The following is a 55457-nucleotide window of genomic DNA, read 5'->3' on the forward strand; positions in this document are numbered from 1 at the left end:
AGAATCAACATCCCTCAAGGTAACTTTTTAGAACAATCAGACGTTGATAAGCTTCGCGTTAATATGACTCGCGAGCAAGTAATTTATGTACTAGGCAGACCGATTGCCGAAGACGCCTTCGATAAAAATACTTGGCGTTACGTTTACAGCTTTAATAAAGGGCGCGCTAATGAACAATATAAATCATTAGTATTAAACTTTGAAAATGAAAAGTTGGTAACGGTATCTGGTGACTATGAGCAACCAGAAAACTTTACAACCCCTTTAGAGCAATAAGTCATTTGGGTTTAATTTAAAAAGGTGAGCATGGCTCACCTTTTTTGTATCTAGCGTTCTAACGGTCGGCCACCAGTTACTTTATTTGCGCGGCCCTCTTCTTTGGCTTTTTCGGCGCGCTTTCTGCGGGCATCTTTAGGGTCGGCAATTAATGGGCGGTAAATTTCAACTCTATCGCCGTCTTTAAGCTCATGATTAAGCTTTACCGTTCTGTTCCATACACCTAAAGTTAAAGCGGTTGCATCAATCTCAGGGCACTTCTTAATAATACCTGATTGGATCACTGCTTGCTCTGCGGTGGTACCTTGGAATACTTCTATATTTAACGTGGTTGCTTTCGTTGGCAACGCAAACACAATTTCAATATTGATCATGCACGCTCTCCATATACCGCTTTTGCACGTTGAGTAAAGGCACTCACCATATTTTTAGCCACATCATTAAAAATTTTACCAAACGCAAGCTCTATTAACTTACTAGAAAATTCAAAGTCTAGCTGTAAATGTACTTTGCACGCATGCGCATCTAATTGCTGAAAATGCCAACGACCTTGTAAGGTTTTAAAAGGCCCATCAACTAAGCGAAGCATCACCGTTTGCTCATCAATTAGCGTATTTTCAGTGGTAAACCATTTTTTTATGCCGGCTTTAGATATTTCTAAACTGGCGGTCATGTTATTATCATGCTGCTTAATAATTTTTGAGTCTGAACAATTAGGTAAAAACTGCGAATAAGCTTCTACATCATTGACTAGATCAAACATCTCTTTAGTGCTGTACATAACCAGCGCACTTTTTTCTATTTGTGGCATACTCACTCCCAACTGTGTGCAGGAATTTTAGCAAGCTTTGTGCGTTTCCCCAAACTTTCATCGCGCTTAAATGAATCCTTCGCTTTTGCATGTATAATTTAAAAAAATCGATGTAAAACATCTCGTATAACGTATATTATAGGGCACTATGGCTAAGAAAAATTCATCAAAATCGACAAGTAATACCATCGCGCTAAATAAAAAAGCGCGACACGAGTATTTTTTACACGACAAGTTTGAAGCAGGTATTGAACTCCAAGGCTGGGAAGTAAAAAGTATCCGAGCAGGTAAAGTAAATATCTCTGAAACTTATATTCATCTTAAAAACGGTGAAGCGTTTTTATTAGGCAGCACAATCCAGCCTTTAAATAGTGCATCAACCCATGTTATTTGCGACCCGCTGCGTTATCGTAAATTATTACTAAGCAGACGTGAACTTGACCGTTTGGTTGGTGCAACCGAGCGTGATGGTTATTCATTAATTGCCACAGCTATGTATTGGAAAAAATGCTGGGTAAAGCTTGAATTCCATTTAGCGAAAGGTAAGAAAATGCATGACAAACGTGAAGACGGTAAAAATAAAGATTGGTCCCGTGAAAAAGAACGCTTAATGAAACATAAAGTTTAAATAAAAACGCCTAACATCATGTTAGGCTTTTTTTTGTTAAATTTTTAGGAAAACACAAATTATTACAAATTAAAGTCGCTCGGCGTTTTGTTTATCAATAATAACTAAATCACGTTACAGCGCCAAATAGCGAGCATCCTATCGTTTACCTTTATTGAGAATAATCAGTACATATTAGTGCAGATAACAAAATCATCTTTGCGGCCAATTGCTAACATTTAAGTTACATGGTATTAATAATTAGACTTGTAAAACAAGTAAATTATAACATATCAACAAGGACTTAAGGATACATACCAACCCTTTATAGAAAATGGACGCTCAGCGAGAATTTAAAAGTACTTAGGCAAGGCATTTGAATGAATTAAGAGTGGCTCTCTTTAAAATTCAAAAAACGCAGTTTAAGCACTTTTAAAACTCGCCCTATGGGAGAGCATCTGCAGAACTTTCTCTGCGTTACCACTCTTCGTAATAGAAACCACTATTACATCATCATGGCGCCTTGATAAAATCCAGCAGAACGCTCTCTGAGCAAACATTTTCTATGATGGGTTGGTATCGCTCAATTGCATTTACACCAAGCTTAATCATCGGTGCTACTATCGCATTGTCAGCAGGTTTTAGCACAACGACTTATGCTGCACAGCAAACTGCAGAAAAAGTAGAACGTATTCAAGTAACAGGCTCTCGTATCAAGCGTTCGGACATCGAAGGCCCGTCTCCAGTACAATCTATTAATAAAGAAGACATCGAAAACATGGGTTATGACAACCTACAACAGCTTCTTGAAAGAATGCCTGTTGCAGGTAATGGTACCTTTTCAACTCGTGGTAATAACCAAGACTCAACCGCAAATGGCTCAGCTGCCGTCAGCCTTCGTGGCTTAGGCGCCGATGCTACCTTGGTACTTATTAATGGTCGTCGTGTTGCAATCAGCGCATTTGCTGAAGGGATCACCAACTCATTCGTTGATATCAACAGTATTCCTGTTTCAGCAATCGAACGTATTGATATTTTAAAAGATGGCGCCTCAGCAATCTATGGCTCTGATGCTGTAGCGGGTGTTGTAAACGTTATCTTGAAAAAAGATATTGACGGTATTGAAGTAAACTTAGGTTACGGCGGCACAGATGGCCCTAACTATGAAGAAACTACAGCCAGTATTGTTTGGGGTACTACTAGTGCAAAAAGTAGCGCATCCGTTATTATTGATTACTTTAAAAACACCTCTTTATCATCAGATGAAATGGGGCGCTTAGGTACTGCTAACCAGTCTCCATATGGTGGCATGGATTTTCGTTCATCACGTGGTTTCCCTGGCTCATTCGATGTAAATGGTGTTCAAAAGCCAGATCCTAGCTGTCCTACTGACCAAATAAGTAGCAGTAACAGCTGTGTTTTTGATTATGGTCCATTCGGCTATATTGCCCCGGCATCAGAACGTGTGGGCGCAATTTCACAATTTGAATACCGCTTTGACAATGGCATAACGGGCTTCTTAGAAATGGCTGTACAGCATAACAGCTCAGTTGCAGCGGGTGCGCCAACGCCACTTGATAAAGATGCGGGTTTAACAGTACCAGGGAGTCACCCTAATAATCCATTTGGACAAGATGTAGGGATTAATTATTTTAGAACTGTCGATGCAGGTGCGCGTCAGTGGGATATCGAATCTGACACGATACGTTTTGTAGCAGGCTTACGAGGCGAATTTAACGATTGGAGCTGGGAAACAGCGGTACAAAAAGGTCGTAGTAAGTCGTTACAAACAGGCGATCGCTCACAAGGTTGGGTACGCACCGACTTCTTACAACAAGAAATTGACGCTGGTAACTACAACCCATTTGGTGGCACTTACAATGATCCTGCAGTAATCGATAGAATCACTACGAGCTTAGTTCGTCAAGGCGAGTCTCATATGACGTCGTTCGATGCTAACATCTCAGGTGAAGCATTTAACTTTGGTGATGATGTTGTCATGATGGCGGCCGGTATTGAGTACCGCGAAGAGGACGTAACGGATACGCCAGATGATCAATTTCAACGTGGATTAATCTTTGGGACCGAAGCCGTTTCAGCTGCCGCAGAGCGCGACCAATACGCTGCCTATATTGAGTTTTCAATTCCACTTACGGAAAACTTAGAGCTACAACTTGCGGGTCGTCACGATGATTACAGTGACTTTGGTACCACCACAAACCCTAAAGTCGCTTTACGCTGGGCACCTACCGATGAAATCACAGTTCGTGGCTCTTGGGCGCAAGGCTTTAGAGCACCTTCACTTGCACAAGTAGGTTTAGGGCCATCAGAAAAGAGTCAGTTCTTTATCGATAATTACCGTTGTGACGCAACGGGTAAAGATTGTGATGCACTAGATTACAACATTGAATTTGCCGGTAACCCTGACTTAGAGGCTGAAGAGTCTGAATCTTGGAATGTCGGCTTTATTTGGGCACCTACAACTGACTTTGGTTTGAGTGTAGATGTATGGAGTATCACCCAAGACAATAAAATTGATGAGCAAGAGTTTGGTCCAATTTACAACTCAGAGTGTAATAACCAAAACAGTACCGTATGTGTTCGCTTACCTCCATCAGGTACAGACAGCCTAGGAACTATTCAAAAGATTTTCAGTACTTTTGAAAATGTATCATCACAAGAAGTTTCTGGCGTTGATATTTCAGCAAATTACAACCACTCACTGGATGATTTAGGCTTACTAAAATTCAATTTAGAATGGGCTTACCAAGATAAATTTGAAAAAGATGGCCGCGATTACACTGGTGAATATGGTTACCCAGAGCATCGCTGGATTTTCTCAACTAACTGGGAAATTGGTCAGTTCAACACAAACATGAACATTAGTTATGTAGGTGAGTTTGAAGATACGCCAGATATCGATTTCGATGGCAACTTAGACTTCGATAGTAATACATCACGTACTGTTGATTCTCAAGTATTGGTTGATTTACAAACATCATACCGTATTACTGAGTCAGCAAAGGTATCGCTAGGTGTGAACAACTTATTTGATGAAGAGCCACCGTTTGCAATTGGTGACGGTGATTCAGATCTGTATGGTTACGCATCGGGTGTACATAACCCTCGAGGTCGTTATATTTACACTAAAGTGAGCTTTTCGTTTTAATTAAAAAGCAATGAAAAAAACCGCCAATATGGCGGTTTTTTTATCTTAAACTAAAGAGCTAAATTATAGCTCGCCTTCGTTTTCAGATAAGAATTTAGCTACGCCTTCAGGGCTTGCGTCCATTCCTTTTTTACCTTCAGTCCAACCAGCAGGACATACTTCGCCGTGCTCGCTGTGGAATGCTAGTGCATCAACCATACGGATCATTTCGTCGATGTTACGACCCAGTGGTAAATCGTTCACTACTTGGTGACGTACGTTACCTTCTTCGTCGATTAAGAAAGAACCACGAAATGCAACGCCGGCTTCTGGGTGCTCAACGTCGTATGCTTTACAGATTTCGTGTTTAACGTCTGCAACTAGTGCGTATTGAACTTTACCAATACCGCCGTCTGCTACAGCCGTGTTACGCCATGCGTTGTGTGAGAACTGTGAATCGATTGAAACACCAATTACTTCTACACCACGTTTTTGGAATTCTGCATAACGCTTATCAAAAGCAATAAGCTCAGAAGGACATACAAAAGTGAAATCTAGTGGGTAGAAAAAGATTACTGCTTTTTTACCTTTGATTTTTTCGTGAAGGTTATAGCTATCTACAATCTCACCGTTACCTAGAACAGCTGCAGCGGTAAAGTCTGGTGCCTGGCGGCCTACTAATACACCCATTTTATTCTCCAAATATTTTGAGTTTATTGTCAATTGCTTACGCAATACTGATTACTAATATGGGCACTAATTTTAAAATTACAATAGCAACCATATTTAATTAAACGCTATTCTATGGGTATCAAAAATAAATTAACAATCGTATTTATAGATAGCATCGTTCTAAAATAGCGAACGCTTGATAAATGGACTGATTTTTAATCATAAAAAAACCTGCTTAAAGCAGGTTTTTTACTAATCCATAATATCGCTAGGCATATCACCGCGAATATGTTGCCATATTTCACCGGTTTGATGACCATATTTACGCATCATGAATATTGCACCATCGTGCTCTTTATTCTCAGCAAGCTTTGTTAAGTCTTTATAAAACTGGCGTGCAAGCTCGCGAGTGCGAGGATCTGAAAAGTAATGACAACCAATCTTAGAATAAAAACCTTTAAAGCCATTAAGGATGAGCACATAAATGCGATTGTTACCGGCAACAGCTAATTCATGATGAACTTTATAATCATAATCTGCAAACGCTTGCGCGCTGTCTTCTAATTCTTCGCTTTGTGATAAAATTTCGATAACACGCTCTGGTGCAAGTTTTATAGCTGCACGGGTATAAATTGCGCTGATATTAGTACGTGCTGAAAGTAACTGATCGGTTAGCTCTGGCATTTTATCTTCATCTAAACGTGCCAGTGTTTCAAGGATATTTAATCCTGAGGTTTCCCAAAAGTTATTAACGCGAGTAGGTTTACCATGTTGTATTGTTAACCAACCGTCTCTGGCTAATCGTTGTAATACTTCACGTAATGTGGTTCTAGTAACACCAATTAACTCTGAGAGTTCACGCTCAGCAGGCAGAATTGAACCTGGAGGAAAATCACCATTCCAGATTGACTCTACTATGTATTCCTCAGCAAATCCTGCTGGGCTTTTCGCTTTAAAAATTCTCATTCAATTCCTACTCGAATTAATTCACATCACATCGCTACATACGATTAACTGACTGATTGTACCAGACAAGCCACAACTAACAAGTAAAGTAAGTTAAATTACCTAGGTATGTGATTAAAAAGGCAACTTTACTTGTATGATTCGCTAGTTTTACCGATAGGTTTTAAACACAATATGAATGCCAACCTATTATTCATACCAGACACTTTGACTATTATTATTTAACCTCAGATCTGCATAAGAATTAAAGCCGAGTCACTTTAATACTCGGCTTTTTAGTCTGAAAGGTATAGGCAATTAATCCAGCCATTAAATTAACCATAAATGAGATGCAGCTGCGGTGCCTTGTATGGTCTATTTGAGCCATATTTTTCAGTTGGTCGAAAACTGTTTCAATGATAAAACGCTTTGATAACATCGCTCTATCCCAAGATGATATTGGCTGACGTTTCATATTACTTCGTTGACCTGTAATAAAATCAATGCCTTGCTCAGCAAGTTCCGCTTTTAGGTTTGCAGATACATAACCTTTATCAGCGTATAAACTACCTGTAACATTATCGACCATATCTAACACCGGCTTTCTATCATCAACATTCCCAGCTGTCACTTTTACTGCTAATAAACCACCTTCATCATTCATGATGAGGTGAAGTTTAAACCCATAAAACCAGCCCATTGTTCCTTTACCCCGCTTGGCTTTTCCCGCGAAAACTTGGTGGCGAGGAATACGCATGTTGTGACACACCTTGAGAGAAGTAGAATCGATAAATGCAATGCCTGTTGGTTTATCAAAGCGCTGCTTCAGATAGCTACACAGAGCAGGTAACGTGGCCTGAAGTAACTTCAACATACGTGTATAACTGACTAAATCAGGAAAATAATGTCGCCAATACTGACAAACAAATTTGGTGTAGTAAGTTTTAAAGTCGCGATAACCTGATTGATGAAAGGCAATTAATATAGTCATCACTTCGCTAGAGGATAGTCGAGACGGCTTAATGCGTTGCTTCTCACCTGATTCTATTAGGTGTTTAAGCCACTGAGGTTCAAACAATAAACAAAAATCATCGACATCTACGTAAATTGCATCTAAGTTATTCATGCCCTTGCCTCGGTAATCTTATGTTTCTTGGTCGAAAGATCTGATCACCGCAAGGGCATTTAGTTCCATTTCTTATGTGCAGCTCAGGTTATTTAGTTGTTTACACCCTCTATAGACTGGACTAAGTTAATGACATTAACCAGACTATTAAACGCCTTCCTAGGGAAAAATCATGCAACAGAGTGTCCCATCTGCAATATTTATAAATTTTTTAGGTAAAGCACCTCAATGGTATAAATACACCATTATTGCATTTTTAATAATTAACCCGCTGCTGTTTCAATTAAACCCTTATTTGTCTGGCTGGGTACTGGTTATTGAGTTTATTTTTACACTGGCCATGGCGCTCAAGTGTTACCCACTGCAACCTGGTGGTCTACTTGCCATTGAGGCACTATTAATTGGTATGACATCAACCATGCAAGTTGAACATGAAATAGCACAAAACCTAGATGTGCTTTTATTACTTATTTTTATGGTTGCCGGTATTTATTTCATGAAAGATCTGCTGCTGTATATTTTTACCAAGTTAGTGGTTTCAGTAAGAAGTAAGACCGTTTTATCGCTTGCCTTTGCAATAGCTGCTGCGTTTTTATCAGCTTTTTTGGATGCCCTGACTGTAATGGCGGTTGTTATTGCGGTGGCCATGGGCTTTTATAGTATTTATCACAAGGTGGCTTCAGGAAAAGATTTTATCAGTGAGCACGATATTAACGATGATAACCAAGTAAAAGAGGTAAACCGTCAAGAGCTTGAAGAGTTTCGTGCTTTTTTACGTAATTTACTCATGCATGCCTCGATTGGGACCGCACTTGGCGGCGTGTGTACTATGGTTGGTGAACCACAAAACTTAATTATTGCAGAGCGAGCAAGTTGGCTATTTGGTGAGTTCTTTTTAAGAATGCTGCCCGTTTCTTTACCCGTGCTTTTTGCGGGCTTATTAACGACCTTTTTATTAGAAAAAACAAAAACCTTTGGCTATGGGGCAAAACTGCCAGAAACAATTCATGCTATTTTAAAAAACCATGCACAAACACTTGATAAAAAACGCACCAAACGCGATAGAGTTAACCTCACAATTCAAGCACTTATCGCTATCTGGTTAATTACTGGCTTAGCGTTACATTTAGCAACCGTGGGCTTAATTGGTTTATCGGTCATTATTTTAGCCACGTCGTCGGCCGGCATAATAGAAGAGCACCAACTCGGTAAAGCCTTTGAAGAAGCCCTCCCCTTCACGGCACTACTTTGTGTATTTTTTAGTGTGGTTGCAGTAATCATCGATCAACAACTCTTTACTCCTGTGATTACTTGGGTACTAACATTTGAAGGGCACTTACAATTGGTGATGTTTTTTATCGCTAACGGATTGCTTTCAATGGTCAGTGATAATGTATTTGTCGGCACTGTATATATAAATGAAGTTGCTGCAGCTCTAAAAGCAGGTCAAATAACTCGAGACCAATTTGATTTACTTGCAGTGGCGATAAACACCGGCACAAACTTACCCAGCGTGGCCACCCCTAATGGTCAAGCTGCTTTCTTATTCTTACTGACATCAACACTAGCTCCCGTGTTACGCCTATCTTACGGTCGAATGGTGTATATGGCTTTACCTTACACTTTTGTGCTTACCTTTGTTGGGTTAAGCGCGACTTATTTTGGCTTGAGTGAAATAACCAGTTTGTTTTATGATTGGGGGATAATACAACACCACATCCCTGTAGCGAATTCTGGGCATTAAGAACTTCCCCGACTTTGAGGAGCTAGGAAATTTCATAGCTCCTCCCTTTTACTTGCTCCGCTGTTTATCCTACGTCATAATCTAAGCCCTTATTTAAATACGGATTTGTTATGAACTGGCTTGCTAATCTAAGTACTCAACGTACACCTTGGTTATTATTCAGTGGGATTGTTTTTCTGCTTGAAGTCATCGCGCTCTTTTTTCAATACAACATGGGGTTAGCACCGTGCATTATGTGTATTTACCAACGCACCGCGGTATTAGGTTTACTTTTTGCAGGTATTATTGGCGCCAGTAAACCAAACAACCTCGTAGTCCGTATTGTTGCCTATACAACATGGGGGATTTCAAGTGTATGGGGGCTACTAATAGCTCGTGAACACATTGAAATGCAAACAACCACAGACCCATTTGCATTTAGCTGTGAATTTGAGCCAAATTTTCCAGAATTTATGCCGTTACATCACTGGATACCGCAATTTTTTGAAGCGACAGGTGATTGCGGAAATATAGATTGGCAATTTGCCAGCCTAAGTATGCCAGCATGGATGGAAATTATTTTTGTACTCTTTACCGCCACACTGTTTATATTAGTGGCCAGTCGATTAATTACTAAAAAGTCACTTTAATATGTTTACTTTTTTTTCAAGCCAAGTTGATGAGCTTAAACATTTAAAAGTTCGTCAACGACAAACTGTTATTGCGATCTCGTTAAGCATGCTATCACCCAGTGACAGGGTCTTTATACGCATACTAAAGCTGATGCTATTAAGCCCATTCTTTTTAATATTTACTCTTTTCGAAGGTTGGTTACTGGTGCCCTTTTTAATTGTAGCTGGGTTGAGCTACCCGCTACTAACCGCACCAGTAGATATTAACTTTGCTAAAAAGCACCTTGGTGCTGCCTTAAAACAGTTTGATCAGGGCGCATAGCGCCCTTTTAAGTTAAAACGCCACCTTTCCATTAAGTTTGGCTAGCATTTTTTTACCCACCCCTTTTACTTTAGCTAGATCTTCAAGTGATGCGAAATCACCATTAGCTTCTCTATAATCGATAATTGCCTGTGCCTTTTTCTTACCGACACCTGGTAACTTGATTAACTGTTTTAAATCAGCAGTATTAATATTAACCATGGCTGATTGCATCTGCTCTGATTGCATCTGCTCTGATAGCATATCGCTTTGCGCAAAGGTGGTACCCATAGGTAATAAACATAAAGCAGCTGCTAACGAGATTATTTTAATTAATTTCATACTATTTCCTTTTGCGTTCCTACATGAACATTCATTGATTACTTACACCCAGCACTTTTAGATAACGTTGTGGTTACTAAGTACTAACGGTAACAATCACTCCTTGCGACTCCTTTACTGCAACGCGTTATAAAGTGACTTAATAAATAAAGTAGAGTTACTCTTTATTGTCAACCAAGCTGCAGATAAACTAAGGCTAAAGCTTGCAAAACCACGCGCAAGCTTGTACTGTATATAAAAACAGTAATCTAATGATTTAAAATAATCATATTGCCACGTAAGTAAGCAGGAGAAATCATGGCTGTTGTTGTTAAATATGTTGTAGAACGAAACGGAGTCGAGCGCATGACGTTTACTACTAAAAAAGAAGCTGATGCCTATGACAAAATGCTCGATATTGCCGAGTCACTAGAACTCATGCTTGAAAAAGTAGATGTGCCACTAAGTGAACAACAAGTTGAGTCGCTTGCACTTGAGATTGCGAAAAGTAAAGACGACTTTATGGCGGTACTTAAGGGGGCTAAAGAAGTACCTGCAAAAGCTAAAAAAGCAAAGTCAGATAACGTTGCTGATATAAAAGATAAAGCAGCGAGCTAATCTAAAAAATAGTATGCAGCTTATAAGCCGCACTACTAATTTATGAAACTGAATTCGTGATTCGTATTCAGTTTTTTTATGTCTTTAAGTAATAATAACGAGAAGCGAGTAAGACATCACAATTTGCTATTGTTACAAGTCAGTCAATAAAAAAATGCCAACCAGTTAAACTGGTTGGCATTTTTTTTAAACCAAAACTTTACGTTAGCTAATCACTTACAATGACGATTCAACTTCATCAAACAGATCAGTAATTTCTTTTTTCGGTTCAGCTGTTACGAGGCTTCCTACCACAATAGCAATACTCGCTAAAATGAAGCCTGGGACGATTTCATAAATTACACTGCTTAAGCTCTCACCATTAATGGTAATAGGCGCATAAATCCATACAAGCACTGTTAAAGCACCAATAACCATACCGCTAATAGCCCCTTTTAAGTTCATACGTTTCCAGTAAAGACTAAACAAGACAAGAGGACCAAATGCAGCACCAAAACCAGCCCACGCGTTGCTAACTAGATCAAGTATTGAACTATTACGGTCATACGCTAGGTAAATAGCAAATAACGCAACCAGTATTACGCTAATACGCCCTACTAATACCAGCTCAGTTTGAGAGGCATCACGGTTTAAGTAAATCTTGTAGAAGTCTTCAGTTAACGAACTTGAACACACCAATAATTGCGATGAAATCGTACTCATAATCGCAGCTAAAATAGCAGCCAGTAGGAAACCTGCAATTAACGGGTGGAAAATTAATTCAGCCAATACTAAGAAAATTGTTTCTTTATCGGCAATTGGCATTTGATTTTCAATCATGTATGCAGCACCGAATAAACCGGTAAATACTGCACCAATGGCAGATAAGGTCATCCAAGACATACCAATACGACGCATGGTTGGCATTTCTTTTACTGAACGAACAGACATGAAACGAACAATAATATGAGGCTGACCAAAGTAACCTAAACCCCATGCCATTGCAGAAATAATAGCAATGGTAGAACCACCAGCAAACCAGTCAAGCATACTTAAAGAATGAATTTCGCTTGCTTTAGGCGAGCTTAGTAACTGCTGATAATTTGCATTTGCTAAGGTATCCATAAATGGTTGGTCAAGCATCATATAAGTGGCAATTGGCACTGCTAACAACGAAATAAACATGATACAGCCTTGCACAAAGTCTGTAAGGCTAACCGCTAAAAAACCACCAAATAAGGTATAAACCACTACCACACCTGTGGTGATGTATAAGCCCATTTCGTAGCTCATTTGAAATGAGTTTTCAAATAACTTACCACCGGCAACAACACCCGATGAAGTGTATAAGGTAAAGAAAACAATAATTACTATTGCAGAGATAACACGTAGTATATTTTTGTTGTCATCAAAACGGTTTGCAAAGTAATCAGGAATAGTAATGGAGTCATTGGCTTTTTCAGTATAAACACGCAGCCTTGGGGCGACCAGAAAATAGTTTGCCCATGCACCTAATACTAAACCAATTGCAATCCAAACTTTACTCAACCCAAATAAATACATTGCACCAGGTAGGCCCATTAATAACCAACCACTCATGTCTGATGCACCCGCTGATAAGGCCGCAACACTGGGGGCTAAATTACGACCACCAAGCATATACCCTGAAATATCACTGGTAGATTGCTTATATGCGTATAGCCCTATTCCTAGCATTACAATAAAGTACAATGCCAGTGAAATAATCATTCCTGTTTCCAAATTCGCCTCCACTTAAAAAAGTAATAACAGGCTTGTAATCCAAATAATGACTCTTGAGATTTTATAATTAAGACAGTATTGGAATAAAAGCTTTCTAGCCAACTATAACACGGTAATTGCTAATAACTCCAACCCGCTAATTTAAGTAGATAAAAAACCATCTATTCGCTCGCTTTTAAAACAAATAGAATTAAAAACAATGAGTTTAGATTTATAAAAATCACCTAAGCCATGATATTTTATTAATAATAATTCATTTTACCGATGCTATTTTGAATGTTTTCCAATATATTATTACAATGTTAATCAATTTCAACTGTTTCGGAATCTTGTATGTATTTTTACGCTGCTCGCCAACCTATTTTAGATCGCAATAAGGAACTAATTGGCTACGAGCTTTTATTTCGTGATGGAGTAGATAACGTATTTCCGAACATTGACGGCGACGAAGCAACGTCTCGACTGATTGAGGGCAGCCAGTTTAATTTTGGTCTTGAAGATTTCACCGATAATAAACCCGCTTATATTAACTTTACTTTAGACACCTTATTAAAAGGCTACCCCACGCTGTTAGACAAAAACGGAGTTGTGATTGAAATACTAGAGTCCGTTCAGCCAGGAAAACGTCTGCTAGCAATAGTTAAAGACCTAAAAGAGAAAGGGTACACACTCGCCCTAGATGACTATGTCCATCAACCGGTATGGCGTCACTTTTATCCGTTTATTGATATCATTAAAGTTGACTTTTTAACGTGCGATATGGAAACCGTTAAAACGATCATTAAGGACTTAAAACCTTACCCACATATCAAATTACTTGCAGAAAAAGTTGAAACTTACGAGCTTTACAACCAAGCTTTTGAGCTCGGCTTTGAGTACTTTCAAGGCTTTTTCTTTTCAAAACCCGAGATGGTGCAAAGTAAAACCTTACCGCCATCTGGCATGGCACTGGCTGAACTACTCTATGAAACATCCAGTGTAGAAATGGATCTTAAGAAGATCACCGATGTATTTGAGCGTGATGTTAACTTATCTTACAAGCTCTTGCGCTATTCAAACTCAGCAGCATTTACCCGCCGCTTTGAAATAGATACTATTAAACAAGCACTGATTGTCTTAGGTGCCAATGAAATCAAAAAACTACTATCTTTGCTATTTGCAGCACAAGTATCTGCAGATAAGCCATTAGAGCTTATTAGACTGTCGCTAACACGGGCACGTTTTTGTGAGTTGTTAGCTATTTCACATAGCAAACTTAAAGATACAGGTATGGCGTTCTTAACCGGCATGATGTCGCTTATGGATGCGATATTAGATGAAGAAATGGACAGCATAATGCTTAAATTGCCTCTGTCTAATGAGATAAAAACAGCGCTGTTAAAAAATGAAGGACTACTTGCTGAATACTTAAACTTGGTCACTCTGTATGAGCATGGTGATTGGCAAGCTGCGAACGACAAAGCTCAGCAACTAAACTTAGGTGATGAAGTGTCTGATGCATATCACGAAGCTCTCAACTGGGTTAGTGAGCAAATGCAGGTGATGATTGATAGCTAAATTATTACTAATTAAGAAAAAACGCCAGCATTTGCTGGCGTTTTTGTTTTAATTAAAGGCTTTCTAAGAAATCTTCATCAAAATCTTCAGGCTCTTCTTTTATTGGCGGATTACCATCAAATAGCTCGTATAATTGACGCTGAAAGTAAATGTCTTTAATAAACAAGTAGGGGTCTAACGAATCATTCAATAAACCTTCCTGAGCCATTAATGACGCACGTGCTTCAACTGCTTTTAGTGCAAACACTAAAATAGTTTGTGGTGTAGTCAGTGCTATTTCAGGCAGTACAAGGTTATCAACAACATCACCGGTTAGGTTACGTGCGGTAGATGGCCCCATTGCTGGGATCATTAAATAGGCACCATCACCTACCCCCCAAACACCTAATGTTTGACCAAAGTCTTCATCGTTTACCTCAAGCCCAAGTGAGCTGGCTACATCAAAAATACCAAACACACCCACCGTTGAATTCACTAAAAAACGCGCAAAATTAATTCCGGCACTACTTGGTTTTCCTTGCAGGCCGGCATTTATAATATCAACGGGTGCGGTAATATTATCGGTAAAATGTACAATACTGCGACGAACAGGCTGTGGTGTAACAGTGATGTAACCCACAGCTGCTGGCCTTAAAATATAGGTGTCGAGTACGTCCATATTAAAGTCATAAATAGGTCTATTTACGCTTTGTAAGGGATCGCGCTCATCATATTTACTCTCGGGTACTTGAACACAGCCCGATAAAGTGAGTAAACATAATAAAAGTAAGCCTTGTTTTAACATCTCAAATCCTTAAGGTATTAATGTATTAATGTTCAGTTGCACTTGTCGCACATCTTTACGGTTCAGTACTTCAGAGTGGCCTTCAAGCTCACCAGTACTTGGCATCACTGAATCATCATTAGAAATACGCGCAGAAATAACAATTTCATTAGCACTGGATAAATTTAGCCCTGCCATCATGGCATTAGCATCGCTCAGCTCAACCGTAATTGGAAAGCTATAGTCTGTTAGTTTGACCACGGCTAAAGGCATCGGTGATCCCTTAGCCGCTTTAGCAAACACAAACAAAATACCGTTATTGGGCTGTTTGTCTGCAAGTTGGCTATTGATATCAACGGTAACTTGAATACTTTGAGCCGCTAACTGCTCGCCACTGGTTACCACGTTTTGCTGAGCAATTTGTAGATCGATTTCGCTAATACGTTGGTTGATCATAGCGTAGCGCGTATCAGACTCATCCATACTTGCAAGTAGCACCTCAAACGCTGCCTTTGCCTGTAGCCAGTCTTTTCTCTCAAAGGCAATCAGTGCAAGTAACGAAATCGCATCAAGGTTATTTGGTTGAGCTTGCAGTACTTTAGAAAGCATACCCGCTGCACGAGTCATGTTCTCTTCACTGCCCTCAAGTAATAGCACCTGAGAGTAGCTAACAAGCGCTTGCATATTATCAGGGTTTATTTTTAATGTTTTATCGAATGACTGTTTCGCCATATCAAATTCATTTAGCATTAAAGCAACACGTCCTAACAACATCCAAGCCACTTCATCATCACCGCTTTGACTTAATTTAGTACGCAGTGCTAGGGCAAACGCTTGTAACTCATTTTTAGTTAATGGCTCGCCCTTTTGCATTACGGCGCGCTGACCATAATCGGCCAAGTTATCCATTGCATCATGCCAAGCTGCAATTTGTTGCTGGCTGCCTGTCATTGCATAGAAAATACCTGCTAATGCAATTAAAAACGCCGCGCCTGTTAAAGCAAATATACGATTGTCACCACGGCTATTTAGTGACTTCTCCGGCGATAATTCATTAAGTAAACGGCGTTTTAATTCAATAATAGCTTCGCTGTGATTTTGCGAGTCTATACGTTGATTATCTAAATCTGCCTGTAATTCAACTAAACGCTGTTCATAAATGCTGATAAGCTGTGCATTGGCGTTATGGGTGATGGTTACTACGCGCTCTTTTTTTAAAAAAGGCACAATAATAAACAGCAATGCAATAAGTGTGAGTAAAGCAAAAGACGCCCACATTAAAATCATTTAACTTTGCTCCTGATGTTTATTTTGTTTAATCAGCTTATTGAGCATCACTTCATCAGCGTCACTCCAGGTTTGTTTTACCGACGCTTTACGTTGGCGAATCACGATAAAGCCAAACCCAATTATTACAATGAGTACCGGAAGTACCCACAGTATTAACGTAGCCGGCGTTACCGGTGGATCGTAATGAACAAAGTAGCCATAGCGGTCAATCATATAGTCAATGACTTCATCTTTGCTTTTACCATCTTTTACCAACGCCAGCACTCGCTCGCGCAAGTCTTTTGCGACAACGGCATCAGAGTCAGCAATATTCTGGTTTTGGCATTTAGGGCAACGTAATTCTTTTGTTAGCTCTTCAAAACGAACCGCTTGTTCGTTGCTATCAAACTGATAACGATCTTGCTGAGCAAACGCAGCTAAACTAATAAATAAGCTAAGGGTTAATAAAAACAATCTCATGGCTGCAGCTCCTGCATAAGAGGCGCAAACTTAGCGCGCCAAACTCGAGGGTTTATATCACCGGTGTGGTGTAACAAAATAGTGCCATTTTTATCTACTAAAAATGTCTCTGGTGCACCGGACACCCCTAAATCTAAAGACAATGAACGTTCTAAATCTAAAATATGAAATTGATAAGGGTCGCCCGCACGTAAAAGCATATTACTCACATCGTCACGCAGTGCTTGCATATCAAACGGGCCATCAAAATCGGCGTCGTAACTTTGTACATAATACAAGCCGATAATTTTAACCCCTTGCTCGCGTAGCTTAGTTAAATAACCAAGCTCAGCTAAACACGTTGGACACCATGTGCCCCATACGTTTAGTAAATACACGTCACCCTTTAGCTGCTCATCAGTCCAACGTTTATCGTCTTGCATTAAATCAGGTAAATTAAACGCAGGCACCGTTTGACCAATTCGCCCTGTTTGTATTTCCCGCGGGTTGGCAAACAACCCTTGGTATAAAAACACACAAATAAAGATAAAAATTAATAAAGGAGCAATTGCGATAAGTTTACGGTTCATACTGCCCCCTCTATTTCATCTTTTCGCGGTAAGGCGCGATAGCGCTTATCGAATAAAATCACAAAACCAGCGAGTGAGATCAGAATACCGCCAATCCACATCCAACGTACAAATGGCTTATGGTAAATGCGTAATGACCATGCCCCTTCACTTAGTTGCTCACCAAGCGCAAGATATAAATCACGAGTGAATCCGGCATCAATAGCGGCTTCGGTCATAAATTGCATACCAATATCGTAACGACGCTTTTCTGCATATAAACGCGTTACAGTGTCATTCCCTTTTAATACCGTCACGACACCAGCATGACCACTGTAGTTTGCACCACGAATCGTCTTCACACCTTCAAAGCGGTATTGATACTGGTTAAGCTGCACGATATCGCCTTGCTTCATCGATACATCACGCTCAACTGAATATGCCGAGGTGAGTGTAATGCCCGCTATAACAAAGGCTAAACCAACATGCCCCAGCACCATTGCCCAATAGCTTAAACCTAAACGCTTTATACCGAGTTTAACCGAGCCATGAACCGCTGCTTTGGTATATAAATCAATAAAAGTGGCAATAAATATCCATACACCTAGCGTGGTTGCTAAAAGTGTTAATGGAGTCACTACCTCATAGCTACTAAATAACCACGCACAGGTAGTGATAATACTGACTAATGCGCCTACAAATATTTTATTTTGTAAAAAGGCCCACTTATTTTGCTTCCAACGCAGGAAAGGTCCAATGCCCATTAAAATAGCAAATGGCACCAGTAAAATAGCAAACATTTTATTAAAGAAAGGTTCGCCAATTGAAATACTGCCTAGCCCCATTTCCTTGTGCACCATAGGTAATAATGTACCTAACAGTACAATTAATGTAGCAACCACTAAGAAAATATTGTTTAACCAAAGTGCCACTTCACGCGATACAAATTTATAACGCCCTTCACTTTTAACTTGTGAGACACGCAAGCCATATAACGCTAAACCGCCGCCAACAACTACGGCCAAAAAGCCAAGGATAAATAAGCCACGATCAGGGTCTGTTGCAAAGGCATGCACCGAAACAATAATTCCTGAGCGAACGATAAAGGTGCCTAGTAAACTTAATGAGAATGCCGCAATAGCCAGTAACACTGTCCATGATTTAAATACGCCACGTTTTTCAGTCACACTTAAAGAGTGCAGTAACGCGGTTGCAACTAACCATGGCATGAGTGATGCATTTTCAACAGGATCCCAGAACCACCAGCCGCCCCAGCCTAGCTCTGAATAGGCCCACCAACTACCTATAGTGATACCTAAGGTTAAAAAGCCCCATGCCGTCATTGTCCATGGGCGTGACCATTTTGCCCAGGTGTTATCAAGCTTGCCGGTTAACAACGCGGCAATAGCAAAGGCAAAAGCAACAGAAAGACCGACATACCCCATATAAAGTAATGGAGGGTGAATGATCATCCCTGGGTCTTGTAATAATGGATTTAAATCGCGTCCCTCAACAGGGAAATAGGGCAGTAAACGTTCAAACGGACTTGAAAGTAGCAAGGTGTACATCATAAATCCGACACCTAAAAAGCCAAGCACACCTAATACGCGAGCACGAAGTACCCAAGGCAGTGACTTTGAACGCAAAGCAACAACGGCGGTCCAACCGGCCTGCATTAATAACCACAGTAAAATAGCGCCTTCATGGCCACCCCATGTTGAGGTTATTTTATAATACCAAGGCAAGGTGCTACTTGAGTGATACGCTACATAAGATACGGTAAAATCATCGGTTAAGCTGGCATAAATAAGCGCAGCAAAAGACAAAGCAACAAATGCAAACTGACCAATAGCAAGTGATGGCGCAGCGCGCATCAGACGAAGGTTTCCTGTGTGTGCACCCCAAAGTGGGAAAATACACAACAGCACACTGAGTACCATGGCCAATGTTAGGGAAAAATAACCAAGTTCTGGGATCATATTAGCTCCCGCTATCTAAATTGTATTTTGGTTTCTCATGCTTAATTCCTTTTACTGCCTCGGCAACCTCAGCTGGCATATATTCTTCATCATGCTTGGCCAACACTTCAAATGCTTCAATCACGTTAGGCTCTACTAACACACCTTGCGCAACAATCCCTTGCCCTTCACGAAATAGATCAGGCAAAATTCCTTGATAACGCACCGTGACCAATGGGCCAGTATCAATCAACTTAAAGCTTACCTGTAAGCTTTGCTCATTTCTTTGCACTGTACCAGGGACAACCATACCGCCAATGCGGAGCTTTTGTCCTATATGAGGCTTTTCTTTATTCGGGCCTTTACCATCAATTAATTCACTGGGGGTGTAAAACAAATTAATGTTTTCTTGTAAGGCGTACAACACTAAACCAATTGATCCACCAATACCAAAGAGTACGGCAATAATAACCAAAAGGCGTTTTTTACGTCTAGGGTTCACGAGGTTTGCTCCTGCTTAGAATTTTTAATTCGAGTTTCACGCGCAATTTGCTGCTCTACCGACGCTAAAATTTGTTTTTTGTCGCGTAACGAGCTAAATAAAATGCCTAATAAAATTAATGCGCATGTACCAAAAGAAAGCCATACATAAAAGCCATAGCCTCCCATTGCAATAAAATCTGAAAACGAGTCAAACTGCATAATTACCCCTTAGTTAACAACTGTCGCACCCATGGGCGGTGCTTTTCACGGTGTAAAATTTCATTTTTAAGACGAATTAAAGTCACAGTACCAACAAACGCGGCAAAGGCTAAAATATTAATCATTAACGGCCAAAACATACTTGGATCTACCGCGTCGCGGTTAAACTTAGTGATGCTTGCCCCTTGATGCAGGGTATTCCACCATTCCACCGAAAAGTGAATGATAGGCAAGTTAATAACCCCAACAATAGCTAAAATAGACGCGGCGCGACCGGCTGATTTTTTATCTTCAAAGGCATGGTACAAAGACAACACCCCTAGATATAAAAATAACAAAATGAGTTCAGAGGTCAGTCGTGCATCCCATACCCACCAAGCACCCCACATAGGTTTACCCCACGCAGCACCGGTGATTAAGGCTATTGCGGTCATGCAGGCACCTACGGGTGCTATTGCAATCACCGCAAGCTCTGCATTGCGTAATTGCCATACAAGCGCAACAATGGCTGCAATCGCCATTGATGAATAAGCGCCCATAGATAAAATAGCGGAGGGCACGTGAATAAAAATAATACGGTAACTGTCTTTTTGTTGGTAATCGGCAGGAGCAAAACCTAATCCCCAGACCCAACCAACAACCATACTAATAACCGTTACTACTGCAAAATATGGCAGTAGAGTATTGCATAATTGATATGCTCGCTCTGCTTTCGCATACGGATGTAACCACTTCCACATATTAACTTACACTCACTTTTAATGCTGATGATATGGCAATTGGCGCACTGATAGTCGCAACGACTAACATCGCACCAAGGATTGCAAGCTGACCACTATAATCCAGCGACATAGTGCTGGTATCAATAGCGGAAGTTGCAAAAATTAAAACCGGAATATACAAAGGCAAAACGAGCAGACTCATTAAAATGCCGCCTTTTTGTAATCCCACAGTCAAACCCGCCCCTATTGCGCCAATGAAGCTCAATAAAGGCGTGCCCAATAATAGCGTTAATAACGTTGCCACTAAGGCAGTCGTTTCTAAATTTAGTAGTAAAGCAAATAAAGGGGTCATTAGCACTAACGGGAGGCCGGTGATCACCCAGTGTGCAGCTACTTTGCCCAGCACCGTTAATGATAAGGGGTATGACGAAGCAATGAGCTGCTCCAAAGAGCCATCGTGGTAATCATCTCTAAACAGTTTATCAAGGCCAAGCATGGTCGATAATAAAGCCGCAACCCAAATAATGCCCGGGGCCATTCTTGATAGCAAGCCTGGCTCAGGCCCTATGGCTAATGGAAACAGTGAGATAACAATTAAAAAAAACAAGATAGGATTAACTATTTCAGCGCGCTGACGAAAAGCGAGCTTAACGTCTTTGCTAAATACCGCGACAAATAACTGCCAATATGAGTGCTGTCGTGTCATTAGTGGCGGTACTCCAAAGTCAACGTTTGTAAGTCACTAAAGTGAGTGGTTAAATCTTGGTGTGTTGTTAACAAAATAGCGCCCCCCTTTGATAAGTGCTCAGTAAAACGTTGCTGTAAAAAGGCAACCCCGCTTTTATCTAGCGCCGTGAAAGGTTCATCTAAAACCCATAACTTGGCCTCAGATAACCATAATCGAACGAGAGCCACTCGCCGCTGTTGACCCGCAGATAACGTTCTTACAGGCACATCTTCCAGCCCTACTAAACCTAATTTACTTAATAAAGGGTATAAGTCAGGAGTATCAACATAACCATTAATAGCCAACCAATGTGCTACATTTTCAAGTGCGGTAAGTTGTACGTTAACACCGGTTTTATGGCCTATAAATAATAAGTCTCTGGCATATTCGTCATAATATTTTTTGATAGATTGATTTAGGTATAAAATATCACCTTCATCCGGAAGCGAAAAACCAGCAATAATGCGCAATAATGATGTTTTACCAGCCCCATTAGGACCAGCTAACTGCATGATTTGACCGCTTTTAAGGCTAAAATTAAGTTCATCAAACAAACAACGCTCTTGCTTGATACAAGTAACGGACTTAATGTGTAACAAGATGACGATTCTCTCTGCCAAAAATTAGCGGTAAGTCTACCATAATGATAGGGTAATACGAATATTGCTTTAGAATCGATTTACTTAAAATACAGAAAACTTGATATAAAATAATGAATACACCAACGCACATCACATTGTCTAACCCACAGGTTAGTAATCAAACAACTGATTCTGGTAAGGCTGCGTTAGCAACACTGCCACCTGAAGTGCTGACGGCAAAAAATATTCAGTTTTCTAAAGATTCAGTCACGCTTGATGTGTTTATGAATAAGCATTGGCAAACGATTCGCCTTGGTACAACTGAGACACCCGTAAACGTTGAAAAAATAGCAAGCGCTAACATACAGTTAAGTGCAGATGGTAAAAGCTTAACCATCATCCCTAACAATACAACTTTAACAATTAAACAACCGGCTCAGTTGCAACGATTTTTAAATTTTATAAACACCCAAAGTGATATTCAAAACAGTCCACTATCACTTCAAGTGGTATTACAACCTACACCAAAGTTGGTCATTGAAAAATTTAATGCCAGTATTGCTATTAATAAACACGTTGCACAATTACTCGCAGATGAGCCTTTAATAAAGGGGATGATTGAAACGGATAGCAAAGGTACACGACTTAATATTATTAACCGTTTTACTGATATAGTGCACTCACAGCCAATAAACCAAGCCAAACTAACAAAGTTGCTTGCCAGTAATTTAAGCCCAGCTCAGCTTCATGCTATGCCTAAGTTTGCGGTATTAAGCCCAAACTCTTTTAAAGACTCATTAACTATTAACCTAAGTCACCGACAATTAAGTGAACTACCTACCATCCCGACTAAGGTAAACATTACTCACCAAGCAGATAAATTACTGATCAAAACCGCTTATCATAATATGACTGTGAGCCTTAAAAACTCATTTAGTAAACCGTTTAATGAGATGCTCTCTTTGCAACAATCGCAAGGCCTAATTGATCACTCGCCAAGTAAACAGCATCCGCTCAGCACGATAAATAGTCCGATACAATCATGGTTGAAAAGCAGTTTTGCTGATTTTAAAACGCGTATTTTAGATGCGGTAAAGTACTTTGAAAGCAAGCCATTTACGACCTCGGTAAGCTCATCTCAAAAACCAGAATTTACAGGCAATGCTCAGCAAAAATGGCTCACCCCAATGCAAAAAATTGACATGACACAATTAAAAAACGTGTCAAATTTAGCGCCGCCCCTAATGCAATTTACCCAGCAAATAAAATCAAGCGTTTCTATGTGGCAAAAACAACCGTTATTAGCACACGCTTTATCTCCTTTAGTGACTCCTTTTTCATCCCCATCAACTAACGCGGCTACATTAGGTCAGAGCTTACAGCCTTTAGAAAGACTCTTATTAGCGACGGTTGTAAAACAAAGTCCAAGTACCTCAATAGAACAAAAAGATGCGACAAAGCAAATAGTAAGCAGCCAACTTAATACCATTACAAGCAAACTGACTGATCAAGGAACCGATTTAAACCGTTTAGTTAATCAGGCCTTTAATCGCATGTTGTCAGATACTAATTTACACCCAGCAACCATACAGCGCGAAATACTCAGCACCATAAAGCCCACACAACTTCAAAGCGACATTTTACAGAGCTCGTTTAATAGAGGTGTTGAACAGCTTTCATTAAGCATTTTAGCCGCGCCTATCATTAACCAAAATCCAAGTGCAGTGAGTATTAATAATCAAACGGGTTTAGAAGCTTTACTGCAGGTTTTATTACCGACGTTTAAAGTGGGTAATAGCGCCAATAAATTGTTGGAACAATTACAGCAACCACAAGTACAAGCATTAGCAGGTGAATTAACCCAAATTAAGAACACATTAAGCCAAGTGCAAGCTCCCGTTTTGAGCCAGCAGCCTGACACTAACTCCTTAGTGCAGTTTTTATTGCCTATGAAACTGCCACCAGAGGCGGCACAAACAGAAATATCGTTAGGACAATATAAAAAGCCAAACAATGACAAATTAGTGGATAAAAACGTGTGGTTTGTAAGATTAAATTTTGATTATGCTGAACTAGGTAAGCTGCAAATAACCGCAGAGTTGATGGACAAAGCATTAGATTGTCAGTTATTAGCGTCCACTCAAGCTGTGAGCGCGTTGGCTCATCCACACCTTGATAATTTACGCTCAAAACTAGCAAAACAGGGCTTACAAGTCGGCGATCTTAATTTGAAACGCGCAGATGACAACCATCAAGCATTTTACCAATCCCATGCCATTATAAATATTAAGGTTTAGCCATGACGGATTCATTTAAAAACAATTCAGCAATTGGACTGCTCTACGAAACGGGTAATTCACCCACCGTAAGCGCTAAAGGGTTTGGAGAATTGGCGGATGAAATTATTGCCCTAGCTAAAGATAAAGGTATTTTAATCCATCAGGATGAAGCACTTGCAAATACACTTTCGAAATTAGAGCTTGGCGAAGAGATCCCTAAAGAGCTTTACTTTGTTATTGCTGAACTGATTGCTTTTTCATATGTGGTAAGAGGGAAATTCCCGCCCGGATGGCAGGACTTTCAAGGAAAGCTCAATATAAAAGCATGAGCCAATATGATAAAAACAAAAAAGGCGCTAAGCGCCTTTTTGTTTGTGTAAAGAAAATAACAGTTCTGCTTCGGCGCGGGGTAATTCACACTCGCGAATAACCTCATCTAAATCAGCACCTAGCTCAACCATTTTTACTGCTCGAGAGTATATTTTAGCATCAGGGTCATCGTATTTTTGAGCTGCTTGTTGCTGTATCAGCTCTTGGTTTTGTTGTTCTACCTCAAGCACTCGTTTACCAATACTCATTAACCCAGTTCGTAACTCAGAGACTTCGCTACGTAAAATATTAATCTGCTCTGATGAATCTTTAAATTGCTGTAATTGTGCGCCAAGCTCATTCGCATAACGCTTTTTAAACATCACAATTAACAGCAGCGAGAATAGCCCAAATGCCAAACCCGCAATTGCAATACCAAGTAATAACATAATTTTATGTAGAGAAGCTTATATATCGCTTAACTCATCCCATTCGTCATCACTAAGTAGCTTGTTTAAATCAACTAGAATAAGCAGCTCATTATCGCGGTTGCATACACCTTGAATAAATTTGGCACTTTCTTCAGTACCTACGTTTGGCGCACTGTCAATTTCAGAGCTACGTAAGTACACAACCTCAGAAACGCTATCGGCTAAAATACCAATCACTTGCTCTTCAGCTTCAATAATTAAAATACGTGAATTATCCGTCGCTTCAATATCAGGTAAACCAAAACGAGAGCGAGTATCAATAACGGTAACAACATTACCACGTAAGTTAATAATACCAATCACATACGAAGGCGCACCTGGTACAGGAGCAATCTCGGTGTAACGCAGTATTTCTTGCACTTGCATTACATTTACGCCATAAGTTTCATCTTCTAGCTTGAAAGTAACCCACTGTAAAATCTCATCATTATTATCTGCATTTTTCTTAGCTGACAGTAATTTATCTTCACTCATGCTCTTACCTCGTAATGGTCATTACTTGTGACGGCTATCTAAGCCTTTCTCTAATAGTGCGTTTAAATTATTAACATCTATTAAAGCACACATTTTTTCTTTAATTACTCCAGCAAGCCATGGGCGCTTACTGTTATTTGTACGCCATTTTACATCTTCTTTACTCAATGTAATGTTATTTATTAGTTTTTCTGCTAATAAACCCCATTGGCTATCACCTAAAGTGATGAGGTATTGATAATTTAAAGATGCCTCTAACTGCTCATCGTACTTTTCAGGCATAACCCAGCGAGCGGTATCAACAACATTGAGCTTTTCTTCTCGGTTTATCATAACCCCTTTAAACCACTTAGGCTTGCCAAATAAATGATTTACTTCTCTAAGCTCATGAATGCCACCTAAGGCTTTTAGCGGCACCGCTAAAGTAAGCCCTGCCACTTCAAAAAACAGCGCTTGAAACTCACCATCAAAGTAGTCAGCTTCACCACCTACAGCCACCTCTTGCTCAGGCACGACGTGTTGCTCTTGGAGAGTGTCAATTTCTACATTCGATACTTGCTTATTAAGCTTTTTAACTTCAACAACAGGCTCAACTATTACTGGTTGTTCTTTTTGCTCTTCATACGTTACCTGCTCAAGCAGTTTAGCAACAGGCTCAAGGTCTTTTGTTGGTTCGTCATCAGATAATAACGCCCCTAAGTACTGAGTGACTACTTTTTCATTAGCAAATAATTGCTTACTCATTTATTAACCTTGTTTTATTAAATATTTAAGTAATGCTTTATAAGCATAGACTCCACGCGCATTTGGGCAAAAATCTACCGGTACTTTTTGCGCTAAACTTGCATCTCTAAATTTAGTATCAACAGGAATAACGCCTGGCCATACTTTTTCTTTATACGTTTCTTGTAATGTTTTATAGGCCTCAAGCGATGCTTTGGTTCGTTTATCATACATAGTTGGAATGATAGTATATTCATAGCTTTTCGCTTGAGAGGTTTGCATTAACTCCATAGTACGCATCATTCTATCGAGCCCTTTAAGCGCCAAAAACTCAGTTTGCACCGGCACTAACACTCTTTCACAGGCAGCAAGCGCATTGACCATCAATACACCTAAAACAGGTGGGCAATCTAAAATTGCGTAATCGTAATACTCGCTAATTTTAGCCAGTGTTTTTTTTAAAATCAGGCCCATTCCCGTTTTATTACCCATGCTACGGTCAAGTGTCGCGATCGCCATAGTTGCAGGTAAAATATCAAGGTTTTCAATTGTTGAGGGGCATAATGCTTGTAATATTTCTTCGCTTTTCATACTCGAGCCGCGAGTAAAAATATCGTAAACACTGACCTCTAAATCTTCTGAATCAATACCAAAGTAATAGGTTAGTGAAGCATGAGGATCTGTATCAATCAATAACACGCGCTTGCCTTGAAGCGCAAGGATCCCTGCAAGGCTAACCGCTGTAGTGGTTTTGCCTACTCCCCCTTTTTGATTGGCTACTGTCCAAACTTTCACATTACATCCTAATTACTATTCGTTGCGCGTTGTAACACGGATGCCACCATGCGGTAAACGGATTATTTTTATTGTATCATCTTGGGCAGGTAGCTCAATTTCTGGCTGACTTTGCTCTGATACTGAAATTGATGATTTCGTTTGTTCATCAGAGGGCTCTGGTGCTAAACCATATTTAGAAAGTGCAATCACGACTTTACGGTTTTCGGCACGCCCAGCTTCGGTATCATTATCAGCAAAGGGCGAGTATTGACCATACCCCTCAATGGCCATGCGCGCGGATTCAATGCCCAAACGCTCTAGCTCAACTAATATTGAGGTTGCACGCGCCACTGATAACTCCCAATTAGAACGAAATATTTCATTTCGTATGGTTTCGTTATCTGTATACCCGCGTACTCTTATATAGTTATCGACTGATGCGATGATTGCTTCAATTTTTTTTACAATCTCTTTGGCCTTATTATGTGCAACAGCACTACCACTGGCAAACAACAATCCGGAATTGAGCTCAATAACCAACCAGTCTTGGCTTAGTTCTAAGCTAGCCTCGCCACTGCGTATCTCATCAATCAGCGACGATTGTAATTTAGCCAATAAACTATCCAGCGGCTCACCTAAGTGGCGTTGACTAATATTGCTATTGTCACTTTGACCATCGAGTAACATTGGGCCTTGCTCTTGCTCTTGAATACTTTCGCCATAGAGTATTTCAGCCTCAGGGGTCACCCTTTCAAGCAATAAAGCATCACCATTTACCCCGTTACCCTGCTGAGAATATTGTTTCGTTGACTTATCAAAAACATGCTCCAGAGAATCAGATAGTACTTGTAGATTGTCTTCTTTATTTATTGAAATGGCATACAATACAACAAAAAATGCGAACATAATGGTCATGTAATCTGCATAGGAAACTAGCCAACGCTCAGTGTGTTGATTTTTAGTGTTTTGATGACGTAAGCGACGGCGCAACATAACCGCTAATTTGCCTGAAAAATTGGACGTTCAACGCGGTAAGCTTCAAGCTTTAATTCTATATTAATAGGGCTCTCACCTTGGCTAATGGCAATAACGCCTTCAGCTAGCATTTCATGGTAAAGCATTTTTTGCTCAACACGTTGCTTTAATTTATTGGCCATGGGCAAAAACAGTAAATTAGCTAAACCTACGCCATATATAGTAGCAATAAATGCAGTAGCAATGCCCGTCCCTAATTGCTCAGGATCATTAATAAATGACATGGCTTGAATCAATCCAAGCACAGCACCTAGGATACCGATAGTCGGGCTGTAACCTCCCATCGCTTCATATACACGGCTAGCTTCAAGCAATCGTTCTCGTTCAAGTAATAAATCTATTTCAAGGGTATCGCGTAGTTTTTGCTCTGAACAGCCATCAACTAATAAACTCAGTCCTTTGGCGGCATAGGGATCTGAATGCGCAAGTGCTTCGTTTTCTAATGCTAAATACCCTTCTTGACGGGCTTTATGCGACCAGCGTTTTACTTGCTCAATAGCATCTTCAATATCGTGCTCATCAGTAACAAAAACCCAATGTGTAATACTAAGCATTTTTTTAAATGTATTGGCTGATGTTTGCAGCATAACCGCCCCCAATGTACCGCCTAATACAATAATTAATGCTGGCCCATTAAACAGCGCAGATACCACACCTCCCTCTAAAGAATAACCTATTGCAATAGCACCTAATGCAACCAATAACCCTAAAATAGAAAGCTTATCCACAGCCAACCTCTCTTTTTAAGCGCACCGCCACATCATGAAGGCCTATGTTTTCATTTGCTAATCCAGCACTAGCTACTGCTTGCGGCATACCATAGACAACACAACTTTTCTCATCTTGAGCCCAAATTGTAGCGCCAGTTTGTTTAAGCATGCGAGCACCGTCACGACCATCTGCGCCCATACCAGTTAAAATAATGGCAAGTACATCGCCTTGATACGCTTTTGCTACACTAGCAAAGGTAATATCCACACTAGGCTTATAGCTAACTCGTTCATTTTTATCTTCAAATACACGTAATGTTCTGTTTGAACCTCGTCCTTCTACCATCATTTGCTGTCCGCCTGGCGCTAAATAAGCACAGCCTGGTTGCAGTCTATCGCCTTGCTGTGCTTCTTTTACTTTAATTTTACACAAGCTATCTAATCGGGTCGCAAACGCAGGTGTAAATGCAGCTGGCATGTGTTGTATGAGTAGTATTGGGTGTGGGAAATTAGCAGGTAACTGAGTCAATATAGTTTGCAGTGCAACTGGTCCACCTGTTGATGTGCCAATAGCAATTAATTGATATTGCTTACCACTAGCACGCGTTGATGTGCTACTAGAAGGCGTTGGGCTTGCGCTTTTAAAGCTACGATCAGGTTGCACTATAGGCTTATTAGCAAAGCGCTCAGAGGTGCTTGGCGCTGGTTTAAGACTTGGAGCAGCAGGCGCTCTGATAATACTACCATTTCGCTGGCGGCCTATTTCTTTAACTTTATTTTGTAATAGCTTTATTGCGTCGTCGTTATTACGAGCAATATCTTCAAACTTTTTCGGTAAAAAATCCATCGCGCCGGCATCAAGTGCATCTAAGGTGGCAGATGCGCCTGCGCGTGTTAACGAGGAGAACATTAAAATAGGAGTGGGGTTACTCGCCATGATCTCTTTAACCGCACTAATACCATCAAGCACCGGCATTTCAACATCCATGGTGATCACGTCAGGTCGTAATTGAGCTGTTTTATCGACAGCTTCTCGACCATTTACAGCGAAACCTATAACTTCAATGCCGCTGTCTTGTGCAAGAATTTCACTCACTCTGCGGCGAAAAAAGCTTGAATCATCAACTACTAAAACTTTAACAGCCATTTCGCTCTCTTATTCAATGAATGGGTAGGCATAAAATATATGCCTACTTTTAATTATCCAGCGTAATGCTTTAACATACTTGGCACATCTAATATCAGTGCAATGCCACCATCAGAGGTGATTGTTGCACCTGCCATACCAGGCGTCCCTTGAAGTAATGCGTCTAAAGGCTTAATTACCACTTCCTCTTGACCAATAAGCGAGTCAACAACAAAACCCACTTTTTGAGTTCCTATTTGCACAATAACCACATGACCTTGTGCTTTTCGCTGACCTCTATCAGCCCCTTTGATGAGCCAATGTTCAAGGTAGAATAACGGAATCGATTTTTTACGAACTATTATAGTAAGCTGACCATCAACCACATTGGTCTTTGTTAAATCCAAGTGGAATATTTCACTAACACCCGCCAGCGGCAAAGCAAATGTTTGTTCGCCAACCACTACCATTAAGGTAGGCAGTATTGCCAGTGTCAGTGGTACTTTAATCTCTAAAGTAGTACCTACGCCCATCTCTGATTTAATATTTACTGAGCCATTGAGTTGAGTGATTTTTGTTTTAACCACATCCATACCAACGCCACGGCCAGAAATATCTGAAATCTCTTCTTTAGTTGAAAACCCAGGTGCAAAAATAAGGTTATAAGCTTCGGTATCAGAAAGACGACTCGCTTGGTCGTGATCAAGCACCCCTTTGTTAATGGCAATCTTTTTAAGCTTTTCAGCATCCATACCAGCACCATCATCTTGGATAGTAAGCAAGATATGATCGCCTTGTTGAGACGCTGATAAAGTAACAGTACCGGTTCTAGGTTTACCTGATGCTTCACGAACGTCTGGCATTTCAATGCCATGATCCACTGAATTGCGCACTAAATGCACTAACGGATCAGCAAGCGCTTCCACTAAGTTTTTATCTAAATCAGTGTCCTCGCCTACCATTTGCAAGTTGATATCTTTATTCAATGAACGAGCTAAATCACGTACCACACGTGGGAAGCGGCCAAATACTTTTTTGATTGGCTGCATTCGTGTTTGCATTACCGCACCTTGGATATCAGCTGTCACTACATCTAAATTAGAAATTGCTTTACCCATGGCCTCGCTATCAGAGTTAGTCGCTAGACTTACCAAACGATTTCGCACAAGTACCAGTTCACCTACCATGTTCATTATTTGGTCTAAGCGTTTGGTATCAACTCGTACCGTTGTTTCTGCCGGTGGAGGCGCTGCTTTTTTAGCGGGAGCTGCTTGTGCCGCAGAAGCCGGCTCTGGTTTAGGCTGTGGCTTTGGTGTCGCAGCAGGCGCAGGTTTATTCTCGACTACAGGTTCTGGTTTACTTACAGGAGCCGGTGTTTCTATCGATTTAGGTGCACCTTTACCATGAAGCTCATCAAGTAACGCTTCAAACTCGTCGTCACTTATTTCATTATCGCCCGAGCTTTGCTCGTTACTTGGTGGAGCCACAGGAGCTGATGGTGTTTGTTGTGGTGTACTTGAGGTTGCTTGGCTCACTTCGCCAAAGCTGCCTACACCATGAAGTTCATCAAGTAGGCTTTCGAATTCATCGTCAGTTATATCACCACTGACATCATTGTCACTTGATGATGATTGTTTTTCTTGTGGGGCTTGCCCTTTTCCATGAAGTTCATCAAGTAGGCTTTCGAATTCGTCTTCGGTTATTTCATCAACCTGAGACTCAGTACTGCTGCTATCTGGGCCGCTAAATAATTCATCAAAAGCAAACGGGTCTTCTTTAGCATCGTTGCTCGGTTGCTCTGCAACTGGTTCAGGCTCTACCGATGGAGTTTCCACAGAAGCTATATCTTCAACCACAGAATCGCCGGCAAGCTCTTCTGCTGTCGGTGGCTGCCCAAGTTTGTGAAGTACAGCAAGTAATTCTGGATCCGCAGGCTCTGGCTGGTCACGATTTTTAATCGTGGCAAACATTTCATTAATGGTGTCCAGTGCTTGTAAAATCACATCCATTAATTCAGAGTTAACTGTTCTTACACCTTGGCGCAGTAAATCAAACACATTTTCAGCACCATGACATGCATCAACAAGCTCTGTCATAGCCAAAAAGCCAGCGCCACCCTTTACAGTGTGGAAACCGCGAAATATTGCGTTTAGTAGCTCAGTATCATCTGGGTTGTTTTCCAGTTCTACTAACTGTTCAGATAAAAGCTCAAGGATTTCTCCGGCCTCTACTAAAAAGTCTTGTAAAATATCTTCATCGACTTCAAAGCTCATGCAGTACTCCCCTATTAGAAGCCCAAACTTGATAATAGATCATCAACTTCATCTTGATCAGATACAACATCATTACGCGATTCTTTATCAATAATAGGCCCTTCAGGACCTGCTAGTGTTTGTGCAACAATGGGATCTTCTATTTTTTCTGGTTGTTCAGTGGGTTCAACCTCCCCACCTTGCGCTGCAAATGCAGTTAAAAGGTGAATTAAACTTTCTTCCACTTCACGGACAAGTTCAATAACACGGCGAATAATCTGACCGGTTAAATCTTGATAGTCTTGAGCCATCAGCACATTAGTCATCAGCATTTGTAACTCATCGGTTTTGTGATGAGAACTGCTCATAAACTTATCAATACTATGGCAAAGTGATTTAAACTCACCAAGCTCTATTTCGCGGTTCATTAAACGATCCCACGTTGGCTTGATATCAGCTATTTCGTCAGCGATTTCTTGTGCTAATGGTAAGCTTGCTTCAACCGCATCCATTGTCTTATTGGCTGCGTTTTCTGTCATTTCCATGACATAGTTAAGGCGTTTTTTTGCGTCAGGGATGGCATCAGTGGTAATGTCTGTTAAACGCGTGTCTAACTCGAAACTTTTTAAAGCTTCGTGCAGTTGACGCGTCAACTTTCCCACCTCAGCAAATAAATGTGATTGCTCTTGTGAAGCTGTTTCTAAAATTAACTGATTCGCTTTATCTTGCTCACCATTTTCTAAAAAAACAACTAACTGGCGAGCTTGTTCTAAAGTAATCTGAGGCGCAGCAGGTGCTGACATAAGCCTCTCCCTCTCATTAACCTAAACGTTCGAACACTTTTTCTAATTTAGTTTTCAATGTACTTGCAGTAAATGGTTTAACAATATAACCATTAACACCTGCTTGGGCCGCAGCAATTATTTGTTCTTTTTTAGCTTCTGCTGTAACCATTAAAACAGGAATATGCTTTAATTTTTCATCAGCTCGAATTGCCCTTAAAAGATCAATACCTTGCATGCCTGGCATATTCCAATCTGTTACAACAAAATCAAACGCTTGATTTTGCAACATAGGCAAAGCAGTTGACCCGTCATCTGCTTCTTGAACATTGGTAAAACCTAAATCGCGCAACAGATTTTTAATAATACGTCTCATTGTTGAGAAATCATCAACAACAAGAATTTTAATGTTTTTATCCAAAACATCCTCCAGTGAGGCCTGAACCTTTATTTACTTACTTCTAGTTTATCCAGTCATTGATTTTTGCTTTAAGCTTAATCATCGCCTGACCATGTATCTGACTTACACGCGATTCACTTACATCGAGTATATGCCCAATTTCTTTTAAATTCATCTCATCGTTATAGTACAAAGAAAGCACCATTGCATCTTTCTCCGGTAACGACTTTATTGCACTGAGTAAAGACTCATTAAACCGTTCATTTTTAACATTATTAAACGGTTTGTCTAGTGCTAAATCTTGGCCATGGGGTGTAATCACATCGTCATCTATACCAAGGTCTTCAATGCCTAACACTTTGCTTACATTTACATCGTTTAAAATATGATGGTACTCATTTAGCGAAATTTCAAGTTTTTCAGCAACTTCACTATCTTTAGGTTCACGGTTTAAACTGTTCTCAAGCGCAACAATAGTCTCTGCAACCAAACGGCTTTTTCTGTGAACTGAACGTGGAACCCAATCGCCTCGGCGCATTTCGTCTATCATCGCACCACGAATACGAATACCGGCGAAGGTTTCAAAACTTGCACCTTTGCTTGGATCAAAGTTTTTTGAAGCTTCAATTAAACCAATCATACCCGATTGAATTAAATCATCTAGCTGCACACTGGCCGGTAAACGAGCAATTAAATGGCACGCCACTTTTTTGACTAATGAGGCATGCTTTTCAACAATCATATTTAAATTCTGTGTTGACTGATATCCCATAACTCTATTCACCGGTATTGTCATTGTTAGTTACTAACTAGTTTCTCAATGAAAAACTCTAAATGACCCGAGGCTTGGCTAGGTGTTGGCCACTTAGCAATTTTTGTAGCCAGTGTTTTAAAAGCAATTGCAGCAGGCGACCCAGGAAAAATCTCAACAATTACTTTTTGGCGGCGCGTTGATTTGCGCATATTTTCATCATATGGAACCGTTGCAACCAACTCCATTGATATATCTAAAAATCGGTCGGTAACCTTTGAAAGTTTAGCAAATAATTCCTGCCCTTCACGTAAGCTACGCACCATGTTGGCAACAATTTTAAATTTGTATACGCCGTGCTCACGGCTCAGTACTTTAATGAGCGCATAGGCATCGGTAATTGATGTTGGCTCATCACATACCACCACAACCACATCCTGTGCGGCACGAGAAAAGCTCAATACCATGTCAGAAATACCCGCAGCGGTATCAACAATTAAAATATCAAAATCAGTGTTAAGCTCGCTAAATGCACGAATAAGTCCAGCGTGCTCTGAGGGTGATAACTCAACCATACTTTGCGAACCCGATGTTGCAGGTACTATTTTTATACCTGCAGGGCCTTCAACTAAAATATCTTCAAGTTCACACTCACCTGATAAAACATGAGATAAATTGCGCTCTACACGCAGTCCAAGCATAACATCACAATTAGCTAACCCTAAATCAGCATCTAAAACCAGCACACGTTTGCCTTGTTGGCCTAGCGCGATTGCCGTATTAAGGGATACGTTTGTTTTACCTACTCCACCTTTGCCGCCGGTGACAGCGATAACTTTTACGCCGTTATTATTATTGTTGCTCATTTTGCGAAGGCCGCTTGCTTGATCTAAAACTGTGTTAATCATACATCTCTACTGTGCTCGACGCCACTGATTGGTGTCGTGATTGTTGTGCTTTTATTCTTTTCAAATACAATTGCTCAGCTTTTTTTACTAGTTTTTCGGCATTTGCCACTCTAATATCTTCTGGTACTCGCTGGCCGTTAGTAAGATACCCTATTGGGAGACGATTTTGAATCGCAATACTAATAATCTCACCTAAACTCAATGACTCATCTAACTTAGTAAAAATACATCCACTTAGCTGTACTTTTTTAAAATGCCTTACTGTTTCTTGTAATACATTAATTTGTGCTGTAGCACTTAATACTAAATAACTACGTATATCTACACGCTGATTACGCATTAAGGTATTAAGCTGCTCAGTTAAACGCAAATCTCGCTGACTCATTCCTGCTGTATCAATTAAAACTAGGCGTTTATTTCGTAAATGGTATAAAACTTCTGCTAATTCATTTGCATCTTTGACTTGTTTAACGCCACAGCCAATAATTCGACCATAGGTTGCTAGCTGCTCATAAGCACCAATACGGTAGGTATCAGTCGTAATAAGCGCTACTTTATCGGCACCGTATTTTTGTGCACCCAATGCTGCCAGTTTTGCAACTGTGGTGGTTTTACCTACCCCTGTTGGGCCTACTAGTGCATAAACACCACCTTGGCGAAGAATTTCGTTGTTAGTGGTTTGCATTTGATCTTCAACCATATTCAATAAGGCTTTCCAACCTTGTTGGCGAGATACATCGTCGGGTACAAAGCATGCCATTTGCTCAGCAACCTCTTTATCTATCCCCATACCCACTAAACGGTCAATCATGCATGCACGGGTTGGATCGCGACGTGCCATATCTTGTTGCATTAAACCTGATACTTGATGTTCTAGTAATTGACGAATTGCGTTCATTTCTTCGCGCATAGTGCTTATATCACTCGACTCGTTTTGCATAGTTTGCTGACGAGGTGCACTCGGTGAGTCTAAATCGTCAAAACCACTGTCTAAATCATCAAAACCCAAGCTATCAGCTTGAGTACGAGGACGTGCAGGTGCGCTTGGTTCACGCTCAAACATATTTTTAGGTCGAGATTGGACAGGCTCTTGTTCTTGATAGTGACCAGAAGTGTCAATGCCAGAGTGTGAAAACATTGACGCAAGCTCTGCTGAACGAGGACGGGGAGATTGACGTTCTAATAAAGCTTGTAAACTATCAGCTACCTTTGCTTGTGGCTTAGGTTGAGCACGTTGTGGTTCTGGTTTAACAAAATTATGTGAGCTTTGCTCAGTATGTGCAAATGAAGCGCTTGCAGCAGGTTGGCTTTGAGTCTGCTCTGGCGGTTTTGTCGCTGCTTTGTCGTAATCAACTGCAGCAACAATTTCAACGCCATTAGCTAGTTTTTTATTTGACATAATAACCGCATCAACACCGAGCTCTTCTTTTACTTCTTTTAGTGCAGTGCGCATGTCTTTAGCAAAAAAACGTTTAATTTTCATAATTCAAACCCCTTTAAAATCTTATTGTTGGCCTACAGAGCTGACAATCTTGATCTGTCTTTCATCTGGTATCTCTTGATAAGACATCACTCGCAATCCTGGAATGGTGTATTTAACAAATCGAGATAACACAGTGCGTAACATTCCTGACGTTAGCAATATTGAAGGTTCACCGGCCATTTCTTGATTTTGATGCGCTTCATTCAATGATGTTTGAAGTCTATCAGCAAGCCCTGGTTCTATTCCGGCACCTTCATCACCTGCATTTTGAAGTGACTGATGCAACATCTGTTCCAACTCAGGCGCCAAGGTTATGACAGGGATTTCAGAAGACATACCAACAGCATCTTGAACGATTAATCTACGCAGTGATATTCGCACTGCAGCCGTTAATACATCTGGGTCTTGGCTCCGAGGGCCATACTCAACAAGGGTTTGAACAATTGAGCGCATATCTCGTATTGCTACCCCTTCATTTAATAAATTTTGTAGTACTTTCACGATAGTGGTCAGCGGTAATACCTCAGGTACAAGTCCTTCAACTAAGCGAGGGTGACTCTTACCTAACATATCTAATAAGTTTTGTACTTCTTCATGTCCGAGTAATAATGCGGCGCTATTGGTGAGTAACTGACTAATATGGGTTGCCACCACGGTAGCCGAATCAACCACCGTGTAACCTAAAGACTGTGCTTCATCTTTTTGATCAGGTTTTATCCAAACTGCATCTAAACCAAACGCAGGATCTTTAGTTTCAATTCCTTTTAGCGGGCCAAATACTTGGCCTGGGTTAATCGCTAATTCATCACCATGTTTAAGTTCCCCCTCACCACTTGATACACCCATCATGGTTATGCGGTATGCATTTGGGTCGAGTTCTAGATTATCGCGTATATGCACCGGCGGCACTAAAAAGCCCAGCTCTTGAGATAGTTTTTTACGCACTCCTTTAATACGGTTTAACAGCTCGCCACCTTGTGATTGGTCAACGAGAGGAATGAGTCGGTAACCGACTTCTAGACCAATAACATCAACTTGTTGAACATCATCCCAACCCAGTTCTTTTTGCTCTTGTTTAGCCGCAATTCCGGTACCTGAGGCGGCATTTTCGGCTTCTTCTGCTTCTGCAGCGGCTAATTTCAGTTTATTTTGCTGAGTATAGTATGCAAGGTAACCTAAAAGCGCCCCTAAGCTTAAAAATGCAAGGTGTGGCATACCTGGGACTAAGCCCATAGTAATAAGGATACCTGAGGCAATAAATAACGACTTTTCGTTACCTAATTGCTTCTTAAACTGATCGCCCATGTTGTGCGATTCATTTTGACGGGTTACAACAATTGCAGTACCAATTGAAAGTAGTAATGAAGGTAATTGCGCGACTAAGCCATCACCAATGGTCAATAGTGTGTACACTTCCATAGCGCGTGAAAAACTTAAATCGTGTTGGATCATGCCAACAAATAAGCCACCCACAATATTGATCACTAAAATGACTATGCCAGCAATAGCATCGCCTTTTACAAATTTACTAGCACCATCCATAGAACCATAAAAGTCAGCTTCACGGGTTACTTCCTCACGACGTTCTCTGGCTTGCTCGGCACTGATAAAACCGGCATTCATATCTGCATCTATGGCCATTTGCTTACCTGGCATAGCATCTAGAGTAAAACGCGCTGATACTTCTGAAATACGACCAGCACCTTTGGTGATTACCACAAAGTTAATGATGATCAGAATTAAAAACACCACCAAGCCCACGGCGTAGTTACCACCGATTACCACTGAACCAAATGCTTCAATGACTTTACCTGCGGCATCCCCACCGTTATGGCCCTCAAGCAGTACCACCCGGGTACTGGCCACATTGAGTGCTAAGCGCATTATGGTTGCGATTAACAGCACCGCTGGGAACATACCAAACTCAAGCGGCTTCATGGTGTATACGGTGACCAGTAATACAACTAACGCAAGCGCGATATTAAACGAAAATAATATATCAAGCAGGAATGGAGGCAGTGGTAAAATAACCATGCCCAGCGCAGCCAACACCAAAAGCGGTGTACCAACGCCCTTCGCATATTCTTTTTTATCTTTATTAAGTTGTTGTAATACCGCTTTAAATTCCATAACTCTACAATTTCAAAAAATTGACACTACGCTGAAATTGCAATAACTATTCCAAGTTAGTTGGTTAGCAGTTAATACTTAAATTCATCGGGGATAGGCAGCTTTTTATTAAGGGCAACAGGGCGTTTTCCACGGCCTTTTTTAAACCGTTTAAGCTGAAACACATAAGCAAGCACTTGAGCAACCGCAGTAAAGAGCTGATCGGGGATTTGCTCACCCACTTCTGCAGTATGATAAAGCGCTCGGGTTAAAGTTGGAGACTCAACAATAGGCACTTCATTACCCAATGCAATTTTACGAATTTGCATGGCGAGCTCATCCACACCTTTGGCTAATACAATAGGCGCGCCTGCTCGCTCTGTATCGTATTTTAAGGCTACGGAATAGTGAGTAGGGTTGGTAACAATAACATCGGCATCAGGAACATCCTGCATCATTCTCTTTTGCGACATTTGACGTTGGGTTTGCCTGATACGCGCTTTGATTTGCGGATCACCCTCAGAGTTTTTATATTCATCTTTTACTTCTTGCATCGTCATTTTAAGCTGTTTGTTATGGCTATAACTTTGAAATGGCGCATCAATAGCTGCAATAATAATTAAGGTGCAAGATAACCCTAAAAACATCCAGGCTAATATTTCCAAAGCATGCACGATATTGCCCGGCGCACTTTCTATACTCAAATGTAATATTTCATCAAAATAAACATTAATTAAAAAGATAGCGAAGGTTGCCACTAGGCCAAACTTTAATAATGACTTAAGTAGCTCAATAGCCGCTTGCGGGCCAAACATCCGAGTAAAGCCTTTCATTGGCGACATTTTACTGGCTTTGGGCGCTGCTGCCTGCCAGCTAAAATTAAAGCCGCCAAGCATGGTGTTACCAATAAACGCAGCCAGTACAATAATAAGTACAAACATCGACATAGGAAATAATAGTACGTCAGCAACATCCCCCCACACCGCAAACATTTTTGTGGTGTCGTAGGTTTCATTGCGATTAAGACTAAGCATTCTGCCCATAATTCGATACAAGCCTTTGCCAATTTCAGGGCCATACATTAATAAAGAAATAGCTGAAAAAATGAGTACAAACATAGTACCTAGCTCTTTAGAACGCGCTATTTGGCCTTTCTTTTTGGCATCATCAACTTTTTTGGGCGTGGGTTCTTCGGTTTTTTCTTGTCCTGAATCTTCAGCCATTACGCTCTCCTAAGGGGAACAACCAACTAGAGTACACATTAGCTCAACCATTTTTAGCCATTGGAACTCAAACTGAGTGATAAAGTTACCGAGGGTAGCCCAAATAATAACGAGCCCTGCCACTAAGGTAAACGGAAAGCCTATAGAGAAGATATTTAACTGTGGGGCAGCACGGGTCATGATGCCAAATGACATATTAATTACAAGCATGGCCGTTAATGGCGCTAACGAAAGCACTAGTGCAGTGGTAAACATCCAACCACCCCATGTCACTATGTCCCAATAATGATCAACCGCCCACCAATTACCATCAATGGGCAATACCTGAAAACTATGTACCACCATTTGAATCATCATTAAGTGGCCATTAAATACAAAAAATAATAAGGTAGCTAATATTAGATAAAATTGCCCCACTGCAGGCACACTCATCCCATTAGAGGGGTCAACAACAGATGCAAAACCTAAACCGGTTTGCATAGCAAGGATTTGCCCGGCTAACACAAACGTATTGAGCAGTAGTGTGGACGCAAAACCAATTGCGACACCAATCAACATTTGTTGGAGTACCACTAAAATCATTTCAAAAGAAAATAGATTAGTAAATGTAGCAGCAGGAAGAACAGGAACAACTAAGAAGGTGACCACAACAGCCAAGCCCATTTTTATTCGAGAAGGGACGTTTTTTGCGCCAATACCCGCCATGATCATGATCATAGAGCTGATGCGCACTAAGGGCAGTAAAAAATCACTTAACCATTGAATGACAACGGAAAATGGAAATTCCATTGTTAACCTGCAATTTCGGGGATAAGCAGCACTAAGCGATTAAAAAAGTCCATTAGCTCTTGAGTAAACCAATGTCCTCCCACAATCAGGGCACTGATGGTGATTAATAAACGCGGTAAAAAACTCAGTGTTTGTTCGTTAATTGAGGTTGCTGCCTGAAACACAGCCACAACCAACCCAATAATTAAGCCAGGTACCACAATGGCAGACACCAGCTTAATCACTAAAAATAGGGCTCCACTTAAAATATCAACAAATACTTCAGGTTCCATGGACGACTCCTAGTGTGGTTGGTTCAATGAAGAGTGCACAACTACGTGCCCAAGCCAAAGCTTTTAGCGAGTGTACCCATCACCAAGCTCCATCCATCAACCAATACAAACAACATAATTTTAAACGGTAGCGACACAATCATGGGCGATAACATCATCATACCCATGGCCATCAATACCGATGCAACCACCAAATCGACAATCAAAAAGGGAATAAAAAACATAAAGCCAATAATAAAAGCGGTTTGTAACTCACTGGTCACAAACGCAGGAATAAGCACAACCATTGGCGTTGCTTCAGGCGAGTCAAGCTGATCGTAACCTGCTATTTTAGCAAAGGTTTCTAAATCTTTTATACGTACCTGTGAGAGCATAAACGCTTTCATTGGCTCTTTGGCTAAATCAAGTGCTTCAAGTGACGTTACTTGTTCACTTAAATACGGTTCGATAGCGCGCTCATTTATTTGCTCATAAATTGGCGCCATAATAAAAATACTTAAAAACAGCGACATACCTAGTAATACTTGGTTCGAAGGCGTTTGCTGCAAACCAATGGCTTGGCGCAAAATAGCTAAAACAACAATAATTCGAGTGAAAGAGGTCATCATGATAATGGCGGCTGGAATAAAGCTCATAGCCGTCATGATCGCCAACACTTGTAGCGTCACTGAGTAGTCTTGGGTGCCATCGGCATTAGTGGTGATCGTCAGCGCGTCTATCCCCTCGGCATTGACCCCTGGGACGAACACCATGGCAAATAGGAAAAGCAGCCATTTAGTCATAATATTAGTTCTTTTTATTTTGATTAAGTTGCGGATTCAACATTTTGCCAAACCGCTTCGCTAATTCTGGTAACTCTTTTTCTGTTAGGGGGGTTTCTAACTTGTGTAGATAATTAATACTGTGTGGAGTAACCCCTAATAGGTGCTGTGCATTATCTATTTCAACCACCATTAAGCGCTCACGTGATCCCAACGGAAGACTGCGGATCACTTTAAACTCATCGTTATTGGTTAAATTTGGATTGAGCTTTTTTACAAAAAAAGCCAACACTAAAATTAACACTACCACCACACCTAACGACATAACCATTGAAATAATGTCTGTGGTGGGTGTTGCAGCATCGGTAGCTGCAAACACTGAATTGCTTAAACCAAGTAATGCTATCATCGTAATTTTTTGATCCGTTCAACCTGACTAATTACATCCGTTAAACGAATACCGAACTTATCGTTCACCACAACCACTTCGCCATGCGCAATCAAAGTACCATTAACTAAAACATCGAGCGGTTCGCCGGCAACCCTGTCAAGCTCAACGACCGAACCTTGGTTAAGTTGTAATAAATTACGAATATTAATTTTAGAACGCCCTACTTCCATCGAAATAGTAACGGGAATGTCTAAAATAGTATCGAGTTTACGTTTTTCTTCACCGCTGAGTTCATGCTTTGAATCATCAAGCTCATCAAGCTCGGTTACTTTGACCTCAGGACTATCGTCAGTGCCTTCAGCTTCAGCAAGTGCTGCTGCCCATTCGTCCATTGTATCTTGATCATCGCTCATACTTTTAACCTTTTAATCAATTACCAGTCTAAGTCTACACCGTTTGAAAGGTGTAAATCATCTTCTAGTTCTGCTAATTCTGCATCTGAATCAATTTTTTTGCCGCCTTTGGTAAAGACATGTAGCTCAGATTTAACTGAATCAGGGCGTTTAATTTTTTCACTAATTTGTAGCGCAACGTTATCGCGTGAACGACCCATTTTAGCTCTAAATGTAGGGAGTTCTTCCACAAATACGGTAATATGCTCAGGCATTTCAACTGGAATTATATCCCCGGCTTTGAGATCCATTATTTGTTTTAAGCTTAAATCAACTTCAAGTAGCTGGGTCGATAAATCAACTTCTACGTCCATTATTTCGTCACGAAGCGCCTTACTCCAACGTAAATCGGTATCTTCAGTATCAGACTGAACACCCGCATCCAATAGCTCTCTGATAGGTTCGAGCATTGAATAAGGTAGCGCAATATGGAAGTCTCCCCCGCCACCATCCAGCTCAATATGAAAAGAGCTGATAACCACTACTTCGGTTGGGCTAACAATATTAGCCATCGCAGGGTTTACCTCAGAATCGAGGTACTCGAACGACACATCCATCACCGGTGCCCATGCTTCTTTGTAATCTTCAAAAATTATTTTCAGCAGCATTTGCACGATTCGGCGTTCTGTTGGGGTAAATTCACGTCCTTCAATTTTGGCATGATAACGGCCATCGCCACCAAAGAAGTTGTCTACCAGTATAAATACTAAGCGTGCTTCCATGGTAATAAGGCCGGTGCCTTTTAGTGGACGAAAACGCACCATATTCAAACTCGTTGGTACAAACAAGGTATGTATGTACTCACCAAACTTGATCATTTGCACGCCGTTAATTGACACCTCAGCGGTGCGACGCATCATGTTAAATAAGCTAATTCGCATGTGACGGGCAAATCGCTCGTTAACAATTTCAAGTGTCGGCATGCGACCACGCACGATGCGATCTTGCGAAGAAAAGTCGTACTGTAGTGTACTTCCCTCACCATCTTCACCGTCGTGTGTATCTTCCTCTTCGACTTCATCGACACCATGTAATAGTGCATCAATTTCGTCTTGGGATAATAAATCGCTCACACTGGCCCCTTATTGCATCACAAAGCCGGTAAATAGTACCCGCTCAATTACTTTATTCCCTTCAACATCCATCATAGCGGCCTGTACTTTATCAAGTGCAGTAAAACGCAGTGTTTCTTTGCCTACACTGGTGCTAAGTTCATCAGCCGTTGTCATGGAAAACACACTCAGGAGTGTGCCTTCAATCAGTGGAATGTGTTTTTTAGCCGTTTCTTCATTATCATCGCCGCGCACTAACAATTGCACTTTAATCTGTACAATTCTATCGCGACTAGCCCCTGGCACATTAAAAATAAACGGTCTAGGCATCGCAACATATAAAGCAATGCCAACCGTTGCCGAAGAACTTGTTGGCGCAGCAGCATCTGCAAGGGTTTCTACTGGCTCATCACCACCTGATAATAAAAAGTACCCTGCCACAGCGCCAACAATAAGTAATACAGCGGCAATAATTATTATGAGTTTGCTTTTACTTTTACTTACTTCTTCTATTTCTAAATTAGTATCTTCAGCCATTGTATTTCCTTTATTTGCAAAGGTATTTGCTTGTTTTAACTATTATAATAGCAGGACTTAGGCATAGTAATCTATTGATGATGACGTTTGTTGTCCAGAACCCTGTATTTGCTTATCTGGTTGCTCACTATTTGTCTCATCTGTAGAGCGATTATTGGCCATTTGCCCTTGTGCATCACCTTCTTGTTGCTGTGCTTGCTCACCTGAGGAATCACCGTAAGAAATACTGCTTTCACCTAGTTCTAAACCTTGCTGCATCAGCATTTCTCTAAGCCTAGGTAACGACTGCTCCAGCGCTTCTTTGGCTTGCTGGTTTTGCACTACAAAGTTGATTTGTGCTTGCTCAGCATCACTTCTAATACGAATTTGCATGCTGCCCATTTCTGGCGGATCTAGGCGAATTTCAGCTTCTTTATTATTAATACTTAACATTGAGCTAACCCGCTCTTGTAGCATTTTTGCCGCATCACTTTTAATAATGTTTAAAGCCTGTAACGTGGCAGGATCAATGCTTACTTGTTTCGCTTGTGCTGTACTTTGTAACTGTCCTGCTTGCAAGCTTTGCGCTTCAATAATAGCTTGTTCGTACCCTAAAGTATCGTATTTAGCGAGACTACTAAGCGACTGTTTGTCAAATATATTAATGATCTGAGAGAAAATTTGTGCTGCACGCGGTGGCATTTGCTCAGCATTAGTGCCGCGCATGCTCTCTTTTTGTAATGCGTCTAACTGTTTGGCAAGCTCTTCAGGGTTATCAGCTACCGATTTTGAACTCTCTAATTTTAGCTCAGGTTTTACATTGGCTGATTCAGTACCAGCCTGTGCTTTTGGCGCTATTGCTCCCGCCAAAGCATTATTTGAAAATAGTGGCTTATCTTTGGCGCTAAACAAGCTGTCCGCGTTAATCGCGGTTTCTAAATCACTGATTACTCCTTTTAGCGAGGTAAGTTCTTTCGTTGATAAAGATTCATTTTTAACGTAACCCTGCAACTGATTGAGTAAGGCCTGTTTTTCTGAGGTAGTTAACGTACTTATTTGTGCATTAATGGTCTGCTGAGGTGTTTGCGGCTTCTCACTTTCACTCACATACTTACTGAGTAATTGCTTTAAATCCGCTAGGTTATCTTTATTAATTGGCTTGCTCATCGCATTAAGCTCAGTGGCTAACTCACCTTGCTGAGCAGGTGTTAAATTTGCCAATAATTTATCTGCTTTAATGGCATTATCATCTTTTGATAACAGCGCCAAAATTGATGAGTCTAATGATGATTTTACGGTTGTGGTATCAGTCGGCTTATCGGATGGTTTAGCAGCCGCGAGTTCATTTGTAACAGCCTCATACTGTCCGGTTGGGGCAGCTGTAGCTAAAGGTTTCGTGTCAAGCTGTGAAGACTCAGCTGCAGTTTTGCTTGCTGATTCAGAACCTACAGTCTTTTGTGACTGCACAATGGCCGTATCATCAACAATTTCATCACTTGGTAAATTAATAACAATAGGTGCCAGCTTATCTTCAGGCTTAGCGTTTATTTTAACAGCGTCTTTGTCTATTAACTGCGCACCACCATGGAGGTTATTTTTTACTGAGGTATCGATGACTTGTGCCGCATTAATTTGCGCCAGCATATCTTCACCGCTCAAAGGCTTTTCTTCGCTACTTTGTTCTTTTAGATCGGATTGTTCATCTGCTGATTGTTTGTTTGGCGCTTTAGCTTGCGTACTGTGTGTTTCAGAAGCTTGGTTAGCAAGGGCTAATTGATCAAAAAAGCCAGCATCATTACTGCTATCTAGCTTTGTTTTATCACTGTCTTTTTTAACTAAGTATGAGTCTTGCTCAGATACCGCTAACATTGAAATATCATTTATCGCCATAAATCACCTAATAAAAGCGGCAACAGCCCACCGCACAATCCTAAAAATCATTGCTCTTGTAGAATCTAAGCAATTAGCATGCCTACCTTATAGTGCTTTATGCCTTTGATAAAACTGATTAGAGGAAAATTCATCGAGCATTTTTTGCTCACTTTTAGCGGCCAACATATCCGCTTTTATCTGTTGTTTTTCAATTAACTTAGCAACCGCTTTCGCTTTTACTTGTTGCTTTAACCACAAGGTTTTACGCTGGCTAACCACCTGCTTTGCAGTGTTAACAGTGCTTGCTTGTTGACGTATCGCTTCTTCAATCTTAGCAATGAATGCATGATACTGACTAAATCCGGCACTTGATAAACCCGACTGCCCCTTAATATGAAGTTGCTGCGTGTATTCAAGTCGAAAGTCATTTAAGCCCTGCAGCTTTTGCTGATTTACTTGCAAATTTTGATTAGCTTGCAAGTAGCTCATGCGTAACGTTTCTTCTTTTTCGTTTTCAAGCCTGAGCAACAAATGCAGTTTATTTTTTGCCATTATGCTTGTCCTAATAATTGCGCTAGCCCTTGAAGGCCATCATCATAGCTAATCACATCACGCATCCCTTGTTGTAAAAATGCGTTCACTCTTGGCATCATGTTTATCGCCTGATCGAGCATTTGATCACTGCCTTTTTGATAAGCGCCCAAGGTGATCATGTCTTTGTTCTGTTGATACATTGAATACACTTGCTTAAGCACCCTAGCTTGTTGCATGTGCGATTCAGACACCACTTGAGGCATAACTCGAGAAATCGATTTTTCTATGTCAATGGCAGGATAATGGCCGCTGTCGGCTAAATCACGCGATAAAACAATATGTCCGTCAAGTATGGCACGTGCAGCATCAGCAATCGGGTCTTGCATGTCATCGCCTTCACTCAGTACGGTAAAAAAGGCAGTAATAGAGCCTTGCCCTTCCCCGCCATTACCCGCTCTTTCCACCAGCGCAGGTAATTTAGCAAATACTGAAGGTGGGTAGCCTTTTGTTGCAGGGGGCTCACCCACAGCCAGCGCGATTTCACGCTGTGCCATAGCATAACGCGTCACCGAGTCGAGTAATAACAATACGTTTAAACCTTGATCTCGAAAATACTCTGCAATGGTTACCGCACTTTCGCAGCCTTTTAATCGCATTAATGGTGAGGCATCAGCGGGGGCTGCAACAACAACTGAACGTTTACGCCCTTCAACACCCAGTATTTCTTCAATAAATTCTTTTACTTCTCGACCACGCTCACCGACTAAACCCACTACAATCACATCGGCTTCACTGCCTCGGGTCATCATGCCTAATAATACTGATTTACCCACACCAGAGCCTGCAAATAAACCCATACGCTGGCCTTGGCCGACAGTAATCACCGAGTTAATAGCACGTACCCCCACATCCATAGGCTTACTAATGGGGCGTCTTGCAAGAGGGTTTATTGCATTTTGAGCAAATTTGAGTGTATGTTCTGCATTAATTTTACCTAAGCCATCTAAAGGTCGGCCTAAGCCGTCTACCACTCGACCAAGTAAGCTCATGCCAACAGGCAAACCAGTGTCATTAACTTGGGGGATAACTCGCGCACCAGGCAGTACACCTGAAATGTGGTCGTTAGGCATTAAATACAAAGTTTGATCGTTAAATCCAACAATTTCAGCGTCAACAAAGCCGTTCATTGTTTCAATTTTACATTGGCTGCCTACCGGAGCGCGCAGACCTTTAGCTTCCAGTGTTAAACCAACCACACGCGTTAAAACTCCCGCGACTGCAGGCGCTGGAATTTTAATATGCCGTTGGTATTGAGATAAGCGTTCGCTTAATGAAGTATCGCTCACAGACATAACACGCCAATAAAAAAGTTAGATACCACTGTTATGCAAAAAGCTTTCCAACGTTTCTTTGACACGGGTTTTCAAGGTCATATCTAAAGATGATAACGTTGTTTTAACTTCACAACCGCCCCGCTCTAGAGTGGGTTCTGCAATTAATTGCCAATGATTATCTTCAATAGCTTGTTCACCATAACTGGCTTTTATCAGCGTTAAGTCATCTGGATGAAGATGAATTCGAACTTTTTCTTGTTCTACATTAAGTGCATCAATGCTTTTTTTCAAAGTATGTAAAATAATATCAGGTGATGTTTTTACTTCTTGATAAATAATCGCTTCACTGAGCATAGTGGCTAGCTGTACCAGCTGTTTTTCTGCTTGCTCGTCCACTTTTTTAAGCGGGTCGCTTAAACTATCTAGTAAGCCACGCAGGCTGGTCAACTGCTCATCAATTAATGGTTTAACGTCTTCTTGGCCTTGTGTTTTACCCAGCTCTACACCTTCTTTGTAACCCGCCTCTTTACCCTCGGTTACGCCTTTGTCAAAGCCATCTATATAGCCTTGTTCGTGCCCTTGTTTAAGGCCTTCTTCGTAGGCATCTTGGCGAATACGCTCCAGCTCTACCATAGTTAATGAAGGCAGCTCTGGTTCTTCCGGTTCTTCTACTTGTTCTTTTGCTATTTTTTTACGGTATAGCTCGGCTAAGGGTGTGCCATAAGCCGTAGAGCGATTGCCAAAACTTCGCTCATCGGGAGAAACATCAGGAATTGGCCAATTTTTTAATAACTCATCAGCTTCATCTGCATGTAATGGGCGACCTTTAGAGTGACTCATAGTTTATAAGAACTCCTCACCACCGCCACCACCAAGCATAATTTCACCTGAATCTGATAGACGACGAGCTGTTGACAGTATTTCTTTTTGCGCCGCTTCTACTTCACTAATGCGCACAGGAGCCATAGCCTCTAAATCATCAGCGAGCATTTCAGCGGCACGTTTTGACATGTTACCCAAAATTTTCTCTTTAAGGGCATCGTCGGTCCCTTTAATGGCTTTCATTAATACATCTTGCGGCACTTCACGCAGGATTGCTTGAATGCCTCTGTTGTCTACATCCATTAAGTTTTCGAAGACAAACATTAAGTCTTGAATTTGTTGCGACATTTCTTCGTCATGCTCACGGATAGAATCCATTAACTGCCCTTCAACATTGGTATCGAGGTAGTTCATAATATCTGCAGCCGCTTTTAAGCCCCCCATCTTCGCAGCTTGTGCGCCTGCTTGACCAGCAAATTGTTTTTCCATAATTTCGTTTAATTCTTGTAAAGCTGCTGGTTGTACTTCTTCTAAATTGGCAATACGCATGGTTAAATCTAGGCGCACTTTTTCAGTAAATTGCGCTAAAATTTCAGCTGATTGTTCAGGCTCTAAATAAGAAAGCACAATTGTTTGAATTTGCGGGTGCTCATTACGAATAATGTTAGCTACCTGCTTTGAGTCCATCCATTTCAATGAATCAAGACCTTTAGCGCCTGAGCCCATAACAATTTGGTCTATTAAGCTGGCGGCTTTATCTTCACCTAATGCAGCAGTAAGTGCTTTTTTGATAAAATCTTCAGACTGAAAACCTATCGTACTAAAGCTCTGAATTTGTTCAATAAATAAATTATGAACTGCGCTAATTTTAGCTTGCGACAAATCATCGATTGCCGCCATAGCCATACCTACCTTTTGCACTTGTTTTGGCTCTAAGTGCTTTAGGATTTGCGCTGCATCTTCTTCAGATAAGCTCAGCAATAATATCGCCGCTTTATCTACACCATCGAGCTTATCAACATCAAACGCCGCTGGTAGTTGTTTTTGTTCTTGATCAGTCATCTTCTGTTAACCACGCTTTCACTACTTGTGATGATAGTTCTGGTTCATTGGCTACAAGGGCACGAACCGCTTTGAGTAAGTCTTCGTCGCCATGTAGGTCTGGTAAGCGTAGTGTACCATCGCTAGAGAAGCCAACAGAAGCAGAATCAAAGTCATTATTTAGCATATCTAATGTGCTGTCACCAAGGTCAACACCTGAACTAAGAGAGTCTTCATCGTATTCTTCAAGTGTATTATCTGGGTAAATTAAGCGTTTAAGCATAGGTTTAACAACAGCTAGTATCAGTACAATAATAACCAGCGCACCTAACACTAAGCGCAACATTTTCATAAACCAGTCTTGTTCCCATAAAGGCAATTCAAAATCAAGCGCTGAGTCTTCACGAACAAATGGTACGGTTACTACTTCAAGAGCATCACCCCGTTGCATATCAAAGCCTACGCCACCTTGTAACAAGCGACGAATATTTGACAAAGCTTCTACCGAGCGTGGCGTCATAGTTGTTTCACCATTTTCACCCACCGTAGGCAGGTAATCAACCGCTACAGAGACACTGATTCTGCGGATCACACCGGTTTGCTGACGCTTATGTGAAATAGTGGTATCGAGTTCATAGTTACGAGTGGCTTCTTTGTGAGTTCTACTCGGTGAGGTTGCAGTGCCTGCACCGCCCGCCATCGCATCTTCAGGAATAGTTGAGTTAACTGGTGGCTGATTAGTCAGCGCGCCTGGAATACCAACCGCTAGGCCACCAATATTATTTTCTTCAAAGGTTGTTTCACTTCTTACCGCAGGTAAGTCTGGGTTGTAACGTTTTTGTGTTTCTTCTACCGCACTAAAGTCCATACTTAAATCTACTTGTGCGGTGTAATTACCTAATCCAACCACGGGGATCAAAATACTGTCGATTTTTTCTAGGTATTCTTGCTCACGTTTACGTTCAATATCGTATTCTTTACGTGAGCGTGCAGCTAAAGAGGTTTGCGAGCCTGAATTTAATAAGCGACCATTTTGATCGGTCACAGTAACGCGCGAAGGCTCAAGCCCTTGTACCGCTGAAGCTATCATATCAACAACCGAGTCAACTTCCTCGCCATCTAGAGAGCGACCGCGTTTAAGAGTAAGTACAACAGTCGCAGAGGGTTTTTTCTCTCTACGGGCAAATACATTTTCTTTGGGAATAGCTAACAATACTTTGGCGCGAGTAACATTATTTAGCTCTTCTATAGTACGGGCAAGTTGTTGCTCACGGCCATGTTTAAGGCGCTCACGTTCTAAACGCTGGCTTACCCCAAACCCCATGTCTTGCATAATAATGTCGCTACCTGATGTAGGCCCTTGATCTAAACCTTCACGGGTCATCAATAACTTGATATTTTGATATTCAGTTTCATCCACCGAGACCACATTGCCATCAAGTTGGTAGTCAATTTTTTGTGCATCTAAAAAGTCGAGTGTTTCTATTAACTCTTCAGTTTGCATTTTACCTAAAGGGCGCATATCTGGCTGACGAGCCCAAATAATAACGAAAATAGCAATGGCTAAACAAATAGCTAATGCAACAATCAGGGTAATTTGACGTAAAACATCAACACCGCCAAGAGAACTGAAATAGCCTGATTTTTGCTCTTGTTGATCTTCGTTTTCACTTTGCTCCATCATGCCATCAGCAAGTGCCAGATCTGTAGATTGATTAGATTGCGCCACAATAATTCTCCACTACCTAGTTAAACAGGCATGTTCATAATTTCTTTATAAGACTCAACAAGCTTATTACGAACCTGTACCGTAGCTTCAAATGCCACAGAAGACTTTTGCGAAGCAATCATAGCCTCGGCAAGTGATACGCTTCTGTCGCCATTCTCTACCGCTTTTACTTTTTGTCCTGTGTCTTGCTGAAGTTCATGCACTGTATTAAGGGCATTACTCAACATGTCACCAAACTGTGCTGTAGAGGTTGATTGCACTTGCGTTGGCAAGTTATTAACTTGATTACTACGTGTGGCCTCTGCAGCCATTGATTGCATTTCTTGAAATAAAGCACTGTTTTGAATTTTCATAATTGTCTCTGATAATGCAGTAAACTCTTAAAGTGAATAAAGCACAAAACATGCCAAAAATTAAAACTAATTAAAACAACGCTTTAAGTAAAATAATTAAGCAGTCAGAGTTTTGACAGCCCTAAATTCAAGTGATTGAACTTAGGGCTTATGGGGATTATGCTGGGAGGGAAATACCTAAATCACGCATTTGTGCTAATTTGTAGCGTAAAGTACGCGGGCTAATACCTAAGGTTTCGGCGACCTCTTTGCGTTTTCCTTGGCAGCGTGCCAAGGTTTCTAAAATAATACGATGTTCTTTATCTTTAAGCTCATCTTTGTAACTACCAGTATCGACGGCTAACAAATCATTTTTTTGCTCATCTGCAGGCGCTGCTTTTTCATCATAATAAGCGTTACTGAGACTACTTTTTACAGGCTCAATGTCAGCTTTAGTTTCTGCAACAAAATGCGTTGGGGCTAGATTTTCGATAAAAATAGCATGCTCATCAATACTATTTCCACTGCGTAAAATTAATGCTCGCTGGATAACGTTATCTAGTTCGCGTACATTCCCGGGCCAACTATGGCTAAGCAGTTTTTGCTCTGCACTGCTATCTAAATACGCCATTGGCTCTTTGCTTTTACTTAAGTGACGTTCAATCAAATGTTTAGCCAACACAATAATGTCACCTGGGCGCTCACACAGAGGTCGCCACAGTAAAGGGAAAACATTGAGTCGATAATATAAATCTTCGCGGAACTGATTTTCAGCAACGGCCTCTTTTAATTCGCGGTTACTGGTTGCAAGCACACGTACATCCAGTGCAATGGTTTTACGACCACCTAAACGCTCAACTTCACGCTCTTGTAGTACACGTAACAGCTTGGCTTGCAGGCCTAAATCCATTTCGGTGATTTCATCAAGTAAAATAGTACCGCCCTGTGCTTGTTCAAACTTACCAGGGCAAGCTTGAATAGCACCGGTAAACGCGCCTTTCTCATAACCAAATAAAGTGGCTTCGAGCATATTTTCGGGAATAGCCGCACAGTTAATCGCTACAAACGGTTCGTTACAGCGTTTTGATTTGTCATGAATATAACGCGCCAGTACTTCTTTACCAGAGCCACTTGGCCCAAGCACCATCACACTGGCATCTGAACGAGCAACTTTACCTGCAAGTTCAAGTAGTTGAATACTACTAGGGTCGGCAACAATAGGACCGTCTGTTTCTTTTTCTTTTTCTGGTAAGTAACGACTCACCATATTCAATAGCACTTCTGGTGCAAATGGCTTAGCCATATAATCAATCGCGCCTAAACGCATAGCCTCTACAGCATCATCAATAGTGGCGTAGGCCGTCATCATTAGTACGGGTAAATCAGGGTAATTTAATTTAATACTACGTAATAAATCCAAGCCGCTCATTGCGCCCATTTGTACATCACTGACCACCAATGAAAATGCTTCTTTTTTTAGTAGCACCATGGCTTGCTCGGCACTATTGGCGGCCATACAGGCTATACCTGACATTTCAAGCGTATCAATTAATGCTTCACGAAGTCCGGCGTCATCTTCTACAACTAAAATAGTGTTACTCATTGTGACTCCCCTAATTTAGATGTGACACTAATAGGTAGCAACATACTAAAAATTGCTCCCCCTTGTGGGTTGTTGTCTGCTTCAACACGTCCCTGATGTGCACTGGCCACTGAACTTACAACGGCAAGTCCTAAACCAGTACCTTGGCTTTTAGTGGTATAAAAGGGTTCAAATATTTTTTCAGTTTGTGCTAAATCAAGCCCAGGGCCATTATCACTAACACTAATGCGGACATAATCAGGGTCTTGCATATCACGCAAAGCACTAAGATGTACTTGTGCGCCACTGCCAATGACTTGAATACTGTTGTGAATTAGGTTTTGAATTGCGCTTGCCAATGCTGTTTTATTACCCATAATTTCAATATCGGGTTCAGGTAAGCTCACATTTAATTCGCTATCATTGAGCGCTACCATAGCATCGGCACCGGTTTTAACTTCACTTAGTAGCTGTTGCATCGACACTTGCTCAACCACTTGCTGATCACCACTTTTAGCAAATAACAGCATGTCGTTTACTTGGGTTTCTAAATCTTTTAAACGTGACATTAATTTAGTATGAAAACTGCCGCGAGACGCTTCGGGTAAGCGTTTTGAGCCTAAATTTGCAGCATACAACATAGCCGCTGATAACGGTGTGCGTACTTGATGAGCCAAAGACGCAACCATTTTACCTAAGGCACTTAAACGCTGCATATGCGCGACTCGCTTTTGTAAGCGTCGGGTTTCGGTTAAATCGGTCATTAGTATAAGTTGCCCAGGCTCAGGCGCGAGTGCAGTAATATCGAGCTTTATTAAGCGTCCATCTTTTAACGACACTTCATGACCATCATCTTGATGAGGACGAAATGAGCGCTGAATAACGCTAAACCACTTCTCTCCTTCTAATGGCTCGCCGAGCATATCGATAGCTATTTGGTTTGCCTTAGCGATCATTCCTTTACCATCAAGTACAATCACGCCCGCAGGCATGGTATCAACCAGATGAGAGAGCCAACTTGCTTGTTGACGCAAATCACTCAACTCACCAACATACTCCTCTTGCAGTAAACATGGGTTATACTGATTAGCAGAAATAAACTGGGGTTTTAGCACACTTGCAAGGGCCATAATCAACTCTCTAAAATAATGTAGATATACTGGATAATGCACAATATGTACCAAAATTATTTACCAGTAAATTCAATAGATTAAACCGTAAAAATACGTGTCGTAAAAATGACGCGCAAAGGAAAATGCATGAATAAAGAAACTCAGTGCCGTTGCCCATGGTTAGATACAACAAAACCTGACTATGTGGATTATCATGATCATGAATGGGGCGTACCTGTGTATAACGATCACCTACTTTTTGAGTTTTTGACATTAGAATCGGCACAAGCGGGGCTCAGCTGGTACACCATATTAAAAAAGCGCGCTAATTATAAAAACGCCTTTGCCAACTTTGATGTAAATAAAGTAGCGGCCTTTACTGAGCAGGACCTAGAAACATTAATGCAAAATGAGGGAATTGTTCGCAATCGCTTAAAAATAGCCGCAGCAATTAATAATGCAAAGTGCTTCATTGCTATTCAAAAAGAGTTTGGCAGCTTTAGTGATTACCAGTGGCGGTTTGTTGGTAATAAACCTCAGGTAAACGATTTAGAAACACTGACCGACTATCCTGCAGTTACTGAAGCATCAACGTTATTTGCAAAAGATTTAAAAAAGCGCGGTTTTAAATTTTTAGGCCCAACCACAGTGTATGCCTACATGCAGGCCTGTGGAATGGTTAACGATCATAGTAATAACTGTTTTAGGAAGGAAGAAGTTAAAAAGTTAGGGTTAAAGGTTAAAGGTTAAAGGTTAAAGATGTATGGACTCCCACCCAATAATTGGAGTACGGTTTTAATTCGACCA

59 protein-coding genes (1 of these 59 running past the window's edge) are annotated in these 55457 nt (G+C 40.9%); 11 read left to right on the top strand and 48 right to left on the bottom strand.

The genetic code is table 11. The features are described 5' to 3' along the window. Window positions 1–276: the 3' portion of an outer membrane protein assembly factor BamE gene (locus tag MTN97_RS02875; RefSeq protein ID WP_013465523.1), read on the top strand. 84 nt of this gene lie to the left of the window's left edge; 276 of the gene's 360 nt are visible here — the last part of the coding sequence; its start codon lies off the left edge, out of view; it ends in the stop codon at window positions 274–276. Between the two features lie 50 nt (window positions 277–326). Here the strand turns inward: MTN97_RS02875 and MTN97_RS02880 are convergent, their stop codons facing one another. Further along, the gene (locus MTN97_RS02880; RefSeq protein WP_036981810.1) at window positions 327–650 is read right to left on the bottom strand and encodes an RnfH family protein; all 324 of its coding nucleotides are present in this window, start codon (window positions 648–650) and stop codon (window positions 327–329) included. Continuing rightward, a complete protein-coding gene (locus MTN97_RS02885) occupies window positions 647–1087 on the bottom strand; it encodes a type II toxin-antitoxin system RatA family toxin (RefSeq protein ID WP_013465525.1) in 441 nt (146 codons plus the stop codon). Before MTN97_RS02885 ends, MTN97_RS02880 begins: the two co-directional genes overlap by 4 nt. 148 nt (window positions 1088–1235) lie before the next feature. Here MTN97_RS02885 and smpB point away from each other — a divergent pair, with 148 nt between their 5' ends. Then, window positions 1236–1715: an SsrA-binding protein SmpB gene (gene smpB / locus MTN97_RS02890; RefSeq protein ID WP_013465526.1), complete on the top strand. Its 480-nt coding sequence runs from the start codon at window positions 1236–1238 to the stop codon at window positions 1713–1715. A gap of 544 nt (window positions 1716–2259) precedes the next feature. Further along, window positions 2260–4863 carry a TonB-dependent receptor gene (locus MTN97_RS02895; RefSeq protein WP_248473672.1) on the top strand — a complete coding sequence of 868 codons (2604 nt, stop codon included), beginning with the start codon at window positions 2260–2262 and terminating at the stop codon, window positions 4861–4863. 63 nt (window positions 4864–4926) lie between these two features. On the opposite strand, the gene MTN97_RS02900 is transcribed toward MTN97_RS02895, so the two are convergent. The 3 genes from MTN97_RS02900 to MTN97_RS02910 all read right to left on the bottom strand — a co-directional run bounded on the left by MTN97_RS02900 (window position 4927) and on the right by MTN97_RS02910 (window position 7585). After that, window positions 4927–5532 carry a peroxiredoxin gene (locus tag MTN97_RS02900; protein WP_008109095.1) on the bottom strand — a complete coding sequence of 202 codons (606 nt, stop codon included), beginning with the start codon at window positions 5530–5532 and terminating at the stop codon, window positions 4927–4929. Window positions 5533–5766: 234 nt separating this feature from the next. Continuing rightward, a complete protein-coding gene (gene fadR, locus MTN97_RS02905) occupies window positions 5767–6480 on the bottom strand; it encodes a fatty acid metabolism transcriptional regulator FadR (protein ID WP_069438686.1) in 714 nt (237 codons plus the stop codon). A gap of 244 nt (window positions 6481–6724) precedes the next feature. Further along, window positions 6725–7585: an IS982 family transposase gene (locus MTN97_RS02910; protein WP_248473648.1), complete on the bottom strand. Its 861-nt coding sequence runs from the start codon at window positions 7583–7585 to the stop codon at window positions 6725–6727. 172 nt (window positions 7586–7757) lie between these two features. On the opposite strand from MTN97_RS02910, the gene nhaB reads away from it, so the two are divergent. The 3 genes from nhaB to MTN97_RS02925 all read left to right on the top strand — a co-directional run bounded on the left by nhaB (window position 7758) and on the right by MTN97_RS02925 (window position 10262). After that, window positions 7758–9329 (top strand): sodium/proton antiporter NhaB, encoded by a 1572-nt coding sequence (gene nhaB, locus MTN97_RS02915; protein WP_138626700.1) that lies wholly within the window; start codon window positions 7758–7760, stop codon window positions 9327–9329. A 110-nt stretch (window positions 9330–9439) separates the two neighbouring features. Beyond that, on the top strand, window positions 9440–9958 hold the full coding sequence (dsbB, locus tag MTN97_RS02920; RefSeq protein ID WP_248473649.1) for a disulfide bond formation protein DsbB: 519 nt from the start codon (window positions 9440–9442) through the stop codon (window positions 9956–9958). Window position 9959: 1 nt separating this feature from the next. Then, entirely contained in the window at window positions 9960–10262 is a 303-nt protein-coding gene (locus MTN97_RS02925; protein WP_010387958.1) for a hypothetical protein, read from the top strand. A gap of 12 nt (window positions 10263–10274) precedes the next feature. Here the strand turns inward: MTN97_RS02925 and MTN97_RS02930 are convergent, their stop codons facing one another. Next, window positions 10275–10583, bottom strand: coding sequence for a ComEA family DNA-binding protein (locus MTN97_RS02930; RefSeq protein WP_036981798.1), 309 nt, complete (start codon window positions 10581–10583; stop codon window positions 10275–10277). Window positions 10584–10880: 297 nt separating this feature from the next. Here MTN97_RS02930 and MTN97_RS02935 point away from each other — a divergent pair, with 297 nt between their 5' ends. Then, window positions 10881–11180, top strand: coding sequence for a YebG family protein (locus MTN97_RS02935; protein ID WP_036981796.1), 300 nt, complete (start codon window positions 10881–10883; stop codon window positions 11178–11180). Between the two features lie 216 nt (window positions 11181–11396). On the opposite strand, the gene putP is transcribed toward MTN97_RS02935, so the two are convergent. Further along, window positions 11397–12908, bottom strand: a complete 1512-nt coding sequence (gene putP, locus MTN97_RS02940) for a sodium/proline symporter PutP (RefSeq protein WP_036981794.1) — start codon at window positions 12906–12908, stop codon at window positions 11397–11399. 345 nt (window positions 12909–13253) lie between these two features. On the opposite strand from putP, the gene MTN97_RS02945 reads away from it, so the two are divergent. Next, entirely contained in the window at window positions 13254–14477 is a 1224-nt protein-coding gene (locus MTN97_RS02945; RefSeq protein WP_248473650.1) for an EAL and HDOD domain-containing protein, read from the top strand. 52 nt (window positions 14478–14529) lie between these two features. Here the strand turns inward: MTN97_RS02945 and MTN97_RS02950 are convergent, their stop codons facing one another. From MTN97_RS02950 to ccmA, 10 genes are read right to left on the bottom strand one after another with little or no spacing between them, the layout of a single operon-like run. Further along, the gene (locus MTN97_RS02950; protein ID WP_036981790.1) at window positions 14530–15261 is read right to left on the bottom strand and encodes a VacJ family lipoprotein; all 732 of its coding nucleotides are present in this window, start codon (window positions 15259–15261) and stop codon (window positions 14530–14532) included. A gap of 9 nt (window positions 15262–15270) precedes the next feature. After that, window positions 15271–16527 carry a c-type cytochrome biogenesis protein CcmI gene (ccmI, locus tag MTN97_RS02955; protein ID WP_248473651.1) on the bottom strand — a complete coding sequence of 419 codons (1257 nt, stop codon included), beginning with the start codon at window positions 16525–16527 and terminating at the stop codon, window positions 15271–15273. Further along, window positions 16528–16989: a cytochrome c-type biogenesis protein gene (locus MTN97_RS02960; protein ID WP_036981786.1), complete on the bottom strand. Its 462-nt coding sequence runs from the start codon at window positions 16987–16989 to the stop codon at window positions 16528–16530. Then, window positions 16986–17558, bottom strand: coding sequence for a DsbE family thiol:disulfide interchange protein (locus tag MTN97_RS02965; RefSeq protein ID WP_248473652.1), 573 nt, complete (start codon window positions 17556–17558; stop codon window positions 16986–16988). Before MTN97_RS02965 ends, MTN97_RS02960 begins: the two co-directional genes overlap by 4 nt. After that, on the bottom strand, window positions 17555–19516 hold the full coding sequence (locus MTN97_RS02970; RefSeq protein WP_248473653.1) for a heme lyase CcmF/NrfE family subunit: 1962 nt from the start codon (window positions 19514–19516) through the stop codon (window positions 17555–17557). The genes MTN97_RS02965 and MTN97_RS02970 overlap by 4 nt, the downstream gene beginning before the upstream one ends. Before the next feature lies 1 nt (window position 19517). Then, entirely contained in the window at window positions 19518–19997 is a 480-nt protein-coding gene (gene ccmE, locus MTN97_RS02975) for a cytochrome c maturation protein CcmE (RefSeq protein ID WP_008465420.1), read from the bottom strand. Further along, a complete protein-coding gene (ccmD, locus tag MTN97_RS02980) occupies window positions 19994–20197 on the bottom strand; it encodes a heme exporter protein CcmD (RefSeq protein ID WP_008112240.1) in 204 nt (67 codons plus the stop codon). The genes ccmE and ccmD overlap by 4 nt, the downstream gene beginning before the upstream one ends. A gap of 2 nt (window positions 20198–20199) precedes the next feature. Continuing rightward, the gene (locus MTN97_RS02985; protein ID WP_010387946.1) at window positions 20200–20937 is read right to left on the bottom strand and encodes a heme ABC transporter permease; all 738 of its coding nucleotides are present in this window, start codon (window positions 20935–20937) and stop codon (window positions 20200–20202) included. A gap of 1 nt (window position 20938) precedes the next feature. Further along, on the bottom strand, window positions 20939–21625 hold the full coding sequence (gene ccmB / locus MTN97_RS02990; RefSeq protein ID WP_028833998.1) for a heme exporter protein CcmB: 687 nt from the start codon (window positions 21623–21625) through the stop codon (window positions 20939–20941). Next, window positions 21625–22245, bottom strand: coding sequence for a cytochrome c biogenesis heme-transporting ATPase CcmA (gene ccmA, locus MTN97_RS02995; protein ID WP_139129351.1), 621 nt, complete (start codon window positions 22243–22245; stop codon window positions 21625–21627). Before ccmA ends, ccmB begins: the two co-directional genes overlap by 1 nt. A gap of 113 nt (window positions 22246–22358) precedes the next feature. Between ccmA and MTN97_RS03000 the strand changes: the two genes are divergently transcribed. Together MTN97_RS03000 and MTN97_RS03005 are read left to right on the top strand one after the other, a co-directional pair. Beyond that, entirely contained in the window at window positions 22359–24524 is a 2166-nt protein-coding gene (locus MTN97_RS03000) for a flagellar hook-length control protein FliK (RefSeq protein ID WP_248473654.1), read from the top strand. 2 nt (window positions 24525–24526) lie between these two features. After that, window positions 24527–24835 (top strand): EscU/YscU/HrcU family type III secretion system export apparatus switch protein, encoded by a 309-nt coding sequence (locus MTN97_RS03005; RefSeq protein WP_054201705.1) that lies wholly within the window; start codon window positions 24527–24529, stop codon window positions 24833–24835. 27 nt (window positions 24836–24862) lie between these two features. Here MTN97_RS03005 and MTN97_RS03010 read toward each other — a convergent pair whose 3' ends face one another. From MTN97_RS03010 to MTN97_RS03160, 31 genes are all read right to left on the bottom strand, one after another. After that, on the bottom strand, window positions 24863–25264 hold the full coding sequence (locus MTN97_RS03010; RefSeq protein WP_054201706.1) for a DUF2802 domain-containing protein: 402 nt from the start codon (window positions 25262–25264) through the stop codon (window positions 24863–24865). Window positions 25265–25282: 18 nt separating this feature from the next. Then, entirely contained in the window at window positions 25283–25780 is a 498-nt protein-coding gene (locus MTN97_RS03015) for a chemotaxis protein CheW (RefSeq protein ID WP_008112225.1), read from the bottom strand. A 21-nt stretch (window positions 25781–25801) separates the two neighbouring features. Beyond that, a complete protein-coding gene (locus MTN97_RS03020) occupies window positions 25802–26524 on the bottom strand; it encodes a chemotaxis protein CheW (RefSeq protein ID WP_248473655.1) in 723 nt (240 codons plus the stop codon). A 3-nt stretch (window positions 26525–26527) separates the two neighbouring features. Continuing rightward, on the bottom strand, window positions 26528–27298 hold the full coding sequence (locus MTN97_RS03025; protein ID WP_008112222.1) for a ParA family protein: 771 nt from the start codon (window positions 27296–27298) through the stop codon (window positions 26528–26530). A gap of 15 nt (window positions 27299–27313) precedes the next feature. Next, complete coding sequence (locus tag MTN97_RS03030) at window positions 27314–28273, bottom strand: flagellar motor protein MotB (protein ID WP_248473656.1); 960 nt, start codon at window positions 28271–28273, stop codon at window positions 27314–27316. A 5-nt stretch (window positions 28274–28278) separates the two neighbouring features. Continuing rightward, on the bottom strand, window positions 28279–29043 hold the full coding sequence (locus MTN97_RS03035) for a flagellar motor protein (protein WP_248473657.1): 765 nt from the start codon (window positions 29041–29043) through the stop codon (window positions 28279–28281). After that, window positions 29036–30172: a chemotaxis response regulator protein-glutamate methylesterase gene (locus tag MTN97_RS03040; RefSeq protein WP_248473658.1), complete on the bottom strand. Its 1137-nt coding sequence runs from the start codon at window positions 30170–30172 to the stop codon at window positions 29036–29038. Before MTN97_RS03040 ends, MTN97_RS03035 begins: the two co-directional genes overlap by 8 nt. A gap of 53 nt (window positions 30173–30225) precedes the next feature. Then, on the bottom strand, window positions 30226–32424 hold the full coding sequence (locus MTN97_RS03045) for a chemotaxis protein CheA (RefSeq protein WP_248473659.1): 2199 nt from the start codon (window positions 32422–32424) through the stop codon (window positions 30226–30228). A 14-nt stretch (window positions 32425–32438) separates the two neighbouring features. Beyond that, entirely contained in the window at window positions 32439–33206 is a 768-nt protein-coding gene (locus tag MTN97_RS03050) for a protein phosphatase CheZ (protein WP_248473660.1), read from the bottom strand. Window positions 33207–33222: 16 nt separating this feature from the next. Further along, window positions 33223–33606 (bottom strand): chemotaxis response regulator CheY, encoded by a 384-nt coding sequence (cheY, locus tag MTN97_RS03055; RefSeq protein ID WP_036981761.1) that lies wholly within the window; start codon window positions 33604–33606, stop codon window positions 33223–33225. Window positions 33607–33646: 40 nt separating this feature from the next. Continuing rightward, entirely contained in the window at window positions 33647–34357 is a 711-nt protein-coding gene (locus MTN97_RS03060; RefSeq protein WP_248473661.1) for an RNA polymerase sigma factor FliA, read from the bottom strand. Window positions 34358–34383: 26 nt separating this feature from the next. After that, window positions 34384–35244, bottom strand: a complete 861-nt coding sequence (locus MTN97_RS03065; RefSeq protein WP_248473662.1) for a MinD/ParA family protein — start codon at window positions 35242–35244, stop codon at window positions 34384–34386. Then, the gene (gene flhF / locus MTN97_RS03070) at window positions 35237–36727 is read right to left on the bottom strand and encodes a flagellar biosynthesis protein FlhF (RefSeq protein ID WP_138563540.1); all 1491 of its coding nucleotides are present in this window, start codon (window positions 36725–36727) and stop codon (window positions 35237–35239) included. The genes MTN97_RS03065 and flhF overlap by 8 nt, the downstream gene beginning before the upstream one ends. Before the next feature lie 21 nt (window positions 36728–36748). Continuing rightward, on the bottom strand, window positions 36749–38857 hold the full coding sequence (gene flhA, locus MTN97_RS03075; RefSeq protein ID WP_008112204.1) for a flagellar biosynthesis protein FlhA: 2109 nt from the start codon (window positions 38855–38857) through the stop codon (window positions 36749–36751). A 71-nt stretch (window positions 38858–38928) separates the two neighbouring features. Then, window positions 38929–40059 carry a flagellar biosynthesis protein FlhB gene (gene flhB / locus MTN97_RS03080; protein ID WP_248473663.1) on the bottom strand — a complete coding sequence of 377 codons (1131 nt, stop codon included), beginning with the start codon at window positions 40057–40059 and terminating at the stop codon, window positions 38929–38931. A 9-nt stretch (window positions 40060–40068) separates the two neighbouring features. After that, window positions 40069–40848 carry a flagellar biosynthetic protein FliR gene (fliR, locus tag MTN97_RS03085; RefSeq protein ID WP_248473664.1) on the bottom strand — a complete coding sequence of 260 codons (780 nt, stop codon included), beginning with the start codon at window positions 40846–40848 and terminating at the stop codon, window positions 40069–40071. Between the two features lie 2 nt (window positions 40849–40850). Beyond that, window positions 40851–41120 (bottom strand): flagellar biosynthetic protein FliQ, encoded by a 270-nt coding sequence (locus MTN97_RS03090; protein ID WP_010387922.1) that lies wholly within the window; start codon window positions 41118–41120, stop codon window positions 40851–40853. A 41-nt stretch (window positions 41121–41161) separates the two neighbouring features. Beyond that, a complete protein-coding gene (gene fliP, locus MTN97_RS03095) occupies window positions 41162–41902 on the bottom strand; it encodes a flagellar type III secretion system pore protein FliP (RefSeq protein WP_013465552.1) in 741 nt (246 codons plus the stop codon). Window positions 41903–41906: 4 nt separating this feature from the next. Beyond that, on the bottom strand, window positions 41907–42290 hold the full coding sequence (gene fliO, locus MTN97_RS03100) for a flagellar biosynthetic protein FliO (protein WP_010387917.1): 384 nt from the start codon (window positions 42288–42290) through the stop codon (window positions 41907–41909). Then, the gene (fliN, locus tag MTN97_RS03105; RefSeq protein ID WP_013465554.1) at window positions 42287–42685 is read right to left on the bottom strand and encodes a flagellar motor switch protein FliN; all 399 of its coding nucleotides are present in this window, start codon (window positions 42683–42685) and stop codon (window positions 42287–42289) included. Before fliN ends, fliO begins: the two co-directional genes overlap by 4 nt. Window positions 42686–42705: 20 nt before the next feature. Then, complete coding sequence (gene fliM / locus MTN97_RS03110) at window positions 42706–43797, bottom strand: flagellar motor switch protein FliM (protein ID WP_248473665.1); 1092 nt, start codon at window positions 43795–43797, stop codon at window positions 42706–42708. A 9-nt stretch (window positions 43798–43806) separates the two neighbouring features. Beyond that, entirely contained in the window at window positions 43807–44313 is a 507-nt protein-coding gene (fliL, locus tag MTN97_RS03115; protein ID WP_248473666.1) for a flagellar basal body-associated protein FliL, read from the bottom strand. A 57-nt stretch (window positions 44314–44370) separates the two neighbouring features. Next, window positions 44371–46182: a flagellar hook-length control protein FliK gene (locus MTN97_RS03120; RefSeq protein ID WP_248473667.1), complete on the bottom strand. Its 1812-nt coding sequence runs from the start codon at window positions 46180–46182 to the stop codon at window positions 44371–44373. An 87-nt stretch (window positions 46183–46269) separates the two neighbouring features. Further along, window positions 46270–46716, bottom strand: a complete 447-nt coding sequence (gene fliJ / locus MTN97_RS03125) for a flagellar export protein FliJ (protein WP_008112186.1) — start codon at window positions 46714–46716, stop codon at window positions 46270–46272. Further along, complete coding sequence (fliI, locus tag MTN97_RS03130; RefSeq protein ID WP_008112184.1) at window positions 46716–48050, bottom strand: flagellar protein export ATPase FliI; 1335 nt, start codon at window positions 48048–48050, stop codon at window positions 46716–46718. Before fliI ends, fliJ begins: the two co-directional genes overlap by 1 nt. Window positions 48051–48068: 18 nt before the next feature. Beyond that, on the bottom strand, window positions 48069–48872 hold the full coding sequence (gene fliH / locus MTN97_RS03135) for a flagellar assembly protein FliH (RefSeq protein ID WP_248473668.1): 804 nt from the start codon (window positions 48870–48872) through the stop codon (window positions 48069–48071). 3 nt (window positions 48873–48875) lie between these two features. Further along, complete coding sequence (fliG, locus tag MTN97_RS03140; protein ID WP_036981734.1) at window positions 48876–49916, bottom strand: flagellar motor switch protein FliG; 1041 nt, start codon at window positions 49914–49916, stop codon at window positions 48876–48878. After that, window positions 49909–51624 (bottom strand): flagellar basal-body MS-ring/collar protein FliF, encoded by a 1716-nt coding sequence (gene fliF / locus MTN97_RS03145; RefSeq protein WP_036981730.1) that lies wholly within the window; start codon window positions 51622–51624, stop codon window positions 49909–49911. The genes fliG and fliF overlap by 8 nt, the downstream gene beginning before the upstream one ends. A 20-nt stretch (window positions 51625–51644) precedes the next feature. Further along, window positions 51645–51977: a flagellar hook-basal body complex protein FliE gene (gene fliE, locus MTN97_RS03150; protein WP_016899229.1), complete on the bottom strand. Its 333-nt coding sequence runs from the start codon at window positions 51975–51977 to the stop codon at window positions 51645–51647. Window positions 51978–52134: 157 nt separating this feature from the next. Further along, on the bottom strand, window positions 52135–53559 hold the full coding sequence (locus tag MTN97_RS03155) for a sigma-54-dependent transcriptional regulator (protein ID WP_248473669.1): 1425 nt from the start codon (window positions 53557–53559) through the stop codon (window positions 52135–52137). After that, window positions 53556–54668 (bottom strand): sensor histidine kinase, encoded by a 1113-nt coding sequence (locus tag MTN97_RS03160; protein ID WP_064662613.1) that lies wholly within the window; start codon window positions 54666–54668, stop codon window positions 53556–53558. The genes MTN97_RS03155 and MTN97_RS03160 overlap by 4 nt, the downstream gene beginning before the upstream one ends. Window positions 54669–54797: 129 nt before the next feature. Between MTN97_RS03160 and MTN97_RS03165 the strand changes: the two genes are divergently transcribed. After that, entirely contained in the window at window positions 54798–55400 is a 603-nt protein-coding gene (locus MTN97_RS03165; RefSeq protein WP_248473670.1) for a DNA-3-methyladenine glycosylase I, read from the top strand. The last annotated feature ends 57 nt before the right edge of the window (window positions 55401–55457 follow it).

It is taken from the genome of Pseudoalteromonas sp. 2CM36K (assembly GCF_023161865.1).
In the GTDB taxonomy this organism is placed as follows: domain Bacteria; phylum Pseudomonadota; class Gammaproteobacteria; order Enterobacterales; family Alteromonadaceae; genus Pseudoalteromonas; species Pseudoalteromonas tetraodonis.

What these genes read in the sequence shown, in the direction of transcription:
- MTN97_RS02880 (WP_036981810.1), bottom strand. Translation starts at nt 650, where the DNA reads ATGATCAATATTGAAATTGTGTTTGCGTTGCCAACGAAAGCAACCACG.
- MTN97_RS02885 (WP_013465525.1), bottom strand. Translation starts at nt 1,087, where the DNA reads ATGCCACAAATAGAAAAAAGTGCGCTGGTTATGTACAGCACTAAAGAG.
- smpB (WP_013465526.1), top strand. Translation starts at nt 1,236, where the DNA reads ATGGCTAAGAAAAATTCATCAAAATCGACAAGTAATACCATCGCGCTA.
- MTN97_RS02895 (WP_248473672.1), top strand. Translation starts at nt 2,260, where the DNA reads ATGATGGGTTGGTATCGCTCAATTGCATTTACACCAAGCTTAATCATC.
- MTN97_RS02900 (WP_008109095.1), bottom strand. Translation starts at nt 5,532, where the DNA reads ATGGGTGTATTAGTAGGCCGCCAGGCACCAGACTTTACCGCTGCAGCT.
- fadR (WP_069438686.1), bottom strand. Translation starts at nt 6,480, where the DNA reads ATGAGAATTTTTAAAGCGAAAAGCCCAGCAGGATTTGCTGAGGAATAC.
- MTN97_RS02910 (WP_248473648.1), bottom strand. Translation starts at nt 7,585, where the DNA reads ATGAATAACTTAGATGCAATTTACGTAGATGTCGATGATTTTTGTTTA.
- nhaB (WP_138626700.1), top strand. Translation starts at nt 7,758, where the DNA reads ATGCAACAGAGTGTCCCATCTGCAATATTTATAAATTTTTTAGGTAAA.
- dsbB (WP_248473649.1), top strand. Translation starts at nt 9,440, where the DNA reads ATGAACTGGCTTGCTAATCTAAGTACTCAACGTACACCTTGGTTATTA.
- MTN97_RS02925 (WP_010387958.1), top strand. Translation starts at nt 9,960, where the DNA reads ATGTTTACTTTTTTTTCAAGCCAAGTTGATGAGCTTAAACATTTAAAA.
- MTN97_RS02930 (WP_036981798.1), bottom strand. Translation starts at nt 10,583, where the DNA reads ATGAAATTAATTAAAATAATCTCGTTAGCAGCTGCTTTATGTTTATTA.
- MTN97_RS02935 (WP_036981796.1), top strand. Translation starts at nt 10,881, where the DNA reads ATGGCTGTTGTTGTTAAATATGTTGTAGAACGAAACGGAGTCGAGCGC.
- putP (WP_036981794.1), bottom strand. Translation starts at nt 12,908, where the DNA reads ATGATTATTTCACTGGCATTGTACTTTATTGTAATGCTAGGAATAGGG.
- MTN97_RS02945 (WP_248473650.1), top strand. Translation starts at nt 13,254, where the DNA reads ATGTATTTTTACGCTGCTCGCCAACCTATTTTAGATCGCAATAAGGAA.
- MTN97_RS02950 (WP_036981790.1), bottom strand. Translation starts at nt 15,261, where the DNA reads ATGTTAAAACAAGGCTTACTTTTATTATGTTTACTCACTTTATCGGGC.
- ccmI (WP_248473651.1), bottom strand. Translation starts at nt 16,527, where the DNA reads ATGATTTTAATGTGGGCGTCTTTTGCTTTACTCACACTTATTGCATTG.
- MTN97_RS02960 (WP_036981786.1), bottom strand. Translation starts at nt 16,989, where the DNA reads ATGAGATTGTTTTTATTAACCCTTAGCTTATTTATTAGTTTAGCTGCG.
- MTN97_RS02965 (WP_248473652.1), bottom strand. Translation starts at nt 17,558, where the DNA reads ATGAACCGTAAACTTATCGCAATTGCTCCTTTATTAATTTTTATCTTT.
- MTN97_RS02970 (WP_248473653.1), bottom strand. Translation starts at nt 19,516, where the DNA reads ATGATCCCAGAACTTGGTTATTTTTCCCTAACATTGGCCATGGTACTC.
- ccmD (WP_008112240.1), bottom strand. Translation starts at nt 20,197, where the DNA reads ATGCAGTTTGACTCGTTTTCAGATTTTATTGCAATGGGAGGCTATGGC.
- MTN97_RS02985 (WP_010387946.1), bottom strand. Translation starts at nt 20,937, where the DNA reads ATGTGGAAGTGGTTACATCCGTATGCGAAAGCAGAGCGAGCATATCAA.
- ccmB (WP_028833998.1), bottom strand. Translation starts at nt 21,625, where the DNA reads ATGACACGACAGCACTCATATTGGCAGTTATTTGTCGCGGTATTTAGC.
- MTN97_RS03000 (WP_248473654.1), top strand. Translation starts at nt 22,359, where the DNA reads ATGAATACACCAACGCACATCACATTGTCTAACCCACAGGTTAGTAAT.
- MTN97_RS03005 (WP_054201705.1), top strand. Translation starts at nt 24,527, where the DNA reads ATGACGGATTCATTTAAAAACAATTCAGCAATTGGACTGCTCTACGAA.
- MTN97_RS03010 (WP_054201706.1), bottom strand. Translation starts at nt 25,264, where the DNA reads ATGTTATTACTTGGTATTGCAATTGCGGGTTTGGCATTTGGGCTATTC.
- MTN97_RS03015 (WP_008112225.1), bottom strand. Translation starts at nt 25,780, where the DNA reads ATGAGTGAAGATAAATTACTGTCAGCTAAGAAAAATGCAGATAATAAT.
- MTN97_RS03020 (WP_248473655.1), bottom strand. Translation starts at nt 26,524, where the DNA reads ATGAGTAAGCAATTATTTGCTAATGAAAAAGTAGTCACTCAGTACTTA.
- MTN97_RS03030 (WP_248473656.1), bottom strand. Translation starts at nt 28,273, where the DNA reads ATGTTGCGCCGTCGCTTACGTCATCAAAACACTAAAAATCAACACACT.
- MTN97_RS03040 (WP_248473658.1), bottom strand. Translation starts at nt 30,172, where the DNA reads ATGGCTGTTAAAGTTTTAGTAGTTGATGATTCAAGCTTTTTTCGCCGC.
- MTN97_RS03045 (WP_248473659.1), bottom strand. Translation starts at nt 32,424, where the DNA reads ATGAGCTTTGAAGTCGATGAAGATATTTTACAAGACTTTTTAGTAGAG.
- MTN97_RS03050 (WP_248473660.1), bottom strand. Translation starts at nt 33,206, where the DNA reads ATGTCAGCACCTGCTGCGCCTCAGATTACTTTAGAACAAGCTCGCCAG.
- MTN97_RS03060 (WP_248473661.1), bottom strand. Translation starts at nt 34,357, where the DNA reads ATGGGATATCAGTCAACACAGAATTTAAATATGATTGTTGAAAAGCAT.
- MTN97_RS03065 (WP_248473662.1), bottom strand. Translation starts at nt 35,244, where the DNA reads ATGATTAACACAGTTTTAGATCAAGCAAGCGGCCTTCGCAAAATGAGC.
- flhF (WP_138563540.1), bottom strand. Translation starts at nt 36,727, where the DNA reads ATGAAAATTAAACGTTTTTTTGCTAAAGACATGCGCACTGCACTAAAA.
- flhA (WP_008112204.1), bottom strand. Translation starts at nt 38,857, where the DNA reads ATGGAATTTAAAGCGGTATTACAACAACTTAATAAAGATAAAAAAGAA.
- flhB (WP_248473663.1), bottom strand. Translation starts at nt 40,059, where the DNA reads ATGGCTGAAGATTCAGGACAAGAAAAAACCGAAGAACCCACGCCCAAA.
- fliR (WP_248473664.1), bottom strand. Translation starts at nt 40,848, where the DNA reads ATGGAATTTCCATTTTCCGTTGTCATTCAATGGTTAAGTGATTTTTTA.
- MTN97_RS03090 (WP_010387922.1), bottom strand. Translation starts at nt 41,120, where the DNA reads ATGGAACCTGAAGTATTTGTTGATATTTTAAGTGGAGCCCTATTTTTA.
- fliP (WP_013465552.1), bottom strand. Translation starts at nt 41,902, where the DNA reads ATGACTAAATGGCTGCTTTTCCTATTTGCCATGGTGTTCGTCCCAGGG.
- fliO (WP_010387917.1), bottom strand. Translation starts at nt 42,290, where the DNA reads ATGATAGCATTACTTGGTTTAAGCAATTCAGTGTTTGCAGCTACCGAT.
- fliN (WP_013465554.1), bottom strand. Translation starts at nt 42,685, where the DNA reads ATGAGCGATGATCAAGATACAATGGACGAATGGGCAGCAGCACTTGCT.
- fliL (WP_248473666.1), bottom strand. Translation starts at nt 44,313, where the DNA reads ATGGCTGAAGATACTAATTTAGAAATAGAAGAAGTAAGTAAAAGTAAA.
- MTN97_RS03120 (WP_248473667.1), bottom strand. Translation starts at nt 46,182, where the DNA reads ATGGCGATAAATGATATTTCAATGTTAGCGGTATCTGAGCAAGACTCA.
- fliJ (WP_008112186.1), bottom strand. Translation starts at nt 46,716, where the DNA reads ATGGCAAAAAATAAACTGCATTTGTTGCTCAGGCTTGAAAACGAAAAA.
- fliI (WP_008112184.1), bottom strand. Translation starts at nt 48,050, where the DNA reads ATGTCTGTGAGCGATACTTCATTAAGCGAACGCTTATCTCAATACCAA.
- fliH (WP_248473668.1), bottom strand. Translation starts at nt 48,872, where the DNA reads ATGAGTCACTCTAAAGGTCGCCCATTACATGCAGATGAAGCTGATGAG.
- fliG (WP_036981734.1), bottom strand. Translation starts at nt 49,916, where the DNA reads ATGACTGATCAAGAACAAAAACAACTACCAGCGGCGTTTGATGTTGAT.
- fliE (WP_016899229.1), bottom strand. Translation starts at nt 51,977, where the DNA reads ATGAAAATTCAAAACAGTGCTTTATTTCAAGAAATGCAATCAATGGCT.
- MTN97_RS03155 (WP_248473669.1), bottom strand. Translation starts at nt 53,559, where the DNA reads ATGAGTAACACTATTTTAGTTGTAGAAGATGACGCCGGACTTCGTGAA.
- MTN97_RS03160 (WP_064662613.1), bottom strand. Translation starts at nt 54,668, where the DNA reads ATGGCCCTTGCAAGTGTGCTAAAACCCCAGTTTATTTCTGCTAATCAG.
- MTN97_RS03165 (WP_248473670.1), top strand. Translation starts at nt 54,798, where the DNA reads ATGAATAAAGAAACTCAGTGCCGTTGCCCATGGTTAGATACAACAAAA.